Annotated in this window: 37 protein-coding genes and 2 tRNA genes (1 of these 39 cut by a window edge); 37 read left to right on the plus strand and 2 right to left on the minus strand. The window is 34.9% G+C overall.

The window, feature by feature from the left end; all coding sequences use genetic code 11:
- The 4 genes from UMR38_02435 to UMR38_02450 form a co-directional block, all read left to right on the plus strand.
- Nucleotides 1-197: the 3' portion of a S1 RNA-binding domain-containing protein gene (locus UMR38_02435; protein MEC9484718.1), read on the plus strand. 130 nt of this gene lie to the left of the window's left edge; only the last 197 of its 327 coding nucleotides appear in the window; its start codon lies off the left edge, out of view; its stop codon occupies nt 195-197.
- A gap of 83 nt (nt 198-280) precedes the next feature.
- Complete coding sequence (locus UMR38_02440; GenBank protein ID MEC9484719.1) at nt 281-1,612, plus strand: glucose-6-phosphate isomerase; 1,332 nt, start codon at nt 281-283, stop codon at nt 1,610-1,612.
- A 3-nt stretch (nt 1,613-1,615) separates the two neighbouring features.
- Nucleotides 1,616-2,509 carry a DMT family transporter gene (locus tag UMR38_02445; GenBank protein MEC9484720.1) on the plus strand — a complete coding sequence of 298 codons (894 nt, stop codon included), beginning with the start codon at nt 1,616-1,618 and terminating at the stop codon, nt 2,507-2,509.
- A gap of 14 nt (nt 2,510-2,523) precedes the next feature.
- Complete coding sequence (locus UMR38_02450; GenBank protein MEC9484721.1) at nt 2,524-3,186, plus strand: hypothetical protein; 663 nt, start codon at nt 2,524-2,526, stop codon at nt 3,184-3,186.
- Here UMR38_02450 and UMR38_02455 read toward each other — a convergent pair.
- Entirely contained in the window at nt 3,179-4,042 is an 864-nt protein-coding gene (locus UMR38_02455; GenBank protein ID MEC9484722.1) for a diacylglycerol kinase family protein, read from the minus strand. The genes UMR38_02450 and UMR38_02455 overlap by 8 nt on opposite strands.
- Before the next feature lie 97 nt (nt 4,043-4,139).
- Here UMR38_02455 and tsaE point away from each other — a divergent pair, with 97 nt between their 5' ends.
- The 33 genes from tsaE (at nt 4,140) to UMR38_02620 (ending at nt 50,630) form a co-directional block, all read left to right on the plus strand.
- Nucleotides 4,140-4,586: a tRNA (adenosine(37)-N6)-threonylcarbamoyltransferase complex ATPase subunit type 1 TsaE gene (tsaE, locus tag UMR38_02460; protein MEC9484723.1), complete on the plus strand. Its 447-nt coding sequence runs from the start codon at nt 4,140-4,142 to the stop codon at nt 4,584-4,586.
- On the plus strand, nt 4,555-5,166 hold the full coding sequence (gene tsaB, locus UMR38_02465) for a tRNA (adenosine(37)-N6)-threonylcarbamoyltransferase complex dimerization subunit type 1 TsaB (GenBank protein ID MEC9484724.1): 612 nt from the start codon (nt 4,555-4,557) through the stop codon (nt 5,164-5,166). Before tsaE ends, tsaB begins: the two co-directional genes overlap by 32 nt.
- 46 nt (nt 5,167-5,212) lie before the next feature.
- Nucleotides 5,213-6,670, plus strand: a complete 1,458-nt coding sequence (locus UMR38_02470; GenBank protein MEC9484725.1) for an ATP-binding cassette domain-containing protein — start codon at nt 5,213-5,215, stop codon at nt 6,668-6,670.
- Entirely contained in the window at nt 6,667-9,942 is a 3,276-nt protein-coding gene (locus tag UMR38_02475; GenBank protein MEC9484726.1) for an ATP-binding cassette domain-containing protein, read from the plus strand. Before UMR38_02470 ends, UMR38_02475 begins: the two co-directional genes overlap by 4 nt.
- On the plus strand, nt 9,939-12,185 hold the full coding sequence (locus UMR38_02480; protein MEC9484727.1) for an ATP-binding cassette domain-containing protein: 2,247 nt from the start codon (nt 9,939-9,941) through the stop codon (nt 12,183-12,185). The genes UMR38_02475 and UMR38_02480 overlap by 4 nt, the downstream gene beginning before the upstream one ends.
- A gap of 6 nt (nt 12,186-12,191) precedes the next feature.
- Nucleotides 12,192-14,930 carry an ABC transporter ATP-binding protein/permease gene (locus UMR38_02485; GenBank protein MEC9484728.1) on the plus strand — a complete coding sequence of 913 codons (2,739 nt, stop codon included), beginning with the start codon at nt 12,192-12,194 and terminating at the stop codon, nt 14,928-14,930.
- Nucleotides 14,927-21,895 (plus strand): hypothetical protein, encoded by a 6,969-nt coding sequence (locus tag UMR38_02490; protein ID MEC9484729.1) that lies wholly within the window; start codon nt 14,927-14,929, stop codon nt 21,893-21,895. Before UMR38_02485 ends, UMR38_02490 begins: the two co-directional genes overlap by 4 nt.
- 10 nt (nt 21,896-21,905) lie before the next feature.
- The gene (locus UMR38_02495) at nt 21,906-22,760 is read left to right on the plus strand and encodes a hypothetical protein (GenBank protein ID MEC9484730.1); all 855 of its coding nucleotides are present in this window, start codon (nt 21,906-21,908) and stop codon (nt 22,758-22,760) included.
- Entirely contained in the window at nt 22,761-23,618 is an 858-nt protein-coding gene (locus tag UMR38_02500; protein MEC9484731.1) for a hypothetical protein, read from the plus strand.
- Nucleotides 23,615-24,058, plus strand: coding sequence for a ribosomal protein S18-alanine N-acetyltransferase (gene rimI / locus UMR38_02505; GenBank protein ID MEC9484732.1), 444 nt, complete (start codon nt 23,615-23,617; stop codon nt 24,056-24,058). The genes UMR38_02500 and rimI overlap by 4 nt, the downstream gene beginning before the upstream one ends.
- Nucleotide 24,059: 1 nt before the next feature.
- Complete coding sequence (tsaD, locus tag UMR38_02510; GenBank protein ID MEC9484733.1) at nt 24,060-25,052, plus strand: tRNA (adenosine(37)-N6)-threonylcarbamoyltransferase complex transferase subunit TsaD; 993 nt, start codon at nt 24,060-24,062, stop codon at nt 25,050-25,052.
- 96 nt (nt 25,053-25,148) lie between these two features.
- Nucleotides 25,149-27,032, plus strand: a complete 1,884-nt coding sequence (locus UMR38_02515) for a hypothetical protein (protein ID MEC9484734.1) — start codon at nt 25,149-25,151, stop codon at nt 27,030-27,032.
- A gap of 90 nt (nt 27,033-27,122) precedes the next feature.
- Nucleotides 27,123-29,459, plus strand: a complete 2,337-nt coding sequence (locus UMR38_02520) for a CvpA family protein (protein MEC9484735.1) — start codon at nt 27,123-27,125, stop codon at nt 29,457-29,459.
- Between the two features lie 10 nt (nt 29,460-29,469).
- The gene (locus tag UMR38_02525) at nt 29,470-30,495 is read left to right on the plus strand and encodes a hypothetical protein (protein MEC9484736.1); all 1,026 of its coding nucleotides are present in this window, start codon (nt 29,470-29,472) and stop codon (nt 30,493-30,495) included.
- 1 nt (nt 30,496) lies between these two features.
- Entirely contained in the window at nt 30,497-30,961 is a 465-nt protein-coding gene (locus tag UMR38_02530) for a hypothetical protein (GenBank protein MEC9484737.1), read from the plus strand.
- Nucleotides 30,962-31,028: 67 nt separating this feature from the next.
- A complete protein-coding gene (locus UMR38_02535) occupies nt 31,029-32,669 on the plus strand; it encodes a glutamine--tRNA ligase/YqeY domain fusion protein (protein ID MEC9484738.1) in 1,641 nt (546 codons plus the stop codon).
- A 2-nt stretch (nt 32,670-32,671) separates the two neighbouring features.
- Nucleotides 32,672-32,974, plus strand: a complete 303-nt coding sequence (locus UMR38_02540; GenBank protein MEC9484739.1) for an MGMT family protein — start codon at nt 32,672-32,674, stop codon at nt 32,972-32,974.
- Between the two features lie 62 nt (nt 32,975-33,036).
- Nucleotides 33,037-35,202 (plus strand): UvrD-helicase domain-containing protein, encoded by a 2,166-nt coding sequence (locus UMR38_02545; GenBank protein ID MEC9484740.1) that lies wholly within the window; start codon nt 33,037-33,039, stop codon nt 35,200-35,202.
- A gap of 39 nt (nt 35,203-35,241) precedes the next feature.
- A complete protein-coding gene (gene ligA / locus UMR38_02550; GenBank protein MEC9484741.1) occupies nt 35,242-37,227 on the plus strand; it encodes an NAD-dependent DNA ligase LigA in 1,986 nt (661 codons plus the stop codon).
- A 10-nt stretch (nt 37,228-37,237) separates the two neighbouring features.
- A complete protein-coding gene (gene uvrA, locus UMR38_02555; GenBank protein MEC9484742.1) occupies nt 37,238-40,045 on the plus strand; it encodes an excinuclease ABC subunit UvrA in 2,808 nt (935 codons plus the stop codon).
- 10 nt (nt 40,046-40,055) lie between these two features.
- A complete protein-coding gene (locus UMR38_02560) occupies nt 40,056-40,652 on the plus strand; it encodes a hypothetical protein (GenBank protein ID MEC9484743.1) in 597 nt (198 codons plus the stop codon).
- Nucleotides 40,653-40,656: 4 nt separating this feature from the next.
- Complete coding sequence (gene hprK / locus UMR38_02565) at nt 40,657-41,592, plus strand: HPr(Ser) kinase/phosphatase (GenBank protein ID MEC9484744.1); 936 nt, start codon at nt 40,657-40,659, stop codon at nt 41,590-41,592.
- On the plus strand, nt 41,589-42,551 hold the full coding sequence (gene lgt, locus UMR38_02570; GenBank protein ID MEC9484745.1) for a prolipoprotein diacylglyceryl transferase: 963 nt from the start codon (nt 41,589-41,591) through the stop codon (nt 42,549-42,551). Before hprK ends, lgt begins: the two co-directional genes overlap by 4 nt.
- A 21-nt stretch (nt 42,552-42,572) precedes the next feature.
- On the plus strand, nt 42,573-43,505 hold the full coding sequence (locus tag UMR38_02575; protein MEC9484746.1) for an FAD-dependent oxidoreductase: 933 nt from the start codon (nt 42,573-42,575) through the stop codon (nt 43,503-43,505).
- Between the two features lie 90 nt (nt 43,506-43,595).
- Entirely contained in the window at nt 43,596-44,240 is a 645-nt protein-coding gene (locus tag UMR38_02580; GenBank protein MEC9484747.1) for a cobalamin B12-binding domain-containing protein, read from the plus strand.
- The gene (locus tag UMR38_02585; GenBank protein MEC9484748.1) at nt 44,240-45,202 is read left to right on the plus strand and encodes an ABC transporter permease; all 963 of its coding nucleotides are present in this window, start codon (nt 44,240-44,242) and stop codon (nt 45,200-45,202) included. Before UMR38_02580 ends, UMR38_02585 begins: the two co-directional genes overlap by 1 nt.
- Before the next feature lie 186 nt (nt 45,203-45,388).
- Nucleotides 45,389-46,075, plus strand: coding sequence for an ABC transporter ATP-binding protein (locus UMR38_02590; protein ID MEC9484749.1), 687 nt, complete (start codon nt 45,389-45,391; stop codon nt 46,073-46,075).
- Between the two features lie 67 nt (nt 46,076-46,142).
- On the plus strand, nt 46,143-47,087 hold the full coding sequence (whiA, locus tag UMR38_02595; protein ID MEC9484750.1) for a DNA-binding protein WhiA: 945 nt from the start codon (nt 46,143-46,145) through the stop codon (nt 47,085-47,087).
- Nucleotides 47,080-47,427, plus strand: a complete 348-nt coding sequence (gene acpS, locus UMR38_02600; protein MEC9484751.1) for a holo-ACP synthase — start codon at nt 47,080-47,082, stop codon at nt 47,425-47,427. The genes whiA and acpS overlap by 8 nt, the downstream gene beginning before the upstream one ends.
- Before the next feature lie 141 nt (nt 47,428-47,568).
- Entirely contained in the window at nt 47,569-48,018 is a 450-nt protein-coding gene (locus UMR38_02605) for a thioredoxin domain-containing protein (protein ID MEC9484752.1), read from the plus strand.
- A 71-nt stretch (nt 48,019-48,089) separates the two neighbouring features.
- Complete coding sequence (locus UMR38_02610) at nt 48,090-50,294, plus strand: Tex family protein (protein ID MEC9484753.1); 2,205 nt, start codon at nt 48,090-48,092, stop codon at nt 50,292-50,294.
- A gap of 63 nt (nt 50,295-50,357) precedes the next feature.
- Nucleotides 50,358-50,448: transfer RNA gene (locus tag UMR38_02615), tRNA-Ser, on the plus strand.
- Nucleotides 50,449-50,553: 105 nt separating this feature from the next.
- Nucleotides 50,554-50,630, plus strand: a tRNA-Glu gene (locus UMR38_02620).
- A 109-nt stretch (nt 50,631-50,739) separates the two neighbouring features.
- Here the strand turns inward: UMR38_02620 and UMR38_02625 are convergent.
- The gene (locus UMR38_02625; protein ID MEC9484754.1) at nt 50,740-51,978 is read right to left on the minus strand and encodes a tyrosine-type recombinase/integrase; all 1,239 of its coding nucleotides are present in this window, start codon (nt 51,976-51,978) and stop codon (nt 50,740-50,742) included.
- Between the last annotated feature and the right edge of the window lie 518 nt (nt 51,979-52,496).

Raw genomic sequence — 52,496 nt, forward strand, 5'->3', positions numbered from 1 at the left:
TTGAAGATTATGTATCTAAAGGAGATGTTCGAACACTTAAAGTATTAGCCATTGATGGTAATAAATTAAGTTTAAGTTTTAAGGCGCTACATAAACGTAAGAAGCGCTATAAAGTCACATTAGATACTGGATTCACTCCTTTGCAAGAAAAACTGCAAGAATGGGTAGAAAACTATTCACTTAAAAACGGCGATTAGCCGTTTTTTAATTTGTGAAAATCTATACAAATAGGATATTATATGATAATATTTATACGTAAAATATAATGGAGGTAGAAGTAATGAAAGAAATTAGTATTAACTTAGACAATGCGATTGATTTTATACATCAAAATGCATTAGACAAAGCGCGTGAAGAGGTTAAAGAAGCGCATCAAAAATTACAAAATAAATCAGGAGAAGGAAATGATTTCTTAGGGTGGACAACATTACCAACAGATTATGATAAAGAAGAGTTTTCTCGTATTAAGAAAGCTGCGAAACGCATTAGAGAACAATCAGATATCTTATTAGTGATTGGTATTGGGGGATCTTACTTAGGAGCAAAAGCAGCGATTGAATTATTAAACAAGCATTTTAATCGTGATAAAGAATTAGAAATTATTTTTGTAGGCCACCATATTTCAAGTAGCTATATGCGAGATCTAATGGATTATATTGATGGACATGATTTCTCCATCAATGTTATCAGCAAATCAGGAACAACTACAGAACCTGCGATTGCCTTTCGACAATTTAAAAAGATGTTATTTGCTAAATATGGCAAAGAAGGCGCAAAAGATCGTATTTATGCTACAACTGATAAAAATCAAGGGGCATTACGCACTTTAGTTGATGAACAAGGTTATGAATCATTTATTGTACCCGATGATGTTGGGGGACGATATAGCGTTTTAACAGCTGTTGGGTTATTACCAATTGCAGCAAGTGGTGTTAACATTGATCAAATTATGTCAGGAGCACAGGATGCTCAAGAATTATATACAAAAGGTGAAAATGGAAATGCAGCCTTTGAATATGCGGCAATGCGGAATGTATTGTATCGTGATGGAAAGAAAATTGAGTTGCTTGTTAACTACGAACCGTCATTATTCTATTTTGGAGAATGGTGGAAGCAGTTATTTGGTGAAAGTGAAGGAAAAGATCAAAAAGGTATATTTCCAGCAAGTGCATCATTTAGTACAGACTTACACAGTTTAGGGCAATATATTCAAGAAGGTGAAAGACATTTATTTGAAACAGTTATTAATGTTCAAACACCAAGTCGTGAAGTTGTTATTGAGGAAGATGATGCGAATTTAGATGGACTAAACTACTTAGCTGGAAAAACAGTCGATTACGTCAATAAACAAGCATTTTTAGGAACTGTGATGGCACATAATGATGGTGGCGTTCCAAATATTATTGTAGGTTTACCTGAAATATCACCATATTACTTTGGAAAACTTGTCTATTTCTTTGAATATGCATGTGGTTTAAGTGGATATATGTTAGGGGTTAATCCATTTAATCAACCTGGTGTTGAAGCATATAAGAAAAATATGTTTGCCTTATTAGAAAAACCAGGATATGAATCTCTAACTAAAGAGTTAAAGAATCGTTTGGATGACTAAATAATGGCCGATAAAAAGGTTTTATTTGCGGAAGTATCATTATTTTTTGTTACAATAATATGGGGATTGGGGTTCCCAATTACCCGTATTGCCTTTGATTTAGGTTTTGGAGCAAATACAATTATGGTTGGCCGTTTTCTAACGGCCGCTATTGTCCTTGCGGTTGTTTATCGTAAGAAACTAAGACAAATTGATTCTAAGTTATTGGTATATGGATCAATTGCTGGTGTCTTTTTATTTTTAGGATTCTTTTTTCAAACACTGGGAAATGCTTATACTACGCCTTCTAAGAATGGATTTATTACGCAATTAAATATTGTCTTTGTTCCGTATTTGTATTTTCTTTTTTTCAAGAAAAAAGTTGATGTCTATAATGGATTTAGTATTATTCTTGCTGTGTTTGGACTCTTTTTACTAAGTTATGAACAAGGATCTTTTGATAACTTTAATATCGGTGATTTTTATACATTGATTTGTGCTATAATGGTGGCTTTTCATGTTGTAACAGGAAGTTATTTTCAAAAAACTCATGATTTTGACCCAGCGTTGTTTGTACTCATTAATATTGCTATATCAGCAATCTTTTCTATATTAGCTGCAGCTATTTTTGATACATTACCACCAGTATCACTCATAATGTATTGGCCTCTTATATTTCTTGGGATCTTTAATACGGCATTAGGCTTTTTAGTACAAAGTTATGCATTAAAACTGAGTTTGCCGACAAAAGTTAGCTTAATTGTTGCACTAGAAAGTGTTTTTGCAGCAATAGGATCTGTATTTATTGTAGATGAAATTTTGAGTATTGAGTTAGTCCTGGGTGGTCTTTTAATTATAGGAGCAGTTTTATTCTCAGAATTAAAGCCATTTAGAAGACGTTTTATTAAAATTACATAAAAGGAGTTATAAATATGTATTATATGATTATCTTATCGCCAGTTGTACTTGAGTGGATTGGGTATATTGCATCACTTATTGTATTAATTAGCTTGTTAATGAGTTCTTTGAAGAAACTTCGATGGATAAACCTAGTTGGATCATTACTTTTTGGAACTTATGGATTTTTAATTGGATCAGTACCTACTGGGCTAATGAATGTTGGTATTGCCCTAATCAATATCTACTACTTAATAAAAATGTACGGTTCTAAAGAGTACTTTAAAGTTCTATTTGTTGATCAAGATAGTAGTTATTTAAAGGCTTTTATTGATTTCTACAAAGAAGACATATATGATTTCAAAACAATTGATTATACAACTATAAAAAAGGCAGATATCAAATTATTTATATTACGGGATATGGCTCCAGCTAGTGTTTTTGTTGCCAATAAAATTGACGATAATACTGCTGAAGTTATGTTAGATTATGCTATACCAATGTATCGAGATTTTAAACTTGGTAAGTTCCTATTTGTTAAAAATAAAAATATTTTTGAAAACAATAATATCCAAACGCTAATCACCAAAACAACAGTGAATGAACATGTTGAGTACTTGAGAAAGATGGGATTTAAACCTGTTAGTGATCAAGAAGACGTATACAAACTTAGTCTACAAAAAACACATTCTAATTAGAATGTGTTTTTCTATATTTACGTAAGTGTATGTGTTTATTAGTCGAAGATGCGCTTAACTCAGTAATGTCATCAAATTTTTCACCATCTGTTTGGGCAATTTGGGGGCTGTTGAATATAACAGAGATGTTATGACATTTTGTACTGAAAACGTATTTTTTAAATTTAGTATGGAGTCCGAGATAGACAGTAATAAAGATAAAAAATAACAATATTTTTGGTATGGAGTGAATAATGATGATATCGAGTTGATCATCAGATAGATTAGCGTTAGGTGTCATTTTCATTCCCCCACCAACAAATTTGCCATTATTGATCATGATAGAATAGGTTTTATTAAATGTGTAAGGTATATCATCAATAACACATCTTGCTTGGTCAGGGACATAATTAATCATTGCCTTTAGTGTTGATAAGTAATAGGTAAATTTTCCTTTATTATGAGCTTTATCAACATAATCAATAACAAGACCATCAATGCCAATACCTGCACCATTCATGAAGTATCGTGTGGTATTATCTAGAGACACTTGCATAATCGTTTGAGCTTTGCTGTCTTGGTCTTTTAAGGTTCTTAAATAGTCATTGCCGGATCCATTACGTTTGATATAAATCTCTTGTTTAATATCTTCATTGTAAAGACTGTTGATCATAAAGTTGATTGTGCCATCACCACCGAGTAAGATGATGTTATCGATATGGTCTTTATCTCTTAAGTAAAGCTTAATATCATCAATTTTTAAAAGACTTTTTAGACGAAACGGATATTGATGTTTTTTATAGTAACGAACTAGCTTATGTGTTTGTACGTTACTGCGGCTATTTTTAGATTTGGGGTTGTACAAAATTAGATCCATACCAATCACTCCTTGGGTGTATTATATCACATATACTATATATATTATTAGATAAGTATGTTATAATTTTTAATAAGAATTAATTATGGTGATAAAAATGAGAAAAGCGTTTATTATTGAAAATTTATCAGAGATGGAATCCTTAGCTAAGGCATTATCTAGACATTTATTTCCAGGTTTTGTACTGTGTCTAGAAGGTGATTTAGGGGCTGGTAAAACGACATTTACTAAGTTCTTAGGAAAACATATGGGCATTACAGATACAATTAACTCGCCAACGTTCACAATTCTTAAAATCTATGAGCATGAATTACCCTTATACCATATGGATGTCTACCGTTTGCAAGGGATAGGTGCTGATTATGATCTAGAAGAATATATTTATGATGATGGCGTCTGTGTTATTGAATGGTATCAGCATATTATTGAAAGTTTACCAGAAGATTTTTTAGCCATGACAATCACGATAGCCAATAACAAAAGACGAGTTATTTTGGAAGGAAGTGGCGAATATGAACACATCATTTCATCGATTGATTATTGATTCCGCAACACCTTATTTGTACGTTGCACTATTAGAGGGAAATCGCTCCATTCAAACATATTATAAAAAAGGCGATAATAATCATTCTGAAGTTCTTATGCCGACTGTTGAAACGTTATTTAAAGATAGTGGACTATCGATTAATGATATTGATGAAGTCATTGTAGGTATTGGACCAGGTAGTTATACAGGCGTACGTATTGGTGTTGTGGTGGCTAAAATGATTGCATGGAATCAACGGATTACCATTAAGACAGTGAGTTCATTAGCCCTTATGGCATCATCTGAATCTTCTGATGGATATATCCTCGCACATATTGATGCACGGAGAAAAAATGCATTTATGGGCTTATATCTTAAACAAAACGGTTTAATTGAACCAATAGGTGATGAGGTGTTTATGTCTTCAAAAGCCTTTCAAGAGAAAGTTCCATACCCCTTTACAATCGTAGAGTCGGGGGAGCCTGATCCTAAAGTATTGCTTGCATCTAACATATTAACACCAGTTGAGAATGTACATCATTTAGCCCCGAATTATTTACGAAAGACAGAAGCAGAGAGAAACTTAAGTAATTCATAGGATTTTCATATGTATTTGATATAATTGCCGATAGGTGGTGATTTGGTTGAGTATTCTTCATATAGAGAACCTTCATAAAACATATAAAAATGGCACAACAAAGACACATGTTTTAAAAGGGATTGATTTAGATATTGAGGAAGGTAGTTTTGTTTCGATCTTAGGTAGAAGTGGATCGGGTAAAACGACTCTTTTGAATGTCATAAGTACCTTGTTAGATTTTGACAAGGGAACCATTATTATTGATGGAGAAGATGTTCAAAAAGCCAAAAACAAAAAACTTAATAGTATTCGAAATAATTATATTGGTTTTGTTTTTCAAGACTTTAATCTTGTGAATGAAATGAGTATTTTGGATAATGTGGCAACACCATTAATTTTAAATGGCGTTGCTTTTAGAAAAGCTAGGGAAAAAGCTAAAGAAGCGTTAGAAGATGTTGGATTAGGTCAATATACCAAAGTAAGACCACCAGAACTTTCAGGTGGGCAACAACAACGTGTTGCGATTGCTCGTGCAATTGTAAATGATCAAAAAATACTGCTTTGTGATGAACCGACTGGCGCGTTGGATGATTACACAGCAACAGAGATACTAAACATATTAAAACGCTTATCAAAGACCAAGACAGTGATTATGGTTACGCATGATGAAGAGTTTGCTAAAAAATATAGTGATCGTCTCATTATGCTTGTGGATGGAAAAATTGTAAAAGATTATACAACTGAAGATGGAAAACTATTTAATGCAGAAATTGTCGAGGATAGAGCCTTGAGAATACGTTCTGCAGGTTTTTTAAATCTTTTGATGTACTCTTTTCTAAGTATGGATATTGATAAAAAGAAATTCGGGAAAACGTTTAAGACATTTAGCCTGTCATTAACGCTTTTCATTGTGATTAGTATTATCAATGAGAATCTAGATGTTTTTACAGAGCGTTATCTCGACTTTTTTGTGACCAGAGAGGTTGCAAATACTAATGTTTTGCTTGATTTTGTTTATCAGTTTTTTGAACAAAACGTTACGGTATTGGTCCAAACAATCTTGTTTATTTTAATTGGGTTTTGTGTAGTGTCATATCTATTTGTGTTCACCATTAATATCATAAATAAGAAAAGGGAAATCGCTGTACTAAAAGCATTTGGGGCATCACAAGAAGCGATTGCTATTCTCTTTATGTTACGCCCGATCAAGTTTACATTAGCTATTTTTAAAGATACTTTAATCTATACTGTCATACTCATGCTTTTGGTGAACGGCATCTTAAACTTTAGGGCATTATTTTATACGGAGTATCTTAGTTTTGTAGCAAATATATTTATTGTTTCATTTAATTTAATTAAAGCATTTGTCATTAATTCCACTACTCCAATAGACTTTCCATTGTTATTGAAACATATCTATCCGATATTTTTACTTGTTTTAGGATTATTTATGATAGGTAGTTTACTGCCTGCATATTATATTTCTAAAAGTGACACAATAAGGATGTTGGCAAAAGAATGATACGTTTAAAAAACTTAACTAAAGTCTATGAGACAATTAATTACAACATTATTGCACTAAGTGATTTAACAATGACATTTGATATCGGAGAAGTTATTGTATTACTTGGTAAAAGCGGAAGTGGAAAAAGTACATTATTAAATATTATTGGCGGATTTGATCGAGATTATGTCGGAGAATGCCAGATTCTTGATACGGATTTAAAAAGCAAGAGTGAACGGGATATGGATACGGCCCGCAAACGACATATTGGTTTTGTTTTTCAGCAATACATTCTATTAAATAATCTTACTGTCATTGAAAATGTTGAGTTAGCACTGAGAGTAAGTGGGGTTGTTAATGCGGGAAGCCGAAGACGGGCAGCAAAACATGCCTTAAAGCTTGTTGGGTTAGAGGAGCATATGAATAAGTTCCCTCATCAAATATCAGGAGGACAAAAACAACGCGTCGCAATTGCACGAGCTTTTGTTAAAAACCCAGACATTATTATAGCGGATGAACCAACAGCGGCTTTAGACAGCCGAACATCTAAAGAGATTTTAGATTTACTTGCAGATTTATGTCGTAATAAGCTTTTAATTATTGCGACACATAATAAATCCATTGTCAGGGATTATGCTTCACGTGTTATTGAATTAAGAAGTGGGTATGTTGTTAGAAATCAGTTAATTACAGACCCTTCTAAAGTTCATGTTGATGAATTAGACTTAGTGATTGATAAAGAAATAGAAGATGATGATGAAAAGATTCAAAAACTTATCGAAGTAGAAAAAACTGTATCTGACGAGAATAAATCAACTGTTTTAAAAGATATGGGGTTAAATATTGAGAACTTCAGACTAAATAATGATCAACCATTCAGTATTGATGAAGAACTAAAAAAGCGTATTATTAAAGAGCATATGCACAATTCTAAGTTATCCACACGAATTTACCGGTTTTTACAAACATCTGATAAGTTTTATGGTAAGAAGTCATACGCTAATAAGGCGTTTTTCAGGAATATTGGCCTTCATTTATTTAGTGCTATTATCTTTGCGATATTTTTACTGACAATTGTATTTGGCCTCAATTTTGTTTCAGAAACATTTGGTGGATTTAATGAAAAAGCCTTATATAAGAGAAACATGAACAATAATAATCATGTCTATTTCGCCCCAAGTGAATTTACCATGGAAGATTATGAGACAACACTCTATGATTCAATGGAACAACCATTCATCAATGATTTTTCACAAACTGAACTTAATCGCAATGATTTTTATGAGGTCCTTTTAAGTGATCCATATGTGGAATACCAATATTACCAAGATAAATTACTATATTTAGACCAAGAATTATCTCAATATGGTGCGATTAACCTGTACTATAACAATGCCAGTATTATTATGCGAGAAGACAATCCTGACATCATTTTTGAACCACTACAATATCAGTATCAAAATATTGTTACATTTCCTGAACCATATGTATATGTTAGTAGCTTTATGGATACTGAGTTAGAAGAAAATAAGATATATCAGTTTAATTACTTATACGCTGAAAATAATGAAGCGATCTTAACAAACCACTTACTCGAAGGTGGAGAATTACCAGATGAGGTAAATGAGATTGTTGTGCCTGTAGCGTATTTGTTTCAGTATGAGATTTTAAATCCAAGTGATTTCAAAGATGATTATGGGAATGATTTAAGAATGATACCATCCGAACGTATACAAGAAGCGTTCGATAACTTAAACCCAGAACAAAAAACGATTGATATCACTAAAACAACTGTGACTTTTAATGATGCCACAGAAGGCTATAATGAGACATATACTACGTCTACAGAAACATTTAACATTGTTGGTTTAATTAATTTTGATGGAGATATCAATCCTGAATTGGCCTTACGGGAAGATTTATATATTCCAAATGCGGCATCTCAACATTTTAGTTTTATTGTCAGTAAAGCATCAGAAGAGCAAGTTAATTTTGACATTATTGATAATGTCTCTGACAAGATGTTTACTAAAAGCATCCAATATGCCGAAATTAATAACGAAAACTATGAGCGCTACAATGTGAGCGATTTAGAAGAAATATTTGAAACAGAATATCAAAACACGATGTATAGTGCATTCTCAGATAATTTCTCAGAGTGGATTGATACATTAAATTCTGCAACTGCATTGGTGAGTGCCTATGTGCAAGATGATTTAGCAGGATTAAACCCTGATGGTAGTTTTTTAGATACAGAAATTGACAATGCTATGTTCGAAGGACTAACTTACCGTGATTTGTTACGATATTATATTGCGGATCATATGGCTGTCATCAGTGATGAAGCAGAATTTAACTATCTATGTCCTTCTTGTGATTTTGACAATCGTAGTATTGAGTCACTTTATCTTGTAGCGATGGACGCCTACCCAAGAATCAAACAAAGTAGTGAATATGTCGATATGCTGGAACATTATGGCGATGTGAGAAGACTCACCTATCAAGAGAGTACAAATTATATTATGTATCAAGAATATGCACACCGTTTTAATAACCACTTCTATGAAACAGCACAGTCTCAAACATACGAACTCTCTTTAGTAAGTGCATTCGAAGAAGAAAGAGGCAGTATTACATCGCTAGTATACGTCGTTTTACCACGTGTACTTATTGAAAATATGCCATTCTTGGATACGTTTGTATCAATGATCGAACGTATGGAGGCCAATCAATCATTCCAAAACGTTATGCAACAAACTAACCTCGATTTATTAATCAGTAGTATCAGCACGAACGCGATAAGAAGTATGGTAATGATTATCTTGTATATTGTTATCTATTTAGCACTGACATTATCGATTGTGTTCTTGAGTTTCGTACTCATTAATCTATATGGCAATATTTATGAGACTGCGACCCGCAAAAGGGTCCGGGAATTGGCTAGTTTACGTGTTTTAGGAACTAGTTATGATGATATACATGATATGGTTAAAATTGAAAATAAGCGAGTAGCATTATTTAGTTATCTCTTATTTGCACTCACGCTATTTGGTCTAAGTCGATTAGACTTATTTGTAGCAGCGCCAATAGAACATTTCTATATGCCATTATTTGGCTTGTTCTTTGACTTTAATTTATATGATGTTTTTGTCATTAATCCTATGGTTATTGCATTTGCCACATTGTTGTTCTACTTCTTTATCTATCGCTTTATTATTCGTAAAGTTTCAACCAAAAAAATACAAAATATCGATACGATTCGAGCAATTAGGGATGGTGAGAACGTATGATAGAAATCCGCGACCTAGAAAAGATATATTATACAAAAGAACGTGATTATATTGCCTTAAAAGATGTTAACTTAACGTTTGAACCAGGTGAATTTATCGCTGTTTTAGGCGAGAGTGGTAGTGGCAAAACAACATTTCTAAATATGATCAGTGGTGTTGATAAAAAAACTGATGGTGAGATCTTATTTAATGAGGAAAATACCAATAAGTGGAAAGATAAAAAATGGCGTGAGATCAGAAACACAGAGATTGGCTTCATTTTCCAACGGTTTAACTTGATTGAACATTTAACAGTGATGGAAAATGTAACACTACCGCTTATTTTAACCGGGAGCGACGATAAAGTCGCAAAAGAGATTGCGAGTAGATTATTAAAAGAAGTCGGACTAGAAAGCACAGAGGAGAAACTAGCAAGTGAGTTATCTGGTGGACAACGGCAACGTGTTGCTATTGCAAGAACGATTATTATCAATCCAACAGTTATTTTAGCTGATGAACCTACGGGGGCATTAGATAGCACCACAGCTAAAGAAATTATGGCTCTTTTACAACACTTTGCACCAGGTAGAATTATCATCATGGTTACCCATGATGAAGATTTAGCTTATGACAATGCCACGCGTGTTGTCAGACTTCATGATGGCAAAGTCATTAGTGATGAGATTGTTAAAGAAAAGAACGCAAGTAAGCGACTTACCACAGATTCGTTATTGTCTTATGAGACGAAAATCACACGACGAAAACGTAAGCATTTAATGAAACAATTTCCTGAGTTAGAGGGGCAACTCCAAGTAGGCGACACAACGAAAGTGCCACTACATCGGAAATACATTGCGAATAATCCTGTATTTACACGCAAAATTGCACGAGAGAACTACCGCCAAAAACACGCGATTAATCGACGTATTTTATGGAGTTTTGTGATTGGCATTAGTTTGTTACTTATTGTTAATATTGTGATGAAAAATATTACAGCTTATAATTTTCATTTATTTGACATTAATAACAACTATGAACAGTATTTAGTCACTGATATTGGCCCATATGATGAGAATACAACGACAGAAGATGCGCATATTCAAGCATTGATGTCCTCGCTTCAAGCTGAAGAGAATGTAGATAATGTTTATATATATTATGAACATTATGTTCAGGAACTCTACATCGCAACGACGAATAATTTTTATAGTTCAGATGCTGGAGAACGGACCTATAACACGGGGGTTTATAGCCCGCGTATCACAACTTTAGGATCAACGACAATACAAAAAGAAGACTTTTATTTGAGTGATCAAATCTATGTTGGAGATTTTCCTGACCCAGAGGCAGATATACCTGAAGTATTGATTAGTAGTGAGTATCTATTATCACAATTTCTTGGGATTAGTTTAAATGAAAGTTTAAACGACGGAATTAATACATCAAGTATACGGCTTGAAGGGTTTATTGATAAGACATTATACATCTGTGGTGAAACCGTTAAATTAGGGGATACAGAACCGAATGTGACGATTGTGAAGGATTCCTGTTTCGCCTATACCATATCCGGTATTTTAAATAGTTATTATCAAGGTATTAATTATGTGGGTAATATCTATATGTATAATGATGGCTTTGAAGATTATGTTACATATTTGAAAGAAGATAAAGGATTTACCCGTGCAGATGAATATTATGATAAGTACATTGCACTCACCCCTGTGAACGTCAAAGAGCCATTAGATATTACACAATTAAATACAACATATGATATTTCAGTTGAAAACTCAGAATTTAGACAATATCAAGAAACACGGGATTTAGAGCTTATGTTAGAGTATATGTATTATGCCATTTTTGCGAGCTTATTTGTGATAAGTGGTACAGTCGCAGTAAATATTGTGATTTCTAGTATTCATGAACGGATACGGGAAATCGGGATTTATTCAAGTATTGGCGTTAGTAAGAAAAGTATTCGAAATATGTTTGTATTTGAAACAGTAGAAACAGCTATTAGAATCTTATTTATGACAGGATTATTATACGGACTTATAGTGTTTTCTTTCCGTTATTTTTACCGATTCGTTGTAGTGGATTTAACAACACTAGAACCTTTATTTGGCTATAACCCTGTGTTTAGCTATGAAACAACATTTAGTATAGGTGTCATTATTGGCGCAGTCGTATTTTTATTTGTTAGTGTGTTAGTCCCATCCTTTAAAGCGGCTAACATGCGTGCTATTGATGCCTTGAGAAGTGGGTGATTAGGTATGAGCCGAGGCGATATTATTTTACGTTTAGTAGGTGTTAAACGGACCTACCATACTAAAGCAAACCGTGAGATTGTTGCGCTTAATGGCGTAACAACATCTTTTAAGCGTGGAGAATTTGTTGGAGTCGTAGGGAAAAGTGGTAGTGGAAAAAGTACGTTAATCAATATCCTTGGTGGATTGGACGCCCCAGATGCTGGTGATTATTTTCTAGAAGGAAATAACATTACAGCGATTAATGAAGGACAATGGGATGCGATAAGAAATGAGAAAATTGGATTTATTTTTCAAGAGTATCATTTGCTTGAATATTTAAGTGTTTATAAAAATGTAGAGATCGCATTAAAATATCAAAAAGGCAATAGTCGAAAAGAAAAAGATGCCAAAGTTAAAGATATCTTAAACAAGGTCGGATTAATTAATCATATTCATAAATTACCCAGTCAACTATCAGGTGGACAACGGCAACGTGTGGCGATTGCCCGGGCATTAGTAAAAGATCCTGCGATTATTTTAGCTGATGAACCTACCGGAGCACTAGACTATAATACTAGTCAGACAATCATTGATTTAATCAAAGGGTTAAGTAAAGAACGATTAGTGATTGTTGTTACGCATGATCGCGGTATTGCCAATGAACATGCCACACGGATTATCGAGTTATCAGAAGGACAGTTTACAAATGATTTGATTAAACAAGATATTCCTCAAACCTACCAAAATACATATCGTAAAACAGAACCGACAGATTTATCTGTATGGGATAAATTTGAGTTAACATTTCAAAAAATTCGCTCACGATTTTTTAGAACATTATTTACGGCATTATCACTTGCGTTAGCTTTTAGTTTTACAATTCTGTTTAATGGAATCGAGCGAGGCGTAACTGAAGCATATGATGCCTATTATGAAGCGTTAAATAAAGCGAACAGCTATGCTTTTAGTTTAGTACCTGAAGAACCTGTCATTGATGATGCAGACTACATGTTAGCGCAAGAAGACCTTGTGGCGACATATGAAGGGTATTTTGAAGATAAAGATAGCGAGTTAGTCAGTAGCTATTCGACAGACGTAATGATTTCCCCTATTACTAGTGGAGTTGAGCGTGTTGTCGATGATCCAAACCATCCAGATTTACTCGCAGATCATAAATTACGACTCTTTCAAAGTGAACGCATTAATGCCTATAGTTATGATGACTTATTTATTGGGAATAGTTATTATCCTGAACCCAATGAGAATGAAATCATGGTTACGAGTCGTTTTTATCGGGATGTCATGCAGCTATCAGATAATATCGTTAATCTTTCAGGGTATGTCAATGATGAGATAGAAGTGCCTTTATATAGTTTTACCATTCAAGAGGGGATTTTTGGCGTCTCTGCGTACTTAGATACTTTAGCTGAGAATGAGAACCAAGCAATCGTTGAAGGCAATGACAATGATGATACATTAGTCCCAATTCGTTATTTATCCTTCAATTTACCGTTATACTGTTATCATTACGATAGCTTAGGTGAATATTATCAAGATAAATGTGAAGCCCGTATTCGTGACCAAAAGGCCACAGACTATGTTAACTCTGTAGATGAGTTTATTGAGTATATGGATGATTTTAAGTCACAAGTAAATCAAATTGCACCAAATTATTTTGATTTACTTTTACGTAGTAATGCCATTTATTATATGGTAGATGAACGCGATGCTTTCTTAGAACCCGGAGAACCACGCTATATTGAACGGGTTTATCAAGCTGTGTATGATGAAACAACCAATCCATTCCCCCAAGTGGATATTCATGATGCCGTGTTTAAAAGCCAAGAAACAACTATCACGATGACAATCACGGCCATTATTGATAATGAAAATGAATCAGTGATCTATATCGATAAAGATACCTATGAAAACACATTATTCCAAAAACAAGCGTCATTAGAGTATGTTAATGGGTATTTTAGTGTCAATTTAGATAGTGGTATCTTAGAAAGCAGTTTATTAGAGAACATTAATGAAGAAGATATCTTAGAAATTGTCACAATTGAGAACTTTCATGACCCAATTAACGACTTTGCCCAAGGCTCAGGCAACAATTATGCTGATACGTTTAATCTGATTCGTAAAGAACCAATAGAACAAGGGGATGAATGTGCTATTTATACCGTCGATAATGTCTTGAGACAAAGCAATATTGAATTGTCACCAATTGTCGATGATATCTTTACAGTGACAGATTATTCTAACTGTAAAGTCAATAGTGAGGCGTATCACTATCTAACGAGTATTCGAACACTCTTTGGTGTATTCTTTAATGCCCTTTTAATCATCAGTATTGTCTTTTTTAACATCTTACTGAAAGTTATTTTAGGCGAACGTATTAAAGAAATTGGTATTTATAGGAGTGTCGGTTCTACAGCCAAAGATATTAAAATGCTTTTCTTTATTGAAATTGTCACAGAAGTGATTATGGCAATTATTATGAGTGTAGTCATTATTTATTATGCAAATATGCTAATTAATGCCGTCTTTATTGATGTTATTAATCAAGGAACTGGTGTCATTAGTTTTGCAGGTATGAAACTTAGTATTGGAAACAATCGTATGTTAACGGATATTTCATTCTTTAACTTATTATTTTATAGTTTCATCGTATTTGCTTTACTCGGTTTCTTAAGTTATCGAAATGTAACAAAACTTGCCAATACGAAACCAATCGATATTATTCGGGAGGTGCAATCATGAGCTACTTGAAACAATTACCAAAAATACTTTTAGTGATGATGACTGTCATCATTCTTTCAAGTTGCAGAGAAACTGTGGAGAATACCCATTTACCTGAATATTGTCGTACGTATGCGGGGTTTGCGGATGTTGCGAGTAGAGATTTATATGCGTTAATTGCGACATCCACACCTGAACGCGAAACCATCAACGAAGATAACTTTACTCAAATCATTAACATGACTGAGCTTGTGTTTGAAGAAAACACACCAGATCGTAATATTGATCTCGGTGGAATCCAATGTTTTCAAAACCTTACATCTTTGACATTAATCGGGCAAGGCTTCAAAGATATTAGCGAGATTAGTGCCTTACAAAATATCCAATCACTAGAGTTACGCAACACACAAGTTGTGAGTATTGATAGCTTTAAAAATCTTAGTAAAATTAGCGAGTTAATCTTAAATAATAATGCTGCTTTACAGAGCGTTGAAGGCGTCGAAGAAATGACAAAACTTACATCCCTTGATCTCAGTGATAACGGAATTGTCAATATTGAGGGATTAGACAATCTAATCAACTTAGAGTCGTTAATATTGAGAAATAACGATATTTATGAATTGCCAGCCATTACACAACTCTATAAACTAGAAACATTGGATGTCTCAAACAACAATATCCAACAATTTGGCGATAGCTTAACGGGATTGTCTAACTTACGTGAATTCAACGCAGAAAACAATAATATTTGCGACTTAGAGCCATTGGGGGCTATGGATAGTCTAAGAGTCTTAAATCTTGCTAATAATGATTTAGGATGCGATTTAGACGGTTTAGGAGACGGTCCAAACTTCAGTAGCTTACAAAATGCAACCGAGTTAGAAGAACTGTATCTCAATGATAATAATCTGACCTCTATTGCGGATTTAAATGATAAAGTGTTGCCTATTACAACACTCCATTTACATAATAATCAATTATCAGATATTACACCTTTATCACAGTTTACAAGTGTGACAACATTAACGCTTTACAACAATAATATTAACAATATCGGAATTCTTTCTGGTATGACAGGACTAACGGAGATAGATTTATCCGATAATAATCTCACTGATTTTACAGAACTTCTTGATATCCCAAACCTAGAGAGGGTATATCTTAATGGTAATGAAATTACCCATATTCCAGATCTTTCACCTTGGTCTAATTTGAGTGTGTTAGATTTACACAGTAATTTTAATGATTTAGGTCCTACATTAACCGATACATCAGGTGTCTATGGTCATCAATCATTGGAATCGCTTATTTTATATGATAATGGACTGGATACCTTAATTGGTATCAGCGATATACCTAACCTTGATCATCTTTTAATTGATACACCTGATAGTGAGTCGTTACCAGACGATTTTACAGAGACACACCCTAATATCATTACCCGTATAGAAAATAGTTTTAATAATCTACCAGAACTAGATATGCAAGCGCTAGATGAGTCTGGCGAAATTATTGAAGGCTACTTTACCTTTGGTTTTCAAACAGGGATTGGCTTAGAGATTATTAACTCATTTAAAGAGGTCCCTAACATCACTGTAATGGATTTATCAAATATGAATATTGATCATATTGATGAACAATCAATCGTGATACCTACCTTAGAAACACTTCTCGTTAATGAGAATAACTTAACAGATATACGGTTTATTTATGATAATCCTGAGCTTATCAGTATTGATGCATCAAACAACCAAATAACGAATCTAACAGAGGTAACACAAGCGGATTCACTCAGCCATTTAATCTATTTTAGTGCGGCCGATAATCCATTGAATGATTTAGATGGAGCATTTGAAAACTTAGAAAACTTAGAAATATTAGACTTAAACAACACACCACTTTCAACAATTAATCAAAGTTTTAATAACTTAAGTGACTTAACTGCGCTTACGGTCTCTTTAGATCAAACAACTACAATTACAGATGCATTTAATGACATATTCACGGTCTATTTTGATAGTAACGTCATTACAATTGAAACGGGTATAATAGAGTCCATTTCTAATAGTTTTAATAATGGACAATATGACTACATTTTGATTGATAACAACACACCAAGTACACAAACAACAGATATTAGTGGATCATTTAATGATCTGTCCTTTAATAATGACTTAGGGCTTCAAATTACAGATAGTCATTTTGATAGTATGACAGATAGTTTCAATAGATTGAATCTTACACAACTTATCTTACGTAATAATGATACAAGCACCATCACCTCAAGTTTCACTGACACACAGATTGAACAAACACTAGATTTATCTCAAAACCACTTAAGCAATATACCAAGTATTAATACAGTGCTCAGTGTTGATACGATCGACATAAGTCAAAATCGCTTAACAACGCTTACGGATTTTGATAGTATACCTGATTTAACAACGCTTGATATATCTACTCAGTATAATGAAGAAACATTACAACATACATTAACAATCATTGATGGGATTAATAATTTAGTAAGTCTTACTGCATTAAGCTATAATGATTTGGCTATTACAGAAATTACGGGGTTACAAAATACAGCATTATCAAGTTTTCAACTAAACTATGCCAATAATAATGCGACACCAATTATTACTATTGGTGACAACGCATTTGATGGGAGTCCAATAACGACACTAGATTTGGGGAATCACCAAATTACGTCGTCAGCCTTTTTAAGTAATTTGACACATTTAGAGTTTTTAACCATTGGCCTTGACTATGTAGATTACTCTGCATTTTCAGGATTAGCTATGGCATCAACCTTACAATCACTAGTCTTACAAAATACACAAACCGTGTCTGATTTACAACCGTTTGAAGTGTATGATCAACTTATTGGGTTAACATATGATAATGACGCAACAATTATTGAAAACCTAAGTGGCTTAGATAATCTAGGCATTATTACCCTTGAAAACAGTAATAACATTACAACTTTTACAGACAGTTTTAATGCGTTACCACAAGTTAATCTAACGACAGATTATCTAACAACATACCCAAATCTAACGAGCATTACACGCTCATTTGATGCCTATCAATCAACGCCAGTAGAGATTCCCAACACAATAACGATCGTGGATGGGTTTAATCAAGCTAGAGACGTGATATTACGTGCACAAGGGGATCCATCAAGTGTTTTATTTGATACCGACTCATTTGATAGTATGGTTAATCTAACCATTGAAGAAGCTGCTTATAACTCGTATAGTTTCTTAGATAATTATACAACTTTAGATCATCTAACGATTAGCCTTTTATCAGCCAACATGACAGATTTATCCAATTCTACAATCACCGCATTAACGATTGAAGACTTAGATAACACTATTACTGAGCTAACGACTGAATTAAATATGAGCGCAACATTGACACTAACAGGGGATGTCGCCAACACACTTACTTTAACCACAAATTACCAGAATTATCAATTGACAATGCCAACGACAACACTCCTCTTATCATCAACAGCAACGACGCATGTTTTAAATGGAGATGTTGCCGATTTAACGATTAACAATAGTGCGTTAACGGCCTTAACATTTGATCAATTTACATCAGTATCCAGTACGTTCAATGCCGATAATTTAACCACGATTAATACATTAGATGATACGTATAACAACGCGACATCACTGATTGTAAATAGTGGGATAGATACGATAGATTACACACTACAAGCAACGAATTTAACCGTTGTTAATAATGCACTTACTAATGGAATAGTAAGCAACGTGGCGTATAATACTACAATTGAGACAAACCAATCTTCGTTAACCTTAAATCTATTAACAGATACATTAGTACTCGATAATGATACTCTTACGAATGGGACTTTTACTGGTACTGTGAATACAATAACGGTATCCTCGACTAATCTACAAAATCTTGTATTAAATGACACAAGTATAGCGCAATTAGAAGTGACATCAAGTCATTCAGATATAACCATTTCAGGGACCAATGTATCTAATATGCAGCTGAGTAATGATCAATTAACCAACCTCTCACTTGACTTACCAGGGAGTACAGTAGTGATTAACAGTAATACATCATCAGCGGTAAGTATGTCATTAAATAGTAACGACCTGACACTTGCTCTTTTACAAGCCCCTACTGTAGAACTATTAAGTACATCAGTCATCGATACCTTAACCGTAAATGGGGATCATGTCGCGACCCTGACATTACATGATGCGTCAATCTCAACGTTAAATTATACAACGCTTGAATCAGCACTTACTGTCACTGGGAGTGCGGTATCAACCGCCAGTATTATAGCTCAACAAGCAAGTACATTAACCGTTACGTTGCCATCTAGTACATTGAATATTACTGATAGTAACAATATTGCTACGATGACACTAGATGCCAACACAGTGAATATGACAGATACTGAGTTAACCGCATTAACACTGAATAGCACCAGTAGGATCAATACATTACTATCGTTAATATCGCCATCACTGTCCTCGCTAGACGCGGTTAATATTCAGGTTCCATCATTAACTATTGATAGTAATGAAACAACATTAGATATTGCTGCGAATAATGCTATAAGCACAGTCTTAACAGCGCCTAATATCACAAGTTTGATACTTGATGTTGGCACTAATCAAGTAACGATTGATGCTGACAGTACGACAAATCTGTCTTTACAAGCTTTAGCTAATCAATTAACACTAAATTCAAGTGTATCTACCCTCACCTTAGACAGTGCATCAAGTATTAATGAGTTTATTATTGATAGCACATCTTTATCTAATATTAGTGCCTTTAATGCGAATATCGATACGATATCAACAAGTGTAACATCCCCATCATTAACGATGTCAGGGACCAATATTACCACGGCTGATATTAGCGGAGAAATGACCTCGTTTACAGGCACCTTAGATCAAACAAATTTAACAGTCACGTCTGTTGCTCAATCACCGTTTGATGTTACTACTGATACCGAAAACATTGTAATCAGTGCTTTAGATGACATTACCTTGCACAGTGCTGTTTTAAATAGTGCACAGGTCACATCACCAACAGGGGACCTCACGTTAGATATTACGACACCAGCTGTTACCTTTAATTTAACAGCTGATGTTGATACTGCGACATTTAATACAAGCCATATCAGTGGTGTAACATTTGGAGTAGATACTACCATCAATACACTAAATCTTACGAACACGAATATTGATACCTTATTTACAGGGGATGCTGTAACAACGCTTAATGTGACAACGAATCAAACAAGTTTTACTGTTGGTGGAACAATAGAATCTATGACGTTTACATCACCTGAGTTATCGACTTTAGATGTCAATAGCGATGATTTATCAGCTAATTTATCTATCACCGCAGAAACGACGTCAATGACACTTACTGGAACATTGCCTACCGTTAGTGTTATCAATGATACGATGACAACATTAGATATGACAGGCATGTTAACAAATGATTTAACCGTAGATAGTGCATCATTACAAACGTTAGATACAGGCTCAGTAGCGTTAAATAACCTTGAGTTAATTCTAAATCAAGATAATTATGATATTACAACAGCTTCGACAACAATCGCACTAACAGGTAGTAGTTTAGATACAGGCTCACTGACAGTAACTTCAGAGTCCCCAAGTGTAACAACTAATATAAAATCATTGAATATATCAAGTAATGTTATGACATCACTTAATATCACGGCACCGACTACTGACTTGAATGTGACAGGTAATCTGATTGCTTCGCTAATAGGAGAGGTCTCTACGCTAATTATTGATACACCTGTGAGTCTGACATCAGCGATTATTACGCCATCCATAACACATCTTACAGGTGATACGTTAACCATTCAAAATGGAGAAGATGTAGACACACTAGAAACAGACGCCTCAACCATTACTGTATCGGCTAGTTCCAACACCAGTATCACCTTAATTGGAAATAGTGGCTCAAATACAAGTATTACCGCGTCTCAAGAGATTACGACACTTGATGTATCTTTACCAAATGCAGGTGAGACAACAATCAATGCATCTAACGCTGAGGTCACTATGACAGGATCAAATATGACAAGTGTGGCAGGTGCTATGGCGAATTTATCGGTTATTGACGCAGATAACACATTATTGACTGTCAATGCAGCCGTTACAGATATTATCATTTCAGATAATGACATATTAAGTGCCGTTACGCTCACAAATAACGCGAGTAATGTAGATATCTCATCAACGACGTTAGATACCCTAACAATTAGTACAACATCTTTAACGTTGACAATTAATGGGAGCACTACAACACTAAATATTACAGGCACTAATCTAGATACATTTAATACAGAAAATGTCAGCGCAACAACATTGAGTGTGCTTGATACAACGTATATAGATTTAAGTTTCATGAGTACAACCGTGTTAAACGCAGTGAGCACACTGACAGTTAATACATTAACAGTTGCTAATATTGAGAACATTGTTACAACACTAGATGGCTTAACCGTTGAGTTAATTAGTCCAATTACACAAGCTGACGTCAATAATTATTATTATCAAACAGAGTACAATCGTCTTTGGGGGATTGAAAATAATGATAACGTGCGTTATGATAATTTCTATCAAGAAGCTGTCGATAACGCCTATCAAGTTATGGTGAGTAATCAATATCTTGATCATATTGCAGAAGCTACGTTAAGAAATCATATCCAAAATGGGTATCTTACTGTTGATGAATATTATCAAAGCTATTTAGACAGTGAAGGACTACCCACTTCCCCTGATGAAGAGACCATAAAAGCGAGTATTCAAAGTACATTAGACGATGAGGCATTGACGATTACTGAGGCTGAGATTAATGCTCAAGTAGAGATATCTATTGTGACAGATGCAGAAACGTATCGTGATACTCAAGAAGTTAATCAGACCTTCACAATAACACTCAATTAGGAGAGATAACATGAGACGATTCCTGATGATTACATTATCCCTATTTTTCCTCACAGGTTGTGGGGTCTTTGATCGTGGCAATTATGAAAAAGATCGTGAGGGGTATGTGATCAATGATGAACTCATTGTCAAATACCATACCAACGCTGTTGGTGAAATTGATTTATTTATCTTAGATGAGCGATTACCGTTCTTTGAGGCTCTTAAGCGGATTGGTTTTAACGCAGAAGAACTCACGGACCATCCCACGGTATCAAATTATATAACACCTGAGGTCTTAGATGATGCCTGTGGGATTACTTCAGACAGTGCAATTCCTAGGTTTTTGAACATTAACGACCAACATTACTTTTATCATATACGGGATAATGGGTATTGTACCTATGATGAATATGTCTTCCACGAGACCGGTTTTGATTCAGGCAATGTCGATATTGAGACGACATCCCCTATTGAGAACATTGATGTGTTGCGCTTTAATCGAACGAATTTCTTAATTAATCCGTTCATCGATATTGTTTCAATTGAAGAAATCACATATAATGCAGAAGATTCTATTTGGCAAAGAGCGTTCGTCAATGTTTTACCGATGAGTTTAAGCCAGGCAGGGAATGTCTTTGAATCAAACCAACAATACTTGGCTCAACTAAGTATCATTGAGCAGTATGTTTTGACAAATCAATCCATTAATTTACTCATCTTAAAAGAAGATTTTGATTCGACAGAATCAACGATGATTTGGTCTGAAGAAACCGTTAACTATCTTGGTCGTAACCATGATATTATCCGTCATGTCGATACAGAAAATATGGGCGAGATCATTGCTTTAATCAATGATGTCTTAAGTCGATTGGGGATGTTTTAAATGAGACGTTTACTATTAATGAGTGTTGTTTTGTTATTGACGTTATTCCTTGTTGGATGCCAAAATGATACAACTGTAGAATATAATTTTAAAGCACGTAGAAATAGTTATTATATTGATTCGACTAAGCAAGTTCTAATCACCTATGAGACAGACAATAATGGGAAAATGATTGACTTAGCCATTAATCGGCTACTTACCGTCGAAGAATTATTATTAATGGACCCAAGCATTGATTATGATATGATCGTTGAAGGTTTTGACGGAGATATCTTTGTGGAACCATCAAATACCTGTACAACAGTTTCTAATACGTTGTTAGTCCCGATTAATTTAGAAGTTGGAAATACACGCTACAAGTATAACGAGAACGCCTGTCAATATCAGATTGTGGATAGTTATAATCAATATAAATCAGGATATGATGAAGAATACTATTTATCGGATACGATTGCGGTGAGTCCAACTACTCCAATCTCTATCATCATTTATGATGAAGATGCGGTTGTCCGATTTGTAGAAGTCAAAACACTGTATAATTCAGTTAAAGATTTAGGACTCCATACCTTACGGTACAATGAAGATAACAATGCGTATTTAAATACGCCTTATCATTATTATCATGACATAAAGATTTATGAACAGCTATATTTGAAATATCAATTAAACGAAACAACAATTGATGAAATTAGTGGCTATTCAACAGATATTAACATTCTTGATATTGGTAGTTTGGACGAAGTGAATCCTCTGATTACCAATTTTAGTGAACGTTTTAGTTTAGAAATTAATGCCATGAATGAATTAGAAGCCGAGATAGGTGAGAATTTACAGTCTGATGAGGAAGAAAGCGAATGATTTTGTATCAAAGAGCTAAATTAGAAGATTGTACGTATATTTTTCAGTGTGAACAAGAGATATTTCATCAAGGATTATCATATGATACATTAAAAGAAGACGTATTATATCATTCGCAAAGTGAATATATTGTTGCAAAGGATGAACGAAAGCCAATTGGCTATATTGGGGCACTTGTTGTTGGTCATCAAGTCGATATCATCAACCTTTATGTTGAACCAGATTATCGTCGTCAAGGGGTTGCAACCCAGTTGTTTAAAACATTATTGAACAGTGAGAAAGAGATTTCTTTGACGGATATTACATTGGATGTAAAAGAAAATAATCACGTAGCAATTAGCTTATATAAAAAAATAGGATTTAGCGTTATAGGTAAACGAAAGCAATATTATCAAGATGGATCAAATGCATTAGTAATGAAACATACTAGGAGTGAGTAAGATGATTGTATTGAGTGTTGAAAGTTCATGCGATGAAACCAGTGTCAGTATTTTAAAGAATGGCACAACTGTATTAAGCAATATCGTATTTAGCCAAATAGATGTCCATAAAGCCTATGGCGGAGTTGTCCCTGAAATTGCATCAAGAGAACATGTCAAAGGGATTACAGTGGTGTTTGAAGAAGCGCTAGATGAGGCAAATGTCCGTAAAGAGGATATTGATTTAGTCGCTGTGACAAAAGGGCCAGGACTAATTGGTAGCTTACTTGTTGGTATAAATGCAGCTAAGGCTTTTGCCTTCACAAATGACATCCCGCTTGTTGGGGTTCATCATATCGCTGGACATATTTATGCCAATGCGATTAGAGAACCATTAGAGTTTCCCCTTATTTGTCTAGTTGTGAGCGGAGGACATACAGAACTTATTCTAATGACAGAGCATTATAAGTTTGAAAAACTAGGGGAAACACAAGATGATGCAGTTGGAGAAGCCTATGATAAAGTCGCAAGAACCGTTGGCTTAGGATATCCAGGCGGACCTATAGTGGATCGATTGGCTAGTAAAGGAAAAAATACCTATCCGATGCCAGACTTAACAAAGCAACCGGATTATATGTTTTCTTTTTCAGGAATTAAGTCACATGTGATTAACCTTGTTCATAATACCAAACAACGAGATGAAACACTGCGTGTGAATGATTTATGTGCCTCTTTTCAGGAAGCAGTAACAGAGGTGCTTGTGACCAAAAGTGAACAAGCTATTCAAGAATTTGATGCGAAAATGTTTATCGTCGCTGGTGGTGTTGCGGCCAATAAAGGATTGCGTCAAAAAGTATTTGAACGCTTATCAAATGTAAAGATATCTGTCCCTAATTTTGAATATTGTACAGATAACGCGGCCATGATTGGCGTGGCGGGCTACTATAAATATATAACACATAAAACAATAGATAATATGAGCTTAAAAGGCGTTAGTCGAGCACCGTTAGTTTAAATTCACAATATAACAAAATCATATTCATAAAATTTACACAATATTTCTATATACTAGGGTTGTATATTAAGAAAATATTATGACAGGAGCGATAACATGAAAAAATTATTTATGGCAATTTTTGTTCCAATATTAGTCATCCTTGGAACACCCGCATTAGTGGCAACACTAATGTATGATGGAACTGGTGATGAACACATGCCAGTAGACCTTTACACAGAAGATGCCGATGCGAAGGAAATGTTATTTACTGAGTTAAATAACTCCATCACTGATGTTGAAAACGGCACAACAGAAGACGTCTATTTCAATATTCATGAAGACATCATTAATGTCGCAATCTATGAGTATTTCAAAGGGGAAAATCCCGATTATGCCCCAGGACCAGATTGTGAAACAGATAACGAATGTTATGTCTATGCACAAGCACAACAAGTAGAAGGCTATAATTTATCTCTACGTTTAGTAGGTGCATGGGTATCATTTTATGAAGGGGCTTCAAGTGTTGATCCGGGACGGTTTGTATTTAATGTCTTTTTAGAAGTAGATATTAGTAACGATGTAACATACAAAACAGTTCTTGAAGTGCACTTCTTATTTGAAGATGATCCAGATTATTACTATTTAGAGTTTGACAAGGTTCAATTAGGACGTCTACCAGTGCCTAAATCACTCATTTCATCGATTGTTTCAATGGTTGACGAACAAGCTAACTTAAATCTTGAAAATGAGTTATCAGACTTGCCAATGGGAGATTTCAATTTAGAAAATATTTCTTATACAATTCCTAAAGATGATATTTTAGAACAAATATCCGCTAATTCAGACGGTGCAGACGCAGGATCTAAATTAGCACAAGAATTACTCAGTATAACATTTGATCAAAAACTAGTAGAGTTCTATATTGAGAATGAGGAATTTGTTGTTGAAGCAGGTATTTCTCAACTTGAAAATGAAGATCCAGTAAACTTCCCGGAATACTTATATGATTTGCACGATAAAGAAGTTGTAAATGGAGAAGTTGTTATTGGAGAATATAATCCGGAGTTATTCAATCCAGATGAGCATTTACAAGATTTATTCACTGACTACATTTTTAACAGCAGTTTAACCGACGACAGTGGATTTAAGATTCGAGAACGTGTCTTCAATAAATTAATCTACAGTTCTCAAAATGGCTTTACAGAGATGCGAAGCGTTAAAGAAATTCAAATTTCAGATACAGAAACAAAAGAAATCGAATTTGGATTAAAAGGTCTCTGGTTTGAGATAGAAGAGACAGAGATATATGCCAATGCACTTTTCAAAATTGGTGAAATTGATTCTTTATTAGTAATCCGAGCTGAAGAAGTATCGGCTACACCAACTGAATTACAGTTAGAATTTGTTGAAATTACTGTTGGTAAAGATGCTGATGAGACAAACCTAGAGTACCTTGAAGTTGTTGATTTAGAGGTATTCAAATCAGTATTTGCTGATATTGGTGATGTTGAGTTTGGTGAATTTAATGCCGACGGGGATCTCATCATTAGTACCGCACGATTAACTGCATTAATGGAAGATGGAACTAATACAGGTGTTGTTGAAGTGACGAGTATCGATTTAGCAACCAATGCCATTGTTTTAGAAGTGACATCTCAATATGACAATGTATTAGCATCCTTCCAAACTGCATTAGAAGATGCTGTTTCAGACCCACAATTATTAACCAATTTAGATACTGTGCTTGATCAAAATGATGGCGGAAGTCAAGAAGCTGTCTATGATAGTGTACAAAATATCCAAGCATCACTAACATCATCTGAAGACGTTAACCCTGAAGATGTTGAAACACTAGTAAATAACTTACAAAATTTAGATCCAGCAACTCAGGAAGCAGTACTTGATTCATTTACTACCTTAATTGATTCATCAACTGTTTCAAGTTTTGAAGACTTATTCGGTGAGTTAGATGGATCTGCGGATGACACAACACAATAAATAATGTCATAACAACCCTAAACGTTATATAGAAAAACCCTTTTAAACGAAGGGTTTTTCTTGCAAGTTTAGAACAATGGGAGGGACCTTATGATTGTTAATGTAATACCTGAAATCGCCTATCAGTTTAATTTTGATAGTGTGCTTATACTTATCTTGTTAGCCTATATTTGCTATGGGTATTTTTCAGGTGGCCATAAACAAATACGGCTTTCTATCAATTTGATTTTACCTTTTGTGATTATTTATTATATGGGCCGAAATATTACAAAATATTTATATGACCCATTATCAAATACATTACTTTATGAAGTTATTGCCGAATTGACGCCCATTTTTAAATATACCTTAGGCATGCTTATTGCTTATTTTATAACCTATTTCTTATTATTTTTTATCATTTTCTTGTTATCACTTTATGCAAAGAAATATATATTAAATGAGAACATGCGCGCTAAATTAGGTAAGAAAAATAATATTATTGGTGGTATCTTTGCTTTTATTAATGGGTATGTTCTAATATACTTTTTAATCTTACCAGCCTTATCGCTGAATTTAGTTGGTACCAACGCACACGCGACAAACTTTGTCTTAGAACATCCCCCACCATTTTCACGGATTGCCCGTACAGCGGAAACCGCTGTACCGATAAAAAATCTCGCGGATAAAGCAGAAGAGTTTCAACAACTCTTAAGTGTTGAAGGGATTGAAGGGTACTATAACGATGCGATATATACCTATCAACAACAATATGTTGGCGCTAGCGATTCTTATGAAGCACAGTTTATGAATGATGTATATCCTGAGTTGACAGATGAAGCTAGACAACTCGTTGAAGATGCATATTTTGATTTATATGGTACGGCGCTGATGCCATCTAATTACTTTGGCGTCTCGATCGCACTTATCTATGAACAAAATGACAGGATTGTATATGAATTAATGTTACAAGAAGAAAATGCCTTCGATGATAAACTAGATATGTCCTTGCAAATAATGAATGATCATGAGAATGCGATAGACGCCTATGAAATAGCTCTTAAAAACTATAATTATCAAGTCGCATACAATCAGTACATATCGGATTTAGAACAGTATACGAGTGATTTAGAAGATCACTTAAACGATAAATTAGACGCGTTTAAGACTGGTACAGACTTTACTGACGAATTTAATCATGAAAGACCCGTTTTAACAATAGAAAAGCCAGATCCATATCAAGAAGTTAGTGTAACAAATGTCCCTGTTGATCCAGAAGAGAATGTCTCTCAGGAAGTTATTGACGCAGAAGCGTTTATCAATCGATACCAAAATAAAGAAGACATCAAAGATGAGTTATCATCGCTAAGTCGAGCGATTTATAATCATAGAGGATTGGTTCAGTGGTTTGTCGAAGAATTCAATGAAGGCACTGTCTTTAATCCAGATCAGGGTGATATTAGTCCTGTTATTGTGAGCTTTAAAGAACATTATGATGATATTGAGAGTCAAATTGATGATGATACACTAAAGACACAACTCTATCAGGTTAGAATGAGTGTTCAAACGTATGATGTGTTTACCTTATGGCTAAGTTGTACAGAAGACAATATTGCCAATGTGCCACTCGATGAGTTAGAAAATGCTAATCATCGTTGTGATCAGTTTGATACGAGTACAGTGACAACTTATGATTTTGACAACAATGCACTTCGTGTTGTATCAACGCTTTTTGAAGGTGAACAGGTTTCATGGATTATTATGCAATATAAGTATGATTACGAAGCTGGGCTTTTTGATGAGGCATTTCAGGAGTATCAAGAAGTGTCTGAGATATTAACACAAACCAAATCTTTAGTCGATGAATATGATTTATATTATAAAGATATTGCATCAAGTATAGAAGGTAATGTCTCGATGGTTGTTAAGATTGGAATTAGTGTTATGAAATACCATTTAGATGTCTACGATACTATGCAAAACACACCGCTCTTATCTGCGTTATTTAATGATATGGCAAGAATGTGTGCAAGTAGAGAAACGTCTCCGATTAATCCTACAGTTGATATATGCATGAAATCTGAAGGCGATAGTGGCTTGTTAAGTGAGCTCTTCAATATGCAGTATTTAACGAGTGAAGTAGCGATCAAAGCATATGTCATGATTGATGAAAACAATGAGACAATAACATATGATACACAAACAATGGAAACGTTTCTTGCTAAACTCAATCAGTCTGTTGAAGATGATGTATTAACCAAAGAAGTCATTGCCGTGATGGGAGATCAGTTTGCGTTTAATATTCCCGAGAATGCGAATGAGAGTTTGCTTGAACAAATGTATCATGATGGTGATATTACTATAGAAGCAATGCGCATGTTGGCTGATGATGACTATGAGTTATTTAGTGACGCCTTTACACAATGTGTAAAGAGTTTAATCCGTTAGGAGGGATATAATGACATCTGGTGAAGAATTAATGTTGCTACTAGAATTAAACAACTATGACATAACAAAATACCGGATTAAAAAGTTTCTTGAATTTGATCAGGATTTTCATGACGTCTCCTTGGTGAATCAACGGACGCTAAAAGACTTGTTAGTAACCTATTATACTTATGATTCAAGCAAAGACGCCCGGTACAAAAATCCTTTGGCATATCAATCTTCATGGCCTATGCAGATTGATACAATCGATAAGTTTTATGTATCACATGTTGATTTAGATAAGCCGATGACATTAAAAGCTTTTATCGAACTGGATACCTTTGAACCTTTAACAAAAGAAAGTATTTTATATGATATATTTGATCGTTGGATAGAAGCGTACCGAAACGCATCAATCCAACAAATGGAAGATTTAGAAACCTTAGTTGAACTGTTACCCAAAAAAATTAAAAAGCAACGGAAACCAAGTTTTTTAGCCTTTATATTGACGGTTTTACTTGGATTATTTCTTGCTTTATTGTATCAATCACCCGAATCATTAACACCGGCTATGTTTCCTTTTCTAGAAGGGATGGTGAGGCGTTTGAATGGGTTGTTATACGAGCAACCATGGTATAGTTTATTTGGTGTTGTTACAATCTTTTTACTGTTTACACATGCAATTGCCAATGTCTTTTTTAAACGCTTTATCAAAGATGTTAGGGGCGAGAAAAGTAAATATGCCAAACGCATGTTTACAAAATGGAAAGATGATATGGAAAACGCGCGTTTAAAACAATCGGGTATCCTAGAAGATTATGTAGAAACTGTTATGAAAGACCCAAAACAATCAGGACTAGATATGGCTGTCTTAGCCGGGCCTGAGAAACTATTAGATAAATTTAAGAATTATGTGCGCTCAATTAATAACCGATTCGATAAAATGACAAAATATCATAAGCGGTTTATGCGCTATTTACGCATCTTACTATTTTTAAGTTTACTTGCGACAATAGGGTTTATCGCAATTGGGTTAACCACACAAGGAGGGGCATAAGATGGCTAAGAAAAAACAAGAATTAAAGTTCAAGTGGGCCGATAGAGATGCTTCGTCGTGTAAAGTTGACACAAAGACGACACAGGTTATCCCCGATATTGATAGTTTTTTTGATACGGATGAGTCATTAAAAAAAGATTCTATAAAAACCAAGACAAAGCAAAAGAAAAAAAAGAAGAAAAAACAAAAGACAAAAGACAGTAAGACACCATCTAATATGATGGAAATAGCCGCAAAGGCTACAACATCACAAAAGCGCAAGTATCGTATTAAGAAGAAAAAATTTAAGTCGATTGATGACATTATAAGTTATATGAATGATCATTATTTAGAAATTGATAATATCGCAGAAACGTTATTAGAAGATTCAACTTTCTTTGGATTTCTTAAGAAAAAGAACGCCCATCAGTATGAAGAAAGTCTTGCGTTATTAAACGTATTAAAAGAAAAAATAGAGAAAAAGTAACGTTCTCATTTTTTCTTAGATAACTTTATGTTAAACTATTGATAGATTGTTTTTAGAGGTGAAAAGAATGGAAATGAACAACTTTGTAAACACCATAATTGAAGAAGATATTAAACAAGGAAAACATGACAAAGCCATTACTCGCTTTCCGCCTGAACCAAATGGATTTCTCCATTTAGGACATGCACGAGCAATTATTACCAATTATTTTATGGCTAAAAATCATGGTGGATATTTTAATCTACGGTTTGATGATACCAACCCAACAAAAGAAGATATTTCGTTTGTTAACGCGATTAAAGAGGATATCAAATGGTTGGGATGCGACTGGGAAAATGAACTTTATGCCAGTGATTATTTCGATGAAATGTATAACCGTGCGATGTTATTGATTGAACGAAAAAAAGCATATGTAGATGATTTAAATAGTGAAGAAATCCGTGAATATCGCGGAGACTTAAAGAATCCGGGAAGAAATAGCCCATACCGTAACCGTTCAGTTGACGAAAACAAAACATTATTCATAAACATGAAAAATGGTGAATATCCAGATGGTTCTAAAGTCTTACGAGCCAAAATAGATATGGCAAGTCCAAATATGAATATGAGAGATCCTATCATTTACAGGATTCAACGTGCAACCCATCATCGTACGGGGGATAAATGGTGTATTTATCCTATGTATGACTTTGCTCATCCAATTGAAGATGCAATAGAAGGAATTACACATAGTCTATGTAGCTTAGAGTTTGAAGATCACCGCCCATTATATGATTGGGTTGTTGAACATTGTGAAATGGAAAATGTTCCTCGGCAAATTGAATTTGGTAAGTTATATATTCGTAATGCGGTAACGGGAAAACGCTACATTAAGCAGTTAGTTGATAATAATGCTGTTATGGGTTGGGATGATCCTAGATTAATTACATTAAGCGGATTACGCCGAAAAGGCATTCCTCCAAAAGCGATTCAAGAGTTTATTAAAGCACTTGGGTTACCAAAAAGCCAAGGTGAAACAGATATTGAAATGTTAGAACAATTTGTTCGTGAAACATTCCGCTTTGATGCATTACGAACAAATGCTATTACAGAACCACTATTATTAGAAATTGATAATTATCCGGAAGATAAAGTTGAGTATTTAGAGGTCACGAATAATCGTGATAATCCAGAATTAGGATCACGCATGATTCCCTTCAGCAAATATGTCTATATTGAACGAGAAGATTTCTTAGAAGAGAAACCGAATAAGAAATGGCGTCGTTTATCATTAGGATTAGAAGTTCGGTTAATGCATGCCTACTTCGTCAAAGCCAACAAAGTAGTTCGTGATGATGACGGTAATATCATTAAAGTTCACTGTACCTATGATGTGAATACAAAAAGCGGATCAGGTTTTAAAGAACGGAAGCCAAATGGCAATATTCACTTCGTAGACGCATCGCATAATAAACCTGCTGAGTTCCGTTTATTTGACGACTTAGTAACCGACTTTGATAACGAAGAGATACCGTTTTATGAGAAAATAAACCCACAATCTCTGGTTGTTAAAAAGGGGTATGTTGAAGAAAATATGGCACCTGATATTGGTGAATCATTCCAGTTCACACGTAATGGCTACTATACCGTAGACCCAGATAGTACAGATGATGTATTAGTCTTTAATAGAACGGTCTCATTACGTTCATCATATAAAGTAAAAAAATAATTATGCAAGCATTTACCGAGGATGTTATACACATTATCCAAATGATTCCAAAAGGATACGTGATGACTTATGGCCAAATTGCTGCTCTAGCAGGACAACCCCGTTCTGCAAGACAAGTTAGTCGAATTTTACATGGTATGAGTGAAAAATACCACCTTCCATGGCACCGTGTTATTAATAGCCAAGGTAAAATATCATTATCAGGTGAGATGGGTAATCGTCAAAAAAATCTATTATTACAAGAAGGCATTGTATTTAATAAGCAGCGTATTTCGCTTAAAAAATATCAGTATAAGTTATCCTAAATTTATGATTAAAGCACTATTAATATAGTGCTTTTTTTGATATACTTTTTACAGGTGATTTGATGCAAGAATTATTACAAGGCTTGAATGAAAAACAACGAGAAGCCGTCCTAAAAACAGAAGGACCAGTTATGGCAATTGCTGGCGCAGGAAGTGGGAAAACAAGCGTCCTAACAAAAAGGATCGCTTATTTAATCTATGAATTAAATGTTCCCACTAATAATATATTAGCCATTACCTTTACAAACAAAGCCGCAGAAGAAATGAAACACCGTATTTATGATGCAATTGGTGTGTACTCTAGAAATATGTGGATTTCGACGTTTCATTCAATGTGTGCACGTATTTTAAGAGAACATATTGATTTACTTGGCTATGATCGACATTTTCAGATTATCGATGATGATGATACTAAGCAATTAGTGAAAAATTTACTCAAAAAACAAAATGTTGATATCAAACTTTTTCCACCAAAGACAGTGCGCAATCTTGTTTTTAAAGTAAAACAAGATCCGGCGTTTTTAGATAGTATCGAAATGCCACTTAAAGAAGTTGTCGGCAACATAAAAGACAAGTATGTGGCGTATTTAGAAGAAAGTAACTTAGTGGATTTTGATGATCTATTGCTTTTAACTATTCGCTTACTCAAAGAACATGACACCATTAAAGCCTATTATCATGAATTATTTCAATATATCTTAGTCGATGAGTTCCAAGATACAAATGACGTTCAATATGAACTCGTTAAATTACTTACCAATGAGAATGAAAATGTCTTTATTGTTGGGGACGAGGACCAAAGTATCTATGCATTTAGAGGGGCTAATATTCGGAATATACAACGGTTTAAACAAGAGTTTAGCCACCCCCATATTGTTTTGCTAGAACAAAATTATCGTTCTACAAATACCATTTTGAATGCGGCGAACGCAATTATTAAAAATAACTCAACACGGATTCCTAAGAATCTCTTTTCAACGAAGGGAGATGGAGATAAGATTGTTCATTATAAAGGGCCTACAGGCCGTGATGAAGTTGAATATGTCGCAACTACCATTTTAAAACATATTAGACAAGGCTATGATTATAATGATTTTGCGGTGTTATACCGCGCTAATAGTACTTCTAGACAATTTGAAGAAGTCTTTATGCAAAAACAAATGCCCTATAGACTCTTTGGGAACACCAGTTTCTTTAAACGTAAAGAAATTAAAGATTTTACAGCCTATTTAAGATATATTATCAACCCTGATGATGCGTTCAGTTTTTTAAGAATCATTGCGACACCACGCCGTGGTATTGGGGCCAAAACAATCGAAAAAATTATGGATTATGCAGCTGAGAACACACTACCTTTAAGCGATGCTTTAGACCAAGCAGGTGAATTTTTATCTTCAAGACAAGCCGCTAATATAACTGCCTTTTCAAAGATCATTCACCACTTAAACGAACGACTAGAAAGTGAGCCTATTGATGACATCATTGATGCCATCTTAGAAGAAACCGGGTATCTTGAGATGTTAAAGAAGGACGACAAAGGTGATGTTCGCTATGAAAACATATTAGAGTTAAAGACCATTTTAAAAGAAACGAGTGAAACCTATCAGGAATTTGATAAAACAGAACAACTCTCTTTCGTTTTAGAAGACATTGCCTTAAAAAGTGAAGAAACGAAAGAAGATGTTGAAGATGGTGTCACCTTATGTACGTTACATGCCGCCAAGGGATTAGAGTTTCGTGTTGTCTTCATTGTGGCAGTTGAAACAGGCATGTTTCCGTTATATCAAAGTTTAGGTAACGCCAAAGATTTAGAAGAAGAACGTCGATTGATGTATGTTGGTGTCACAAGAGCCCAAGAGAACCTCTACTTAACGAATGCTAGTGTTAGACAAACATATGGACAAACAAATCAAAACATGGATAGTCCATTTCTAAAAGAAATTCCAGAGAAGTATTTAGATTATGAAGGATATGTCCGCAAACATCATCAATTTAATCAGACAAAAAGTAAAACACATAACGCCAAAAACCAATTTATAAAACAACGTAAAGAAACACTCGATACCTATAGTGAAAACACTCTAAATAAAGGGGATAAGGTTACCCATAAGACGTTTGGAGATGGTGTTGTTGTAAGTGTTGCTGGTAAACAATGTGTCATTGCGTTTAGTCATGGCGTAGGGATTAAAAAACTCTTAAAGGATCATCCTGCAATCAAGAAAAAATAGTAATAGTGTGATATAATATAGACAATTGGAAGTGATATTATGAATGTTAAAAAGCGAATAGATGAGCTCATCTCACAACTTAAACAATATAACTATGAATACTATACACAAGATAATCCAAGTGTAACAGACCAAGAGTATGATGCGTTGATGAATGAACTCATACAGCTTGAAACACTGTATCCTGATTTAAAACGGGAAGATTCTCCAACTATGCGTGTTGGGGATACCGTATTAGATTCATTTGAAAAAGTCACACATGATATTCCTATGATGAGTCTAAGTAATGCCTTTAATAAAGAGGATTTATATGATTTTGATAAGCGTATTCAAAAAGTGGTAGGAAAACAACAATATACGGCTGAAGTGAAAATTGATGGACTCGCTGGGGCATTACAGTACGAGAATCGTAAATTTGTCTTAGCCGCAACACGGGGAAATGGAACAGTAGGAGAAGATGTCACACATAACGTAAAGACCATCCGTTCAATCCCATTAACAATAGAGTATCCTGATGATCTTGAAGTACGTGGTGAAATTTTTATGTCTAAGCGTTCTTTTGAGAAAGCAAATAAACGCCGAAAAGAAACAGGAAAAGCACCGTTTATGAATCCGCGTAATGCAGCAAGTGGTAGTATTCGTCAATTAGATAGTAAAATCGCCGCAAAACGTGAATTAGATATGTTTATATATAGCATTATGGCACCATTAAAACATGGGATTACAAGTCATTATGATGCCTTAATGTTTGCGAAAAAATTAGGATTTCATGTAAACCCATTAACTGAACGGTTCGATACTATTGATGAGGTTATTACTTTTGTCGAAGAGATGACAGAACGACGTGATACGTTATCATATGATATTGATGGAGTTGTTATTAAGGTCGATGATATTCGTCTTTATGATGACATTGGTGTTACCGCAAAGAGCCCAAAATGGGCAATTGCATATAAGTTCCCTGCTGAAGAAGTATTAACACAAATACAAGATATTGTTTTCCAAGTGGGACGTACGGGACAAATTACACCTGTGGCTAACTTGAATCCAGTATTAGTACAAGGTAGTATGGTCGCTAGAGCGACATTACATAATGAAGACTATATTAAAGAAAAGGATATTCGCCAGTACGATACAGTTGTTATTCAAAAAGCAGGTGATATCATTCCCGAGGTTGTCCGTGTTGTCAAAGAACGACGGACAGGTAATGAAGAAGTATTTGAAATGATTGCGCATTGTCCAGTATGTAATAAGCCGATTGAACGCAAAGACAGTGAAGCCGCATACTTTTGTGTTAACCCTAACTGTGATGCCAAACGGATGAATGGATTAATTCATTTTGTTTCACGCGATGCTATGAACATTGATGGACTCGGAGCTCGTATTATTGAACAGTTTTATAATGATGGTTTGATTCGATCAATACCTGATATTTATCGGTTGAAAGACCACCGTTCTGAGTTGGTATTAAAAGAAGGCTTCGGCCAAAAAAGCATTGAAAAATTGTTAGAAAGCATTGAAGCAAGCAAGGATAATAATCTTGATGTATTATTGTTTGGACTCGGGATTCGCCATGTTGGTGCGAAAGTCTCGCGGGTCTTAGCAGCTGAGTTTGAAACGATAAATCAACTCATGGAAACTAGTGAAGAATCTTTAAAAGACATTAATGAAATTGGTGATGTGATTGCAAAAAGTGTTGTTAATTATTTTAGTCAGCAAGCACATCGTGATATGATAGATACGTTGCAAGAACTTGGTGTAAATACTCAGTATCGTGCAAAAAAACAAGAGAACAATGATCGTTTTGAAGGCAAAACGTTTGTTTTAACAGGTAAGCTTGAGATGTACACACGTAAAGAAGCCAAAACGTTAATTGAACAACTTGGTGGAAAAGTGACATCATCTGTTAGTGGAAACACCGATGTCCTCCTTGCTGGGAGTGACGCAGGAAGTAAACTGGATAAAGCAGAAAACATTGGTGTAAAGATCATCGATGAAGCAACCTTTAAGGCGTGGATAGATTAGGTGAAAATATATGTTAAATAACATTGTAATAAAAGGCGCTAAAGAGAATAACTTAAAGAATATTGATTTATCAATCCCTAAAAATCAGTTTATTGTTATGACGGGTCTAAGTGGGAGTGGGAAATCCTCTTTAGCATTTGATACGATATATCGCGAAGGACAAAGACGTTATGTCGAAAGCCTTAGTGCTTATGCACGACAGTTTTTAGGGAATATGGAAAAACCCAATGTCGAAAGCATTGAAGGGTTAAGCCCGGCCATCAGTATCGATCAAAAAACAACATCAAAAAATCCCCGAAGTACTGTGGGAACGGTAACGGAGATTTATGATTATTTACGGTTACTATATGCTCGTATTGGACGGCCTATTTGTCCAACTCATGGGATTGAAATCACCGGACAATCGATTGAACAGATGACAGATAAAGTACTTAATGTAGCGGAGGGACGTTGTATCATTTTAGCCCCAATCGCAAAAGAGCGTAAAGGTACTCATGCCAAACTCTTTGATGAGTTAAAAAAAGATGGGTTTGTTCGTGTTCGTGTCAATGGTGAGATAATGGACTTAGAAGATGAGATTGACTTAGAGAAGAACAAACGCCATACTATAGAAGTTGTTGTAGATCGCTTAAAGATTCGAGACGGTGTGAGAAGTCGCTTATTTGACTCATTAGAGATTGCCGCAATGCACGGAAATGGCAAAGTAATCGTTTTAATAAATGACGAAGAACATGTCTTTAGTGAGCATTATGCCTGCCCAAAATGTGATTTTAGTATCGGTGATTTAGAACCACGGTTATTTTCGTTTAACGCGCCATATGGTGCATGTGAAGAGTGTTCTGGATTAGGGCATAAACGTAAAATAGATCCCGATTTGTTAATACCTGATAAAACCAAGTCCTTAGAACAAGGGGCTATTAAGGGATGGCAAAATACAGATACTTACGGATTTGCAAAAATACGTCAAATCGCAGAGTATTATAATATCGATTTAACAGTTCCAGTAAAAGATATGAAAGAGAAAGACTTGAATGTATTTCTTTATGGGACAAAAGATAAAATACAGTTTGAATTTGGTAAAAAAGATAAAGGCTATCAACATGTTAATAAAGAACGCTATGAAGGTATTATCCCGAACTTAGAACGACGCTACACAGAAACGTCATCACGGTTTATGCGTGAGTGGATTGAAGGGTTAATGGCAGAAATAACATGTCCGGTATGTCAGGGTAAGAAATTAAATGACAAAGCGTTAAGTGTTAAAGTGGGGAGTAAAGATATTTCAGAACTTACGGACTATAGTGTTAAAGATATCATTCACTTCTTTGATCATGTTGAACTGAGTGAACAAGAATCACAAATTAGTGAGATGGTACTAAAGGAAGTCATTGAACGTCTCAGTTTCTTAGAAAATGTTGGACTGAATTATTTAACATTATCTCGTCAAGCCGCAACTTTAAGTGGTGGAGAAAGTCAACGTATCCGCTTAGCAACGCAGATAGGTTCACAATTAACCGGTGTCTTATACGTTTTAGATGAACCGAGTATTGGACTGCATCAAAGAGACAATAGTAAGTTGATTCATACCTTGAAAAAGATGCGTGACTTAGGAAATACCTTAATTGTTGTTGAACATGATGAAGAAACAATGATGGAAGCAGACCAAATTATTGACATTGGGCCAGCCGCAGGTTTAAATGGCGGAAATGTTACTTTCCAGGGGACTTATGATGAAATCTTAAAAGACGACAAAAGCATAACCGGTAAGTATTTATCAAAACGTTTGAAAATAGATATTCCTAAAAAGCGACGATCACCTGATAATGGCTACATCAAGATAAAAGGCGCAAGACAAAATAACTTAAAAAATATCGATGTCGATATTCCTAAAGGGTTGTTAAATGTCGTGACAGGTGTTAGTGGAAGTGGAAAATCAAGTTTGATTAATGAATGTTTATATAAAGGTCTCTCTAATCAGATATATCGTAAAAAGCAAACGCAAGGTGAGTTTGATGCCTTAGAAGGTGTAGAAGACTTTGAAAAGATTATCAATATTGATCAATCACCGATTGGGCGAACACCACGCAGCAATCCGGCAACCTATACCAAAGTATTTGATGATATTAGAGACATCTATGCGATGACCAATGAGGCAAAGAAACGTGGATATAAAAAAGGACGTTTTAGCTTTAATGTCAAAGGTGGGCGTTGTGAAACGTGTCGTGGTGATGGGTTAATTAAAATAGAGATGCACTTTTTGCCGGATGTTTATGTACCATGTGAAGTGTGTAACGGAGCACGTTATAATAAAGAAACGCTAGAAGTAAAATATAAAGGAAAAACCATTAGTGATGTGTTAGAAATGACGATTGAAGAAGCCAGTGAGTTTTTTAAAAACATTCCTAAAGCTAAGAAAAAACTAGATACATTGGTTAATGTAGGACTAGGATATCTCAAAATTGGCCAACCAGCCACAGATTTAAGTGGTGGAGAAGCACAACGTGTTAAACTTGCTCGAGAATTACACAAACGCATTACAAGCAATACGTTATATATCTTAGATGAACCTACGACAGGTCTTCATTCTGATGATGTTAAGCGTTTATTAAAAGTGATTAATCATATCGTTGATAAAGGCGCTACAGTGGTGATTATTGAACACAATTTAGATGTTATTAAAGTGGCTGATCATATTGTGGACTTAGGACCCGAAGGTGGCGATATGGGAGGGACTGTCATTGCGACAGGGACACCAGAACATATTACAACCGTTAAAGAGAGTTATACTGGACAATATTTAAAACATGTATTGAACTGAGGTGATGACTATGGACAATGAAGAAAAACATGATGAAGAGTCGACAGAAACAAAAAAGACAAATGAAGAAGAAAAGAAACAAACATCAAATGAGAAGACTCCCTCTAAAGAAGACTTAGAGAAGGATTTAAAGCGCGTCATGGATGAACTTAAACGACAACAAAAAGGCAATAAAAAAGGGGGGAAACCCCGTGTATTTGCCCTTGAGTTTGGCGGAGTGTACCACGCCAATCAGTTCATTAATTTCCTGTTTAGCTATTTACTGAATGTCACTTTAATTTTTCTTGTGATTGAAGTATTCAACTTTGCATCGTATGATTCAATACTGATTGTCTTCGCAGTCGGAGGGGTATTTACGATCATAGAGACCATGCTTAAGGTGTATATATTCTCACACCATTTTAAATGGGTCTTAAGAACATTTGGCACAATCTTCTATTTTGCCTATGTCTTCATATTTTATGCGATTGATCGATATATTTTTATCGACTCATTCCGCTTTGTTAATGAAACATTACTTGTCTTTTTCGTCTTAATCTTTGCTTCATTACGCTATGGTGTGGGGCTGATGATTAGACGGTATTTAAGACAAGGATTAAGAGGGTGATCCGATGTTAACAGTAAACGATATTATTACAGATCATAAGTTGGATTTAAGAAGTGGTGAAGGGGGTATTAATGGCGAAGTAAGGCGCGCTCAAGTATCACGACCAGGAATTGAACTCGCTGGATTGTTTGATTTTTATGAATATGACAGAATCCAAGTATTTGGTTCAAAAGAAGTGACATTCTTCTGGTGGTTAACTGAAAACGATCAAGAGATCCGTGTTGATATGTTATTCCAAAAACGGCCGCCAATGTTTATTTTCTCTAAAAATACTGAAATACCAGAAATATTTATTCGTAAAGGGAATGAATACAATATTCCGATTTGCCATAGCAACAATAAAACAAGTGCCTTAATTAGTAGTTTATTTGAGTATTTAAATAGTAAATTAGCAGAACGATTAAGTGTTCATGGGACTCTTGTTGATATTAGTGGCGTTGGCGTGTTAATCCGAGGAAAAAGTGGCCTTGGTAAGAGTGAGGTTGCCTTAGAACTTGTTAGACGTGGCCACCAATTAGTTGCTGATGACCGAGTTGATATGTATCAGCGTGAACCTGGTATTATCGTTGGTGAAGCGCCAGAGATGTTACGCAAGTATTTAGAAATACGTGGGATTGGGATTGTCAATATTGTTAAGTTATATGGGGTAAAAGCATTTAAAGAGAATAAAAAGATTATGTTAGTGATTGACTTAGAACCGTGGAATGAAAAGAATTCATACGATCGTTTAGGGTTAGATCATAACACCTTAACCTTCTTTGATACCGAAATTTCGCATGTGGTTTTACCGATTTCTGAGGGACGTAATGTCGCTTCATTAGTAGAAGTAGCCGCCGTAAATGCACGATTAAAATTTTTAGGTGAAAACTCAGCTCAAGAATTTGCTGAAGCCGTTAAAATGAACTTACAAAGCCGACAGAAAGAAAGTGACGACGAATGACACATATTTATGACCCAATAAGCAATGTTTTACTAGATCTAGGATTTATTCAGTGGTACAAATACAGTTTTATGATCATGTTAGGAATTGTTATAGCGATTATATTAGGACTAAGAGAAGGAAAACGACTTGGAATTTCATCTGATGATATACTCGATGGCGTTTTAATCATTGTTCCTTTATCCATCTTAGGAACCCGATTATGGTATGTCATCTTTGAATGGGAACGTTACGCATGGGATATTATAGCGATATTACGTATCACAGATGGGGGCCTCGCAATCCATGGTGGTTTCTTTACCGCGTTTATTAGTGCTTATGTGTATACAAAGCATAAAGGCATTAACATTCTGAGTGCTTTTGATATCATGGTTCCTGGATTTTTAATTGCACAAGCCAGTGGCCGCTGGGGAAATTTCTTTAATCAAGAAGCGCACGGTGGCATTATTGGTGGTACAGAAGGTGGACAACCCGCATTAAGTTTAGATGAGCAACGGGCGTTTTTAAAAGAAACGTTACGGTTACCTGACTTTATAACAAACAATATGCTAATTGAAGCAGAAACAGGAGACCCAGGACACGTTGGATCATTAATTGAAGGCGCGCAAAATTATGAACTATATAACTATTATCATCCAACATTTTTATATGAATCATTGTGGAATATATTAGGCTTCATCCTAGTGATTATTATTCGCCGGACAAAATGGTTACGACGTGGAGAACTCCTTGCATTTTACCTTATTTGGTATTCAACAGGTCGTTATTTTATCGAAGCAATGCGAACCGATAGTCTGTATATTGGAAATACCAACATACGAACGGCACAAGTCATATCTATCCTGATGATTTTAGGGGGTATTGGATACCTCTTCTATAGTAGATTGGTTTTAAAACCGAAGTATTATATGGATGTTGTTAAGCAAAATACTGAACAAAAAGACATAAAAGCGTTATAATTAAAAATCGAGGTGAGATAAATGGAAAAATTTGATGTAATTATTATTGGAGCTGGACCAGGTGGAATGACCGCAGCTATTTATACTCAACGTGCAAACTTAAAAACAGTCATGTTAGAAAAAGGTGCCCCAGGTGGAAATATGATGTCAACTTGGGAGATTGAAAACTATACAGGTACTGGAAAAATCACAGGCTTTGAGTTATCTGAAAAAATGTTTAACCACACACAAGAACTCGGTGTTGAATATCGTTATGGCGAGGTTACTAATATCGTTGATAAAGGTGACGTGAAAGAAGTTCATACCGCATCTGGAGATGTCTATGAAACAAAAACAGTTATTGTTGCTTCTGGAACAAACCCACGTAAAACAGGTGCACCTGGCGAAGAGGAATTAAGTGGAAAAGGTGTCAGCTACTGCGCAATCTGTGATGGAGCATTCTTTAAAGACACAGATATTGTTGTTGTTGGTGGAGGAAACAGTGCAATTGAAGAAGCTGTTTACTTATCAAAGACAGTAAACCATATTACGGTTGTTAATATTTTGCCGGATCTACAAGCAGACGCTAAAGCAGTTGATGAAGCAAAAGAAACGGGTAAAATGGACTTTAAATTAGGGTACGAAATCGCATCGTTTGATGGTGAAGAGAAATTAGAAAGTGTTACCATCCGTAACGTTGAAACAAAAGAGGAAGAAGTCTTAGATGTTGAAGGTGCCTTCGTCTTTATTGGAAATGTCCCAGAAGCACCATTTGTTAAAGACTTAGATATCCAAAATGATTGGGGTTATATCGAAGTTAATGAACACATGATGACAAAAGTTCCTGGTATATTTGCGATTGGTGATGTGATTGATAAAGAACTGCGTCAAATTATCACTGCGGCCGCAGATGGAACGATTGCTGCTGTACAAATTTCTCATTATATTAAAGAGTTAGATAAGAAAAACAAATAATATATACAAAAATGACCACCTAATATAGGGTGGTCATTTTTATATGTAAGAGAGATAAAATATGTTGTAATAACAAGGAGGAGGATTGAGATGAAAAAAGAATATAAAGCATTATATGAGACGATTAAACAAGCTAAAAAGTCTAAAGCAGTGCATATGGCATTAGATATGGTAAAGAACGGTAAAATTGACATTATTACATTATATGAACATGTATTAGAACCTGTGTTAAATGATATTGATTGTGGTATAGATGATCTGGCATGTATTTGGCAAGAACATATTCGCACTAATATTGTAAGAACAATCATTGAAGCGATGTATGTGCATCTTGAAGAGATGTTTAAAAATAACGATTATCAGTCATTAAATAAAAAAGTGCTTGTTGTCTGTCCGACAGAAGAATATCACGAGATTAGGGCTAGAATGGCAACAGATTTCTTTTATTTAGTAGGCTATGAATCAATTTACATTGGCGCAAATACACCGTTACATGTGATTATATCAGCCATTAAAGAAGAAAAACTAGATATCTTAGCATTAAGCGTTACAAATCGATATCATTTATCTGTAACAAAACATCTTGTAGATGCGGTAAAAGTGATTAATCCAGACATCAAAATCTATGTGGGGGGCAGAGCCTTTTCATCAAAGGATGCTGACACTTTAATTGAACCGGATAAGATATTATGGACATTTGCTGATTTTGAAGCGCTGGTAAAGGGGATAGAATAATGCTACCTTTACGTATTGCCTTACGCTTTTTATGGAGTAGTAAAGGCCAAACAATCCTCATCGCATTAGGAATTGCTGTTGGGGTTAGTGTTCAAGTATTTATTGGTAGTTTAATCCAAGGATTACAAATTGATTTAGTCGATTCTACTATTGGTAATCGCTCGCAAATAACCATCACAAATGAAAATGAAGAAAACTATATCGAGGATTACATCGCTTTAAGAGAAGATGTTTTAACGATTGACGAGGATATAACAGTGGCATCTTACGCATTAGATCAACCAGGAACTATGATTAAAGGAAACACCTCATCACCAATCCTTATGCGTGCATTTGATTTTAATTTATCCAACGAAATCTATGGATGGGATGATGGACTAACTGAAGGTATTATACCCTATAATGATAATGAGATTATTGTTGGGGAACCAGTATTAGAAGAACTTGGTGTCTCAGTTGGCGATACGGTTACACTTGAGGTGCCCTTGGTTGGATCACAAGAAGTCACAATTAGCGGAAGCTATCAGTTTAATGTGACAGCTATCGATGAATCATGTGTAGCGATGACATTACCTACATTACAAGGACTCTTAGGACAGACAGATGTCATTAGTGCCTTAGAAATACAAGTTAATGATGTCTTTTTAGCTGACACCATTGCGACAGACATCAGTGACAATATTGGTCGGGATAAGTTATCAGTATCGAATTGGAAAGAAGAAAACGCTGATTTATTAAGTGGATTAGAAGGGCAAAGTGTCTCTAGCATTATGATTCAAGTTTTTGTAACATTATCAGTGGTATTAGGGATTAGTAGTGTGTTAGCCATAACGGTCTTGGAAAAATCAAGACAATTAGGTATTTTGAAAGCTATGGGTATTAAAAACAGAACAGCGAGTCTTATTTTTCTTTATGAAGGTATGATTTTAGGGATCTTGGGTGCCATGGGGGTATTGGACTAGGATTAGGTCTTAGTTATGCCTTTACACAGTTTGCTGTAAACCCTGACGGGTCTCCTGTAGTTAATTTATACATAGATCCTCAGTTTATTGCATTGAGTGGATTTATTGCATTGACAGCAGCAACCTTAGCTTCGCTGTTCCCAGCATTACGATCACGTAATATTAGTATTATCGAGGTGATTAAAAATGGATAATGTGATTATTTTAAAAAAGATTGATAAAGTCTATGGAGAGAAAGTTAAAACGCATGCCTTAAAAGATATTAATCTATCATTTGAACGAGAAAGCTTTAATTCTATTATTGGCCAATCTGGTAGTGGAAAATCTACATTATTAAACATTTTAGGAACACTTGATAAACCAACAAACGGCCAAGTCTTTATTAACGACGTCGACACAAACGACTTAAATCCCAATCATTTGGCTGAATTACGTAATCAAACGATGGGATTTGTATTTCAGTTTCATTATCTATTGCCTGAGTTTACAGCTTATGAAAATGTTTTAATGCCTGTGCAAATTAGTGGCGAGCCTATAACTAATGAGCTCAAGGATCGTGCCAACGAATTAACGGATTTGGTCGGACTTGAGAAAGTTAAACATAATTTAGCCAATAATATGAGTGGTGGACAACAACAACGGACAGCTATCGCCCGTGCATTAATCAATCAACCAGACATCATCTTAGCAGATGAACCAACGGGAAACTTAGATAGTGATACAACTGAAAAAGTATATAAGTTATTAAGAGACATTAATGAAAAGTATAAAACAACATTTATTGTCATCACTCACGATCGGACTGTTGCTGAAAAAGCAGATTGCATTATTGAGTTACAAGATGGTGAAGTGTATCTAGATGTTACGAAGTAACCCTGATTTGATAGACATCAATATATAGCCATGTTATAATGGGTTATCAAAGATTGAGTGTGATAGTATGAGTTTTGCAACAAATGTAAAAAGTGAACTAATAACCGTAAAAGCCAATACCTGTTGCGAGCTAGCAGAACTTGCTGCTTTACTGCGTATCAATGGTGAAGTTACGATATCGAGTAACGGTGTGAGAATTGATTTTCATACAACGAATATTGGCGTCGCGCGGCATGTTGTAGAGCGCGTTAAACGACTATACAAAACAGAAGTTGAGTTACTATCAAAGAAACAAATGAAACTTCAAAAAAATGATATTTATATTATTAAGGTCGCTCATAAAGCCAATACTATTGTTCATGAATGTGGTTTAATGGATGATTATGATAATATGATGAAAGATCCTTTGTTAGTTAAGGATTGTTGTAAGAAAGCTTATTTAAGAGGTGCTTTTTTAGCCGCAGGATCGATTAATTCTCCCAGATCATCTAGCTATCACTTAGAAATTCATACAAATTATGAAGCCCATGCACAAGCGATTATGTCATTGCTAAATTATTTTGATTTAAATGCAAAATACATTTCACGTAAAAACGGATATATTGCCTATATAAAAGAATCTGAAAGAATATCTGATTTTCTCCGATTAACAGGTGCGACAAGTGCATTGTTCACCTATGAAGATGAGCGAATTAAACGGGATTTTGTTAATTCCATTACACGGGTTATGAATATGGATATTGCGAATCAAAATAAAACACTTGAGGCGGCGAATAAACAATTAAAAAGTATCAGTATATTAGAAAACACGCTTGATATTTCGACATTAAATAAAAGTGTTCAGGAAGCTATAAAATTACGCAAATCATATCCTGAATCATCATTAAAAGAACTCTCACAATTGAGTGAAGATTTGATTGGTAAAAAAGTCAGTAAATCGGCATTAAATCACCGCTTTCGCAATATTAATGAATTGGCCACTGAAATTATGGAGGAAATGGATTATGAGTAATGTAGGTATTGATATTGTTGAGTTTGAAGAAATTAAAGAACGGCTGAGTGATCGCTTTATAGAACGTGTTTTGAGTGAAGAGGAGATCAATATTTATCAAAGGATTAGCCATACTGATAGAAAATTATCTTTTTTAGCAGGACGTTTCGCAGCCAAAGAGGCTTATACCAAAGTGTATAAGAGTTTTGATCAAGAACTTAATTTTAGTGATGTAAGTATACTCAATGATCATTACGGAGCACCCTATATAAAAAGTGCATACCATCCAGAGGATACCGTTAGTGTAAGTATCTCTCATTCAAGACAATATGCGATTGCGATATGTATCAAAGAGACATAAGTCAAACTCAAGCCAATAGTGATGGCTTGAGTTTTTTTATGAGTTTAACGCCTTTATAAAAACCTTAATCAGAACGGTAGTATTTATGACTTGCATAATGCCCTATTATTCGTTACAATATTAAGAGCTAGGAGTGATAATATGGCAAGTTATAAAAGTGTTAGAAAAAAAGATAATTTCTTACTAAAGTTAGGGGTAACATTTGCAGGTATTTTTGCTGTTTTGGTTTTAGCATTATTTGTTTATGATGCGGTAAATCAAAGTACAGACTATGATTCATTTGATCATATTGATTCTTACCAAGCGTTTCCCCAGCAACCTGAAAGTGAGTATCTCGTATATGTCTATTCAGAAAGCTGTGCAGCATGTCAGCAAATTCAGGAGGATGTTTTTACTTTTGCAGAAAGTAACGCAGCCAATATGAAAGTCTATTTTGCAGATGTTAATAATGTTTCTGGGAGTAATAACTATCCTGGACTGACAGGTACACCAGGAATCTTACATGTAAGAAATGGTGTTGTCATTAATTTGCAGACAGGTGTGCAAAATGTGCAAACCGTCATGGCAAATATTAATCTAGAAGCAAAATAATTTGTGCAAGAGGGATTGGATTAAAATTGCCTTACTAAGGCTTTTTTAATAGTTAGAGAGGAGTATTAACGATGGAATTAGATAAGCATGTATTAGCCCAGATAACGAAACAACTTGATGTGACACGTAAACAAGTTAAGACGGTACTAGAATTATTAGATGATGGCAATACTGTACCATTTATCGCGCGGTATCGTAAAGAGCAAACAGGGGCTTTAGATGAAGAACAAATCCGTGAAATTCATAAAGCATACGAATATAAACAAAACTTATTACAACGTAAAGAAGATGTCATCCGTTTAATTGATGAAAAAGGTATGTTAACGGATGCATTAGAACAAGAGATTTTACAAGCTGAGAAACTGGTTGATGTAGAAGATTTATATCGTCCCTTTAAAGAGAAAAAGAAAACCAAAGCGACGATGGCGAAAAAGCAAGGTCTTGAACCACTCGCAGACTACCTTAAGAGCTTTCCTGCAGAAGGTGATGTAGATGAAGAGGCGAAGAAATACATCAATGATGAAGTGGAAACTGTTGAAGACGCGATTGAAGGTGCGAAGTATATTATTGCTGAAGAGATCAGTGACAATTCAACCTTTAGAAAGTGGATTCGTAATGTTACTTTTCAAGACGGCTTATTAGAAACATCTAAAAAGAAAAATGCCAAAGATGAAGGCGAAACATACGTGATTTATTATGACTTCAAAGAACCCCTTACTAATGTGAAGCTATATCGCGTATTGGCAATAAATCGTGCCGAAAAAGAAAAAATTATTACAGTAAAAGTTACGATGGATACAGACCGTATCTTTACCTACTTAGAACGCAAAGTAATTGAAGACCCTAAATCAATTGTGGTACCGTATATCAAGGAAGCAATCCAAGATGCGTATAAACGCTTAATTCAACCCTCTATTGAACGTGAGTTACGAAGTGAATTAACGGAGAAAGCTGATCAAAATGCGATTCATATCTTTAGTGAAAACTTACGGAGTTTATTATTACAACCGCCAATGAAAGATAAAATGGTTTTAGGAGTGGATCCTGCATACCGAACGGGCTGCAAGTTAGCCGTTGTTAATAGAATGGGTAAAATGGTTGATTTGGATGTTATTTATCCACACCAAAAATTCCCCGGTGAGAAAGTTAGTCAAGAACGCCGAAATAAAGCCGGTCTTAAAGTTGCTAATTTTATTAAGAAATATGATATCGACATCATCGCTATTGGAAATGGAACGGCATCAAGAGAAACCGAACAATTCATTATCAATGTGATCAAATATGTTGAGAAAGAATTAGGGCGTAAAATATATTATGTGATCGTAAACGAAGCTGGTGCAAGTGTATATAGTGCCAGTGAATTAGCGAAGGATGAGTTTCCTGAACTGCAAGTTGAAGAACGTAGCGCAGTTAGTATTGCTCGGCGTTTACAAGATCCTTTAAGTGAACTTGTTAAAATCGATCCAAAAAGTATTGGTGTTGGACAGTACCAACATGATGTCGCACAAAAACAGTTAACTGATTCGTTAGACTTTGTTGTAGAGACAGTTGTTAACCAGGTTGGTGTTAATGTCAATACAGCATCAGCGCAACTATTACAACATGTTGCTGGATTAAATAAAACAACTGCTGAAAACATTGTAAAATATCGTGAAGAACACGGTGAGTTTAAAAGCCGTGAAGAGATAAAAGAAGTACCACGTTTAGGTGAGAAAAGTTTTGAACAGGCCGCGGGATTCTTACGTATTTTAGAGGGAGATAAGCTCTTTGATAAAACTGGAATTCACCCTGAAAGTTACGCACTAGCAGAACGTTTAATGGAACAACTATCACTTGATACAGATGATTTAGGGAATCCTATTTTAAAACTAAAATTTCATACAATGAATAAAAAAGAAATTGCGAAAAAGGTTGATGCAGGACTTAATACCGTAGAAGATATTATGGATGCCTTTGTTGCTCCATTACGTGATCCACGTGATGATGCACCAGCACCAATCTTACGTAGTGATGTATTAAAATTATCAGACTTAAAACCAGGTATGGAATTAAAAGGTACAGTACGTAATGTTGTTGACTTTGGTGCCTTTGTGGATTGTGGAGTTAAGGATGATGGGTTAGTGCATATTTCGCAATTATCCAAGGAGTATGTGAAACATCCATTAGATGTCGTAAGTGTTGGTGAAGTTGTCACTGTATGGGTAAAGGAAGTCGACTTAAAACGACATCGTTTGCAACTCACAATGCTTAAAGAAAACGCCCCTTATACAAATTAAAAAATCAGCTTATTGCTGTTGACAGTTAGCCCAAAATATTATATTATATAAGGGCTGACATTTGGAGTAGTACTCAAGTGGCTTAAGAGGTGCCCCTGCTAAGGGTATAGGTCGTTTACGCGGCGCGAGAGTTCAAATCTCTCCTACTCCGCCATTTAATCAATAAAAACGGACAATTTGTCCGTTTTTTTATTTTTATTTATGGGTCACTATTGACATTTTTATATGGCGTTGTTATAATGATTAAGCATTGTTAACTGGCCCGTTGGAGAAGCGGTTTAACTCACATGCCTTTCACGCATGCATTCATGGGTTCGAATCCCGTACGGGTCACCAAATGTACTCTAAACCTAGTCTAATACTAGGTTTTTTTATTTGGATAAACGTACTTTGAAACCAACGGACCAATCAAGTACCATCATTTTTAGGGTCAATTTAGGGTCGCTTAGATAGTGTTCTCGTTAAACTTTTGAACCGATTTGAGCTCTAGAGAAGGCTGTATACGCGTATACACATCATTCGTGATACGAGCATCTTTATGTCCAGCCCACTTTTGTCTAACCTTAAGATCAATACCTAATGTGGCACACAAACTGACGAAATATGTTCTAAATGAGTGTATTGATATACCATCTAACCCATACTTCTTCGCATAGTATCTAACTGAGTTGGAGAGATTAGACGATGTGAACTGATTAAACAGTCTATTCTCTGGTTCGTATATCTCAATGTATTCTCTTATAGACTTCTCAGCAGGTGCCATTAGTGGTATCGTACGATTCGATTGTTCTGTCTTTGGTGGACCTATTTCACTGGTTCGCTTGTTCATCGACTTGTTAATTGTTATTGTTTTGTTCTTAAAGTCTATGTCGCATAATTCTAGGGCGCAGACTTCTCCAAGTCGTAAACCTGTATAAGAGACAAGTTCAACAACGTATCTTAGTTCTTCTCTTTCTTTCTGAAGGAACGTTAAAAATGCTTTGTGTTCTTTTTGCGAGAGAACCTTAGTCTTTTTAGCTGATTTCTTTGTTAAATCTTCCACCCCTAACATTGGGGTCTTAGTTATAATGTCGGTTACTTGGGCTTTATTGAAGATGGCTTTTAGTTCTCTGTAAGCACGTTTTCTAACACTCTTATAAAAGATATCATTTAAACACTCTTGTAAATCAAGCGTTGTTAGAGTCTTAATTTTTCTAAATCCTAAGACAGGCTTGATATAGTTATTATATCTAGTCGTTATTTCTGTTCTACTCTGTTCTTTGATGTTTGTCTTAAATGTATTGATCCACTTATCGAACCAGTCGTTTAATGTAATGTTGCGATAGGACTTCTGTGATTCTTCTCTTTTATCACGCTCTCTTATCGCTTTTTTTAATTTATTGATACAATCTTTTTGAGTTCTAGCATACACGCTTTTTTGCATACCATCACACATATATCTACCTTCGTAGCGTCCATCTTTTCTGTAACGGATTGTACCCTCTTTTAGCTTCGGCAAATCTTTTACCTCCTTTTCCTTACTTGCCTCGCTACTTGTTTGTGATCCATTTACTACAGCGGTTATTATCATCTGTAACATCTGTGGTGTCATTTTTAATGAATCCTCTTCTTGAGATATAGGATCATTCTCTGTATTCATTAGTTGTCCTAATAAACTTGAAACTGTTTCTTCTAATTGTTGCATTGCGATTCTCCTTTTTAAATTATTTATGAAGCCAAGAATATGCTCCATAGATATTAGGTAATCAATATATATATTATTTTAGGAGAATGTGTAAAATTCATTAATAGTAAACAGGGTTAACATCTTAACAAAGATGCGTATGAATCTTATCTTGTTGGTTGTATTATAAGCGGCAAGATGAATTTTGTCCATGGGGATTCTCTTAGAGAGGAGTGATGTCAAACTTAATAATTACATTTAGGTTCTAAGAGCTATTGAATAATGATCGCAACTTACTGTTTACAAGAACACCCTTAATTAGCTCTTTTATAAGAGAATAATTGTTCTTGCACTAGTTTGTTCTTATAGGTTTCCCCTACTTAGAACGGTTTTCTCATTCTTCTTTAAATCTTTTGGCTGGTGTTAGTATAGTTTAGTAGACAGTGTAAGTAAGAATCTAATCTTTATGATAGAATAAGGAAAGGAGGTTTTACTTATGGCTAAAGGAAAAGGGTATCGATACCCTCAAGATTTTAAAG

Source organism: Candidatus Izemoplasma sp., from assembly GCA_036172455.1.
In the GTDB taxonomy this organism is placed as follows: Bacteria; Bacillota_I; Bacilli_A; order Izemoplasmatales; family Izemoplasmataceae; genus JAIPGF01.

Bases quoted from the DNA above. Each gene is read 5' to 3' on its own strand.
- UMR38_02440 (MEC9484719.1), top strand. From the start codon at position 281: ATGAAAGAAATTAGTATTAACTTAGACAATGCGATTGATTTTATACAT.
- UMR38_02445 (MEC9484720.1), top strand. From the start codon at position 1,616: ATGGCCGATAAAAAGGTTTTATTTGCGGAAGTATCATTATTTTTTGTT.
- UMR38_02450 (MEC9484721.1), top strand. From the start codon at position 2,524: ATGTATTATATGATTATCTTATCGCCAGTTGTACTTGAGTGGATTGGG.
- UMR38_02455 (MEC9484722.1), bottom strand. From the start codon at position 4,042: ATGGATCTAATTTTGTACAACCCCAAATCTAAAAATAGCCGCAGTAAC.
- tsaE (MEC9484723.1), top strand. From the start codon at position 4,140: ATGAGAAAAGCGTTTATTATTGAAAATTTATCAGAGATGGAATCCTTA.
- tsaB (MEC9484724.1), top strand. From the start codon at position 4,555: ATGAACACATCATTTCATCGATTGATTATTGATTCCGCAACACCTTAT.
- UMR38_02475 (MEC9484726.1), top strand. From the start codon at position 6,667: ATGATACGTTTAAAAAACTTAACTAAAGTCTATGAGACAATTAATTAC.
- UMR38_02480 (MEC9484727.1), top strand. From the start codon at position 9,939: ATGATAGAAATCCGCGACCTAGAAAAGATATATTATACAAAAGAACGT.
- UMR38_02485 (MEC9484728.1), top strand. From the start codon at position 12,192: ATGAGCCGAGGCGATATTATTTTACGTTTAGTAGGTGTTAAACGGACC.
- UMR38_02490 (MEC9484729.1), top strand. From the start codon at position 14,927: ATGAGCTACTTGAAACAATTACCAAAAATACTTTTAGTGATGATGACT.
- UMR38_02495 (MEC9484730.1), top strand. From the start codon at position 21,906: ATGAGACGATTCCTGATGATTACATTATCCCTATTTTTCCTCACAGGT.
- UMR38_02500 (MEC9484731.1), top strand. From the start codon at position 22,761: ATGAGACGTTTACTATTAATGAGTGTTGTTTTGTTATTGACGTTATTC.
- rimI (MEC9484732.1), top strand. From the start codon at position 23,615: ATGATTTTGTATCAAAGAGCTAAATTAGAAGATTGTACGTATATTTTT.
- tsaD (MEC9484733.1), top strand. From the start codon at position 24,060: ATGATTGTATTGAGTGTTGAAAGTTCATGCGATGAAACCAGTGTCAGT.
- UMR38_02515 (MEC9484734.1), top strand. From the start codon at position 25,149: ATGAAAAAATTATTTATGGCAATTTTTGTTCCAATATTAGTCATCCTT.
- UMR38_02520 (MEC9484735.1), top strand. From the start codon at position 27,123: ATGATTGTTAATGTAATACCTGAAATCGCCTATCAGTTTAATTTTGAT.
- UMR38_02525 (MEC9484736.1), top strand. From the start codon at position 29,470: ATGACATCTGGTGAAGAATTAATGTTGCTACTAGAATTAAACAACTAT.
- UMR38_02530 (MEC9484737.1), top strand. From the start codon at position 30,497: ATGGCTAAGAAAAAACAAGAATTAAAGTTCAAGTGGGCCGATAGAGAT.
- UMR38_02535 (MEC9484738.1), top strand. From the start codon at position 31,029: ATGGAAATGAACAACTTTGTAAACACCATAATTGAAGAAGATATTAAA.
- UMR38_02540 (MEC9484739.1), top strand. From the start codon at position 32,672: ATGCAAGCATTTACCGAGGATGTTATACACATTATCCAAATGATTCCA.
- UMR38_02545 (MEC9484740.1), top strand. From the start codon at position 33,037: ATGCAAGAATTATTACAAGGCTTGAATGAAAAACAACGAGAAGCCGTC.
- ligA (MEC9484741.1), top strand. From the start codon at position 35,242: ATGAATGTTAAAAAGCGAATAGATGAGCTCATCTCACAACTTAAACAA.
- uvrA (MEC9484742.1), top strand. From the start codon at position 37,238: ATGTTAAATAACATTGTAATAAAAGGCGCTAAAGAGAATAACTTAAAG.
- UMR38_02560 (MEC9484743.1), top strand. From the start codon at position 40,056: ATGGACAATGAAGAAAAACATGATGAAGAGTCGACAGAAACAAAAAAG.
- hprK (MEC9484744.1), top strand. From the start codon at position 40,657: ATGTTAACAGTAAACGATATTATTACAGATCATAAGTTGGATTTAAGA.
- lgt (MEC9484745.1), top strand. From the start codon at position 41,589: ATGACACATATTTATGACCCAATAAGCAATGTTTTACTAGATCTAGGA.
- UMR38_02575 (MEC9484746.1), top strand. From the start codon at position 42,573: ATGGAAAAATTTGATGTAATTATTATTGGAGCTGGACCAGGTGGAATG.
- UMR38_02580 (MEC9484747.1), top strand. From the start codon at position 43,596: ATGAAAAAAGAATATAAAGCATTATATGAGACGATTAAACAAGCTAAA.
- UMR38_02585 (MEC9484748.1), top strand. From the start codon at position 44,240: ATGCTACCTTTACGTATTGCCTTACGCTTTTTATGGAGTAGTAAAGGC.
- UMR38_02590 (MEC9484749.1), top strand. From the start codon at position 45,389: ATGGATAATGTGATTATTTTAAAAAAGATTGATAAAGTCTATGGAGAG.
- whiA (MEC9484750.1), top strand. From the start codon at position 46,143: ATGAGTTTTGCAACAAATGTAAAAAGTGAACTAATAACCGTAAAAGCC.
- acpS (MEC9484751.1), top strand. From the start codon at position 47,080: ATGAGTAATGTAGGTATTGATATTGTTGAGTTTGAAGAAATTAAAGAA.
- UMR38_02605 (MEC9484752.1), top strand. From the start codon at position 47,569: ATGGCAAGTTATAAAAGTGTTAGAAAAAAAGATAATTTCTTACTAAAG.
- UMR38_02610 (MEC9484753.1), top strand. From the start codon at position 48,090: ATGGAATTAGATAAGCATGTATTAGCCCAGATAACGAAACAACTTGAT.
- UMR38_02625 (MEC9484754.1), bottom strand. From the start codon at position 51,978: ATGCAACAATTAGAAGAAACAGTTTCAAGTTTATTAGGACAACTAATG.